A 55661-nucleotide genomic window follows, 5' to 3' on the forward strand; every position below is an offset into this window, starting at 1 on the left:
AGCGCGGGACGTACATGACGGCGAAGGGCTTGCCGTCCCGGTACGGGGCGGGCTCCGGCGGCGAGGCATCCGCCGGCTTGTCGTCGGTGCGGGCCGCGACCGATCCCCGCGCCCACTGGTCCTGCAACTGGTCGATCTGGCTGTCCATGGCCCGGTCGGCCTTCACGCCGGTCCAGAACAGGACGTAGACGACGAAGAGCACGATCACGGTGCCCACGGTGATGCACAGTTCGCTGAACGTCCGGACGACTGCTCGTACCGACACAAGCTCCCCCAGCGGCTGCCGGCGGCAGGCTCCGCCGGCTCGGCTACTCCACGGGCTTCGCGTACGCGCTTACTCCACGGGCTTCGCGTAGTGGAGATCCACTGTGCCCGAGTAGCCGGGAAGAGTCACCGCCCCGTCGTCCTCGACTTTCCAGCCGAGCCCGTAGGCGTTGACGTACAGCATGTAGTTCTGGATCTCCGGGGAGGCCGCGAGGGCCTTCCTGAGCTTGTCGGGGTCGCCGACGGCGGTGACCTTGTACGGCGGTGAGTAGACGCGGCCCTGGAGGATCAGGGTGTTGCCGACGCAGCGCACGGCGCTGGTGGAGATCAGGCGCTGGTCCATGACCTTGATGCCCTCGGCGCCGCCCAGCCACAGCGCGTTCACCACGGCCTGGAGGTCCTGCTGGTGGATGACCAGGTCGTTGGGCTGGGGCTCGGGGTAGCCGGGGAGCTTGGCGGTGGCGTCGGGCGGGGCGTCGGCGAGGGTGACCGTGACGGCGTCGCCCTTGAGCTTCTTGGTGCCGGCGTTCTTCTCCAGGGCCTTGAGGCGGGCGTCGTCGGCCTTGGTGCCGGGGCTGTCGCGCTGAGCCAGGGAGTCGACGTCGTCGCGCAGCGAGCCGTTGGAGTCCTCCAGGTCCTTGTTCTCGCGGCTGCGTTCCTGGATGAGATCGGAGAGCTTCAACAGGGAGGCGTCGGTGCGGATGTTGGTGCCCTTGGCCGTGTTGAAACTGGTGACGAAGATGAGGCCGGCGAGGGCGAAGACGGCGATCGTGAGCAGCCGCACCGGCCGCCAGCGGGGGCCCCGGCCCTGCCCTCCCGGGAAGTCGGCAGAATTGCTCAACGTACCCTTATCTCCTTCACCGCCGCGGAAGCACTACGCTAACGGACGCCCGGGGGAGGACTTCGCCCACCGTTGTGCCGTAGTTCCGGCCCCGGCGCCCCACCCCGTTCCCTGCGCGGCCACGCAGCGCATCGACAGGAGAGACCCTCGTGCCGAAGTCACGTATCCGCAAGAAGGCAGACGACTACACGCCGCCGTCGTCGAAGAAGGCGACCAGCATCAAGCTGACGAACCGGAGCTGGGTGGCCCCGGTCATGCTGGCGATGTTCCTCATCGGCCTGGCCTGGATCGTCGTCTTCTACGTCACGGACGGGAAGCTGCCGATCGACCCGCTGGGCAACTGGAACATCGTCGTCGGCTTCGGCTTCATCGCCGCGGGCTTCGGCGTCTCCACGCAGTGGAAGTAACGCTTCCACTCACCGGAGGGCCCGCTCCGCGAGTCATGGGAGAGCCCGCTCCGCAAGCCCTGGCCTGAGTTATCCACAGCGCGAGCACTGCCATCCACAGACCTGGGGAAAGGTCTGAAGATCTGTGGATAACTCTCCGGAGGTTGACGCCGGTGTGACTGGCCCCGCTCACCGCACCGGCGCGCACACCCCTTGTCCTGCCTGGGAAAACCCGGACCGGCGAGGCGAGGAACACCCGTTCCCCACTTCGTGCACAAGATCGGGCACAGACTGTGGACAACGAGGGTGCGCGCGCCGGTCCGCGCACGTCAGGTGAGCTGGGCCGTCCGCAGCACCACGGTGACCACGATCACCGCGAACACCACCGCGCACGTGCCCCACTGCACCAGGGCGCGCCGCTCGCGCGGGGCGTGCACCATGCCGTAGGCGATGGCCACACCGGCGACCAGGCCGCCGACGTGTGCCTGCCAGGCGATGCCGCTCCAGGTGAAGGTGAAGAGCAGGTTCAGCGCGAGGAGCGCGATGACGGGGCGCATGTCGTAGTTCAGGCGGCGCATCAGGACGGCCGTCGCACCGAGCAGGCCGAAGATCGCGCCGGAGGCGCCGAGGGAGGCCTGGTTCGCGTCCGAGACCAGGTAGGTCAGGGCGCTGCCGCCGAGGCCCGACAGCATGTAGAGCGCGAGATACCGGGCGCGGCCGAGCGCCGCCTCCAGCGGGCCGCCGAGCCACCACAGGCCCAGCATGTTGAACGCGACGTGCCAGATCTCCTGATGCGTGAACATCGACGTGACCAGGCGATACGTCTGGCCGTCGGCGACGCCCTCGGTGGGCACGAACGGGTGCGGCGGCCACTGGCCGATCAGCACCAGGTCGTTGAGCAGGCTGTCGCCCCGCACCCGCACGGCGACGAACACCAGCAGGTTGAGCGCCAGGATGATCTTCGTGAGCAGCCGGGGGTCCTGGGCGATGGTGCCGCCCGCGATCGTGCGCGGCTGACTGGCGGCCGGCGGGTGCCCGGTGCCCGAGCCGCCGCGGACGCATTCGGGGCACTGGAAGCCGACCGAGGCGCTGATCATGCACTCCGGGCAGATCGGCCGCTCGCAGCGGGTGCAGGTGATGCCCGTCTCGCGGTCCGGATGCCGGTAGCAAGCCGGCGGGCCCTGCGCGTCCCGCGGCTCCTGCGGGCTCCCTGGCGCCTGGTCCATTGCGGTCCCCTCATTCTCCATACGAAGGACGTCGTGAACGCGCCGCCCCGCCCTTCCTCTACGGATGGGCGGGGCGGTTTGGTTCCCTCAGGGGGCATGCCGCGCGGGCGTCCCCCCGGAGAGCACGCGTCGGCGCTCAGCCCTCGCGCTGCTCGATGACGACGGACTCGATCACGACGTCGTTGACCGGGCGGTCGGTGCGCGGGTTGGTCTGGGTGCCGGCGATGGCGTCCACGACCTTCTTCCCGGCGTCGCTCGTGACCTCGCCGAAGATGGTGTGCTTGCCGGTCAGCCAGGCCGTCGGCGACACAGTGATGAAGAACTGCGAGCCGTTGGTGCCGGGGCCCGCGTTGGCCATCGCCAGCAGGTAGGGCTTGTTGAAGGCCAGGTCCGGGTGGAACTCGTCCCCGAACTCGTAGCCCGGACCGCCGGTGCCGTTGCCCAGCGGGTCGCCGCCCTGGATCATGAAGCCGCTGATCACCCGGTGGAAGACCGTGCCGTCGTACAGCTTGTCCGTGGACTTCTTGCCGGTCGCGGGGTGCACCCACTCGCGCTCGCCCTTGGCGAGCTCAACAAAGTTCTTGACCGTCTTCGGAGCGTGGTTCGGCAGCAGCCGAATCTCGATGTCGCCCTGATTGGTCTTGAGGGTGGCGTAAAGCTGCTCAGCCACGATCTGCCTTCCGTTGTCCTCTGTGACACCCCGATCCTCGCACGGACCGGATTGGGACGAGTAGCCGCCGAGTGGGCGCGCGCCGCCGGGATCCGTGGCATTGTCGTCGACAAGCTCCGCTTGTACCGAATTGATCGCGTTCCCAGCGAGTTCTCCGCGAGTTCCCTCGGGTCCCAGCGAGTTTCCCCGGGTCCCAGCGAGTTCCCTCAGGTCCCAGCGCGTTCACGGGCAGCGGCCGATGACCCGGATGCCCGTCCTCGCATGCCCCGGATCCATCCGGCAGGCATGATCCCGGAAAGGGTGGAAAGGTGACATACCTATACGCCACCAAGGAGGAGGATCCCGTGACCCGCAAAGAGAGCGTGCGCGCCGCGGCCCACTCGGCGAAGGACAGCGTGCGGCACGCCGCGGACGCGGTGGCACCGTACGCGGACAAGGCGACGCACGTGGCGCACGAGGCCCGGGCGCGGCTTGCCCCGAAGGTGTCGCACGCCGCGCACACGGCCGCCGACCAGGCTCGCGTCCAGTTCGACTCGCACCTGGCGCCGCGCGTGGAACAGGCGCGCAGCCATGTGCCGCCGAAGGTCGACCACGCGGCGCACGAGGCCGCCGTCCGCACCCGTAAGGCGGCACGGCAGGCCGCCGACTTCTCCAAGCCGCGCATCGAGCACGCCGTGGCCGTGGCGGGCCCGGCCCGCGAGGAGGCCGCCGCCCGCGGCGCCGCCGCGCTCGCCGCGCTGCGCGGGCAGGTCACGCCGCGGGAGATCGAGCGTCTTGCCCGCCGGCACGAGCGCCGCGCCCGCGCCGGGCGGCTGGCCAAGCGCCTGGCCGTCCTGGGCGTGCTCGCGGCCGGCGCCGCCGCCCTCTGGAAGTGGTGGGACAAGCAGGCCAACCCGGACTGGCTGGTCGAGCCCCCCGCCGCCACGGAGGTCCCCGACCGCGCGCCGCTGACCTCGGTCGACGGCAGCGGCCAGACGTCGCTCGACCCAGAGGTCCAGGCCAAGCAGGCCGAGGCGGAGGCGGACGCGGACGCGGGCGCGGAGGGCCGCGAGGAACGGGGCTGAACCCCACGCGAGGCGCGGGTTGGGCTCCTTCCAGGAAGCGGGGCTGAACCCCAGCGCGCGGGAGGACCGTGAGGAACGGCAGGACCGTGAGGACCGGCAGGACCGTGAGGACCGGCAGGACCGTGAGGACCGGCAGGACCGTGAGGACCGGCAGGACCGCGGCTCGGCGCGTGGGCTTCCCGGCCCGAGCTCCCGGCCCGTGCTCCCTGCCGGAGCTCCCGGCTGGCTTCCCGGCCCGAGCACGGCCTCACGAGACGAGCTCAGAGCACGGGCTCCCCGGCCCGTGCTCTCTGCCGGAGCTCCCCGACCCGAGCACCCGGCATGAACCCCTGTCCCGTCAAGCACCGAACTCCGGAGGGGCGGCTCACAGCCAGAGCCGCCCCTCCACCACCTCCCGCGCCACCTCCGTCAGCTTCCGCTGCCGCGCACGCGCGTACCCGCGCAGGAGCGCGAAGGCCTCGACCGTGGAGAGCGACCGCTGGGCCGCGAGCACGCCCTTGGCCTGTTCGATGGTGGTACGGCTGGTCAGCGCGTGCTCGAGCTGCCCGGCCAGGGTGCGGCTGCGGTGGAGTTCACGGTCCCGGAGCAGCGCGATGGCCACGACGTCCGCGAGCGACTGGCCGAGCGCCAGCGCCTCGTCGGTGAGCGGCTGGTCATCGGTGCCGAAGAGCACCAGCGCGCCGACGGTCCGCTCACGCCCGCGCAGCGGCCGCGCCGCGACCTCCGTATAGCCGAGACCGAGGGCACGCGGAATGTACTGGGGCCAGCGCTGGCGGGCGACCGGACCCCTCAAGTCGGTCCTGGGCACGGGTTTCCCGGTCTCCCGGCAGTAGGGGCCCGGGCCCTGGCCGCGATGGTGGGCGTAGCGGACCAGGTCCCTGGCCCCGGCCTCGGAGGCGTAGACCTCGCCGGACGCGGCACCCGCCGGGACGACCAGGACACCGCAGGCGCGGGCGCCGACGAGTTCCCGGCTGCGGTCGGCGAGCGCGGAGAGCAGGACGGGGACGTCGAGGGGTGCGTCGGGGGTGCCGCCGGCCAGTTCCACGAAGATGTCTGCGAGACGTTGCCGCGGCGTCGTCATGACCGCCCCTCCGGAGTGAGCCTGAGACCACCGGACACGATGTCCCGCGCGAGCGTCTCCAAGGGCACGCCGAGAGCGAACGCGCGGCCCTTGATGAGCGTCAGCGCGTCGTCGACGGTCCGGCCGATGTGTACGGACACCATGCCCGCCGCCTGCTGGACGACGTCCCGGTGGTCGGTCCCGCCGTACAGCTCGGGGTCGGCGTCCGGGTCGAGCAGCACCATGCCGGTCAGCGCGCCCACGACGTCGGTGAAGCCCCGGCTGCGGACGAGCCCGGGGCGCGGGTCGAACACCGCGAGCGCCCCGAGACAGACGTCCGACGTGAACAGGGGCATGGCGGCGACCTCCCGGACACCGAGCGCCCTGAGCGCGGGACCGCAGCAGGGCCAGCGCTCCTCGATGGCCGCGTGCGAGGCGGCCACCGTACGGCGGCTCCTCGTCGCGTCCTTGGTGGGGCCCTCGCCCAGCATGAACTCCAAGTCCTGGGCGGTACGGGCCAGTTCGTCGGAGGCGGCGACGGCCAGCTGACGCTGCGCGGCGTCGACCAGGGTGAGCGCCGCACTGCTCGCGCCGCACGCGTCGGCGACGCCGGTCATGAACCGCGGCCGCGCACCGCCGCCCTGCCCCCACCGCACCATGCGCCGGGCGAAGGCCTCTTGGAGCTGGGCCGACGAGCGGTGACAAGCCGCGACCCGGCGCAGCGCCGCGGCCGTGTCCCCGTGCACCGACTGCCCCGGCTCCGCCGCCCACGCGTCGTGCCGTCCGGCGGACTCCTCGGCACGGTGCGCGCGCTCACGTGCCGCCGCCGCGCGCTGCCACGCGGCGGCCGCCTGGCCGGCCTGGCCGTCGCCCGGGGTCACGTCCGAAGCCTACGCCCGGGTTTCCCGCCCCAGTGGGCGGATTCGGGCCTCTCCTCCCACGTCGGCCGGATGGCACACCCCGCCGCCCGTCACCCCGAGGCCCCGGCCCCCCGGCCCTTACGCCATGCGGCCCAACCGGCCGTGCGCGACCGGGCCGTCGCGAGTGTCCTTGCAGGTATGGGCTACGGCATAGACGGCCCGCGCGAAGCGGGCACCACACGACGGGACGCGCTCGGGCTTGCCGCGGGACTGCTGGCCGGCGGGGCGCTGTCAGGAGCGATGGCGGCACCCGCCGCCGCGGACGACGACTGGGCACAGGGGCAGGACGACTGGGCACAGGAGCAGGCCGACTGGCCCTCCGGGGAGGAGTGGGCCTACGGGGAGGAGCTGCGGGCGGCGCAGGAGGACTGGTGCGTCGCGGACCTCGACGAGGAGTTCGAGGCGGATCTCGCCGCCGCGGACGCCCTGCTCCCCGAGGAGGACAGCCGCGGACTCGCCGCCGTACCGGAGCGCCCCAGGGGCCGCTACACCCGGCCGCTGCGCCGCCGCTACCGCGTCACCTCGCGCTACGGCGTGCGCGGCAACTGGGCCGCCGGGCACCACACCGGCATCGACCTGGGCGTGCCGCGCGGCACCCCCGTGTACGCCGTGGCAGGCGGCGTCGTGGTGCTCGCGCGCTGGTCGGGGGCGTACGGCAAGGCCGTGACGGTACGCATGCGGGACAGGCGGTACGTGGTGTTCGGGCACCTTTCGCGCATCTCGGTGCGCCAGGGGCAGCGCATCCGCACCGGCACCCGGATCGGCTACAGCGGTGCCACCGGACGTGCCACGGGCCCGCACCTCCATCTGGAGATACGGGCCCGGCGCGGCTACGGATCGGACATCAACCCCGTCTCCTACCTGGCCAGGCGAGGGGTGCGGCTGCTGTAGCCGGCTGTCCGGGGCCGTCCGCCGCGGGCTACCCGACGGCGGGCAGCGCGTTCGTCACGGGCGCCACCAGGTCGGTGAGCTGGTGCAGTTGGTGGAGCTGGTTCATGCCGCTGAGCTGGCTGGCCACGGTGGGCAGCTGGCGCCGGTGCTTGGCGGGCATTCCTGACGACTGCAGGTCGTCGAGGGTCTCCACGATGGAGATCCCGGGCTGTGCCTGAGCGCCGGTGGACGCGTGCGCGGCGGGCGCGGTCAGCGCCGCGGCACCGGCGGCGAGCGAGACGGCGGCCATGAGTCGGCGTGCTGATGTCATGTCCTGAAAAACGCCCGGGCCCGGTGAAGGATACGGTCCGCGCGGCACTGTCACTCATGGAGCGCACCTCGCGCCGACACATTTCCGGGCACCCGAACATACGCCTTTGGAATTCCGTCCGCCCCCGCACGAGTTCTCGTCCCGCACGAATCCATGCGGCCCCATCCGCCGTGACCTCGTGTCAACACCGGGCGTTAGAGGAACTGCGGTCGCCCCTATGCGGTCGCATTTCCCAGTCAAAGGAGAACGTGATGTCTCGCATCGCGAAGGCAGTCGCTGTCACGGTCGGCGCGGGTGCCGTCGTGCTCAGCGGCGCCGGCCTGGCCACGGCGGACGCCGGCGCGCAGGGCAAGGCCGTCGGCTCCCCCGGCGTCCTCTCGGGCAATGTGCTCCAGATCCCCGTCAACATCCCGATCAACGCCTGCGGCAACACCATCGACATCGTCGGCCTGCTGAACCCCGCCTTCGGCAACAAGTGCGAAAACAAGGGCGGCCACCACGGCTACGGACACCACGGCTACGGACACTGACCCGAAGCGCAGCGAAGCCCCCGGCGCCGACCGGGGGCTTCCCTGTGTGCGGGCACACTACTCGGCGTACCGGTAGATCCCTTTGTGGCTGAGCATGTCCTGCGGCGTGCTCCGCCACGGCGGCATCGGCTGGCGGCGCGCCACGATGCGCCGGTACTGCGGCTCGCCCACCGAGGGCGGCTTCGCCGGGAGGTACGGGTCCGAGTCCGGCCGCAGCCGCTGCCAGCGGGTCCACAGCAGGTCCACGAAGGCGTGGTGGAGCCAGAACACCGGGTCGTTCACGGAGGCGCCGCCGAGCATGTGCCCGCCGACCCAGCGGTGCACCCGGTTGTGGTTGCGCCAGCGCTCGCTGCCGGTGGCGGACGTCCAGCCCTCCAGGCGGTTGCGGAAGCCGCGCGGCGAGGTGGAGTCCCAGGGCGACACGTCGTACACCGTCTCCGCCATCGCCCACGCCACGTCCTGCCGGGTCGGCAGCTTCAGCGGGTCGCCGGGGCGCCCGAGTTCGCGGGTGAGGAAGTCCCCGTCGGTGACGCCCTCCTTGACGACCCAGCCGTTGCGGCGGGCGAACGGCCCGGTCGTGACCCGCCGGTCGCCCCGCCGGCCGGTCCCGCCCATCAGGTCCTCGCCCCACAGCGACGCGGCGGGCGTGCGGTCCTTCGTCCAGTCCCAGTACGGCACGGTGACGCCCGGGTCCGCCCGGCGCAGGGCCCGCTCGAAGTCGAGCAGGAAGCGGCGGTGCCAGGGCAGGAAGGTGGGGGTCATATGGGCGACGCGGAGCCGGTGTTCGCCGTCCGAGACGTAGAAGTCGATGTGCGTGCGCACGAATTCGTCGTACTCGCCGCTGCGCTTGAGCCGCAGCACGGCGTCGACGAACCGGCGCCGCTCACCGCGGCTCAGGCTGTTCTGGTTCTTGCGGGTGTACACCACGGTCGGTGTCCGTCCGTTCTCCGCTCGTCCGCCGGTATCCGGCCGTCCGCCCGTTCCCGGTCAAGGGTGCGGGGCAAGGCTCAGTGGAGGCGGCCGCTCAGGGTCTGGTACGTGCCGAGCTCGTCGACCGCGCCGCGGGCGGCGGCCAGCGGGGTCGCGTACGACTGGTAGTGGTCGAGCATGCTCAGGTAGCCGCCGTCGGCGCGGCGCATCAGGCCGAGCGGCTGCCCGTCCACGGTGACCTGCCAGCTCTCCGGGCCGTGGGCGCCGCCCCGGGTGGTCGGCTCGCCCTGGATGCGCCGGCCCCGGTACGTCTCGTCGAAGGCCGGGCCGCCCGGCGCCTCCGGCTGCCCCTCTTCGTCCGGCTCGCGCAGCCCGCGGAAGGCACCGACGGCGCCGAGGACGGCGGTGGCCGCGGCCGCGATCAGGTGGCGGCGCGTCAGCCGGTGGACGGTGCGTACGGACGGCACTGCGACGTTCTCCTCCGTGCGTCGAAAACATGCGTCGGATTCATTCGGCGGAATCTTGCCTCGGAACCCTTGCGTCGGACTCTTGCCTCGGACTCTTGCGCCGGAACTCGGCGTCGTATCAACGGAATTCAGCTCGTCCAGAAATCCCACCAGCGCGTCAGGATCAGCATCCCGATGACCCCCGAATGCAGCACGGGAAGCACCCAGGTGAACTCGTCCAGGAACATGCGCAGCCACGCGGGCGCGGGCAGAAATCCGCGGCGCACATTGTGCGACGTCACGTACCAGAACATGAGCAGCGTGGCCGCCCACGCCAGACAGCACCACAGGCACAGGGCGTTGACGCGGTAGAGGGACTGGATCTGCAGCCAGGTGCAGAACGCGACGCCGAAGGCCGTGCCCGCGTTCAGCGTCAGCCAGTACCAGCGCGGGAAGCGGGCCCCGGCCAGCAGGCTCACGCCGACGCACACGACGACGGCGTACGCGACGAGCCCCAGCATCGGGTTGGGGAACCCGAACGCGGCGGCCTGGTCGCTCTTCATGATGCTGCCGCAGGCCACGACGGGGTTCATGCTGCACCCGGGGACGTAGTCCGGGTCCTGGAGCAGCTTGAACTTGTCGAGGGTGATGACCCAGGAGGCGAGCAGTCCCGCCGCGCCCGTCAGGACGAGCAGCAGGGCGAGGCCGCGGCCGCTCCCGGCCGTCCGGGAGCTGTCCGGCTCGGGAGCGGCGGCGGTGCGGGCGGCGGTCCGGGCGTCAGCAGCGCCCTGCGCCGGTACCCGGCCCGCCGGTGCGACGGCGCGCATCAGCCGCGCAGCCTGCGCACGGGCAGCAGGCAGTGTGCCGCGTTCAGCATGGTGTCCTCGGAGCCGGCGAAGTCGCGCAGCGCCTCCTCGGCGACGGGGCTGCCGGGCTTGCCCTCGGGCCAGGCCCGGGTGGTGATCATGAAGTAGGCGTGGCCGCGCGCGCGTACGGCGGCGAGCCACTCCGGCGGGACGACGCACTGCGCCCTGACGTGCGGCATGTTCACCACGGCCTGCTCGGCCTCGACGAGGAGGCTGACGGGCAGGGAGGGGGTGCGGGCGCCGTCGAGGACCGGGCCGCCGAGGGGCAGTCCCTCGTCGCGCAGCAGGGTGCGCATGGCCTCACCGGTGGCCTCGGGGCCGCCTTCGGTGTCCCCCAGGGAGTAGGCCAGCAGAAAGGCCATGTCCTTCTCGTCCTCCGGGTGTTCGCCGCTCCAGGCGAGCACGGCGAGGGTTCCGAGATCGGCCACCCGGAAAGGGCGCTGTTCGTTGGACGTTGAGGTCATGGGGTGCACGCTATAGACGCCCGGGGGCCGTTCGGCGGGCTTTGTCACCTGTCTGGCGGAGCGCGGGCGCGGCACCACACGATGGGGGCACAGAGGTCGCGCGCTTGACGCGGTCGGCCATGGACGCCGAAGGGCCGGTCCGGCGAACGAGCGCTGGAACCGGCCCTTTCGCCTCCGGCTGCGGAGGCGGCCCCGAGGGGTGTGTCAGTCGTGTGTCAGGCGTTGACGCACTTGTTGCCGAAGGCGGGGTTCAGCAGGCCGATGATGTTGACGCTGTTGCCGCAGGCGTTGATCGGGATGCTGATGGGGACCTGGATGACGTTGCCCGAGAGGACGCCGGGGGAGCCGACCGCCGCGCCCTCGGCGGTGGCGCCGTCGTGTCCGCCGGCGAAGGCGGTGCCGGACGCGGCACCGGCGGCGAGGCCGGCGGCGGCGATGACCAGGGCGGCCCTTTTGGCATTCTTCATGATCAAAACCTTTCCTTGGGTTTACTCCAGCCTATGGACATGAATGCGAAAAACATCGCAATAACACGCCCAGGCGGCCCCATTCCCCGTTCGGGCCAATACCGCGTCGGCTCAAGCGAATTGAGGAACTTGCCCGGCGGAACTTGCGGAGTGAACCTGCGCAGTGAATGTGCCAGGTGCGCATGCCGGGTGACCTCGTGGGCGATCTCGGCCGGGTGAACCTACTGCCCGAGCGGAAGTCCGCCGAGCATCTTCGTGGGGCCACCGCCGGAGTTCAGGCCCTCGGCCGCGCCCGAGACGGTGTTGACGACGGAGTCCTTGTTCTCGGTGTCCAGCATGTTCGTGCTCACCGGCTTCGTGGCCAGCGCGTTCTGCCCGAGAACGGTCTCCAGGCCACCGTTCAGGCTGGTGGGGGTCAGGCCGTTCGCGAACGCGGGGGTGGCGGTTCCGGCAACGGCGATGGACCCGGCCAGGACAGCGGCAGCCTTGAGGGACTTCATCGTGTTCCTTTCTTCGGCGACTTCGGTCGCCCAGGAGGGCACCGTTCAGGCAGCGATTGCCTGTCGTCTCTGTTCACTACGCCTAACGAGCGCAGGACGGTACGGAAACCCCTGGGAAGGAAACTTCCCCCGACCCTCAGGGATGAAAGCGGCCCGCAATTCTCATATCAACGGGCGTATTTTCGCGCGGAGTTGACGATGCCACCCGCCGCCCCGGTCACGAAGGGGGCGGCGGGTGGCGGAGGTGCGGGGGCGGGCTCAGACGGGCAGCTTGACGGGCAGTCCGTCGGTCGGCAGCTTGGGCAGCGCGGGCAGGCCCGGCAGGTTCGGCGCGGGCAGGCCGCCGCCGAGGAGCGTGGCGACGGCGAAGTTGACCAGGCCGGTGAGGACGGCGGGCACTGCCTTGGCGACGGCGGCGGGGTCGCCCGCGGTGACGGCCTTGACGAGCGAGTCGACGGCCTTCTGCAGCGCGGCCAGGGCGTCGTCCTTGAGGTCCATCGGCGCCCGGACGCCCTCGGGAAGCTGGGCGCCCTTGGGGGCCGCCGCCTTGGCCGAGTCGATCGCGGACTTGATGGCGTCGACGTGCTTGGTCAGCTCTGCGTCCGGCAGCTTCCCGTTGTCCGCCTTGACGGCGTCAGTGACCAGGTCGGTGACCGGCTTGACGACACTGCTGATGTTGCCGAGAGCCTCCGTCTGCTTCAGGAGCGCGTCGGCACCGGGAACAGGCGCCTGTGGCGCGCTCTGCGCCGCCTCGCGCGCGGTGTCGTCCTGGGACGCGGCATAGACGGGCCCCGCGGTGCCGAGCAGCAGCGCCGAGCACAGGACGGGGGTCGCGATACGCCGTACGGGCAGAGCTCGCATAGGTCATTTCCCTTCGGTGATGCGTCGGATCCTGTGATCACCGTCTAAACGGCACCGCCTTTCCGCAACCGAACGATCACGGCACGTATCCGCACCGTCTCGGCTGAAACAGCATCAGCGCAGGTGAGAAGCAAGCCGGATGGGCACCCGATGCCCCGGCGAGCAACGTCCATCCGGAGTAGCCGCGGGCGGCCGCACACACGGAAGCGGCGGCTGCCCCCGGGTCCGGGGCAGCCGCCGCTGTGCCGACTCTGCGTCGAGCGACGCCGCGTCAGTCGTTGACGCAGGTGTTGCCGAACGCCGGGTTCAGCAGGCCGATGAGGTTGATGCTGTTGCCGCACAGGTTCACGGGAACGTGGATCGGCACCTGGATGGGGTTGCCGGAGAGGACGCCGGGGGAGTGGGCGGCCGCACCCTGCGCTCCGGAGTCGGCGGCGGCGACACCGGCGCCGCCGGCCACCGTGGCGGCGGCGACGGCGGTCAGGGCAAGGGCCTTGCTGGTACGCGACATGGAGTTCTGCTCCTTGGTCTGATGATGCGGAAGCCGTGCGTGATGCCCGGTGTGGGGATCAACTGGCTTGCCCGACGGGGGGTTGTGCGCCCAGATGAGTGATATGCCCCTTGCCGATCGGCCACACGCTTCACTAATCCGACACACGCCTACAAGTCGGTCGAAATTAGGGCAATTAACGCTACTGTTGCGCTTCCTTCTGAGTCTATTTCCGTCATAGGCGCTCAGATGCACACATCACACATTCAATGCGACCAACCGCTCCCTGCTGTGGTTCGGAACTGCCGTGGTCCAGAACTGCCGTGGTCCAGAACCGTCGTGGTTCAGAACCGCTGCCGTTCGGAACCACTGCCGTTCGGAACCCTGTCGTTCAGAACTCTTCACACCGTGGAAGGCCAGTGCCGTCATGCGTCATCTTCTGGGCCCGCGTCGTGTGCTCGTCGTCCTGCTCTCCCTCACCGGCTGCCTCGCGCTGAACGGCACCGGCGCCGCCGCTCCCGCCCCCGGCGGTGAGCGGGACCGCCTCGCCTTCGCGCAGCGGTACCACGCGGTCCAGCACGGCGGGCTCGTACGGGCCGCCAACTCGGTGGTCACCTGCCGCCGCCCGGTGATCCGGCCGGTCCCCCGCCCGGTGCCGCGCCCGGCCGCGTCGTGCGCGGACGTGCGCCGCGGCGGGCCCGGCGCGAACCACGACTTCGAGATGTTCTACACGGACATCGACGACGACCCGAACACGTACAACTCCACCGCGGGCGAGGTCCGGCTGCCCGCGCGGTCCAAGGTCTCGTACGCCCGGCTCTACTGGGGCGGCAATCTGAGGGCCGGGGAGCGGAAGCCGGCGAAGGACAACGGGCGGGTGCTGGTCGCCGAACCCGGCGGGCGCTACCGGGCCGTCCTCGCCGACACCCTCTCGGGCCACCGCGCGGGCGGCGCGGACGTGTTCCAGGCGTCGGCCGACGTGACCCGCCTCGTCCGCCGCTCCGGCGCGGGCCTGTACACGGTCGCGCAGGTCAACGTGGCGAAGGGGCACTCCAAGACCGGGACGTGGGGCGGCTGGACGCTGGTCGTGGCGTACGAGAACGCCGCGCAGCCCCTGCGTTCGCTCGCCGTGTGGGACGGCTTCGGCGCCCTCGGCGGACCGGGGAAGCAGCGGAACACGGCGCACACGGTGCGCATGAAGGGCATGCCCGTGGCGCCCGGCGCCGACGGGATCGCCGGGATCGTGGCCTACGACGGCGACCGGGGCGTGCGGGGCGACGCGGTCCATGTGTCCGCCGGCCGCGGCAGGCCCGTCCCGCTGTCGGACCGCGCCAACCCCGCCGACGACGTACTGAACTCGACCATCGGCGAGCCGGGCGGACCGGCCCGCAGGAAACCGGCGTACGCCAACACCCTGGGCTACGACTCCGACGTGCTGCGCCTCGGCGACCGACTGCGCGGGCAGCGCGGGGAGCTGACGGTGCGGATGTCCGCGCGGCGCGACGCGGCCTGGACCGGCGTGCTGTTCGCCGCCGTGGACGCGCGGCGGGCGGAGGCGAGACGCGTCGGGGTGGAGCGGAACGATTCGCGGCGGGCCGACTTGCGGCGGGGCGACTCGCAGCGGACCGACTTGCGGCGGGCCGCATCGTGGCGCGCGGACGAGCGGCACGCGGACGTGCGGCGGGCCGACTCGCGGCGCGCGGACGTGCGGCGGTAGCGCGGCGCCCGCCGTGTCCGGCCGTCCCGGTCCGCCGTCTGCGGCCGTCCTGGTCCAAGGAACTCAAGGAGTCGTGCATGCACCTGCCTTCGAATTCCTCGCCCGCGCCGCGGGTCCTGCACGTCAGCCAGCCTGTCGACGGGGGTGTGGCGCGCGTCGTCACCGACCTGGTCCGGGCGCAGCGCGCGGCGGGCATGGACGTGCACCTGGCCTGCCCGGACGGCGGCACCCTGGCCCGGTCGGCCGCCCCCGTCCCCGTCCACCCGTGGGCGGCGGCCCGCTCCCCCGGGCCCGGCCTCCGGTCCGAAGTACGTGACCTCGCGCAGGTCGTCGACGCCGTCCGGCCGACCCTCGTGCACGCGCACAGCGCCAAGGCCGGGCTCGCCGCCCGTGTCGCCGTGCGCGGCCGCGTACCGACCGTCTTCCAGCCGCACGCCTGGTCGTTCGAGGCGGTCGACGGCAGCGTCGCCCTCCTGGCCCGCACCTGGGAACGGCACGCGACCCGCTGGACGGCGCGCACCCTCTGCGTGAGCGAGGCGGAACGGGACACAGGGCGTCGCGCGGGCATCGTCGGGCCTTGCTCAGTCGTCCCGAACGGCATCGACCCGGAGCGCTTCGTGCCCGCCGACCCGCGCGCGGCCCGCGTCCGGCTCCTGCCCCCGGACCACTTGGCCGCCGGCCCTCTCGTGGTGTGCGTCGGCCGCCTGTGCAGGCAGAAGGGCCAGGACGTCCTGCTGCGCGCCTGGGCCGAGGTGGCCGCGGGCCTGCCCGGGGCCCGGCTCGTCCTGGTCGGCGACGGGCCGGACGCGGCGGCTCTGCGGGCGCTGGCGCAGGCGCAGGACCTCGCTTCCGTGACGTTCGTGGGCGCGGCGGACGACGTCGCGCCCTGGTACCAGGCGGCCGACGTGGTCGTACTGCCGTCCCGCTGGGAGGGCATGGCGCTCGCGCCCCTGGAGGCCATGGCCTGCGCGCGGGCCGTCCTCCTCACCGACGTGGACGGCGCCCGCGAGAGCCTGCCGGCCGCGCACCACGCCCACGCCCTGGTCCCGCCCGACGACCCGGCCGCGCTGGCCGGGGCCCTGACCGCCCTGCTGCGCGACCCGGTCCTGCGCGACGCGCTCGGCGGCCGGGGGCGCGCGCACGTCCTGGACCACCACGACGCGCGCCGCACGGCGGCCGCGGTCGAAGCGGTGTACCGCGAACTTCTGGGCACGGCGCCCACCGAGCACAGGGAGTGCAGGAGCACGTGAGCGCGGAACGTACCGTCACCTCGTCCATCTCGTCCGCCTCGTCGACCTCGTCCGCCTCGTCGACCGGGCAGTCCGAGCAGACCGCTCAGCCCGAGCAGACCAGGCAGCCCGAGCGGGACGAGACGGGCGAGCCGGGCGAGCCGGGCGAGCCGGGCGAGCCGGGCGAGCGGAACCGGACCGGGCGGCTCGTCGTCTCGCCCCGCGGCGCACCGGACGGCCGTGGCGGCCCCCGCGGCGGGCGGCCCGCCCGCCACCGCCGACTGGCCCTCGCCCTGCTCGCTGCCGACGCCCTCGCCGCCGCGTCGGCCGCCCTGCTGCTCCCCGGCCCGCACCGCTCCCCGGTGCTGATGGTCCTGCTCATCGCCGCCGTCCTCGCCCTCAACGTCCAGGGGCGGTTGTACGAGGACACGCTCGCGCCCGCCCTGCTCGACGAACTCCCCGCGCTCTGCGGCCGGATCGCCCTCGCCTGGTGCGTGACCGCCGTCCTCGTCCCCGCCGTCACCCCGGCCCTCGCCCCGGCCGCGCCCCCGCTCACCCCCCTGCCCCCGGCCACCCTGCTCACCGCGGCCGCCCTGCACGGCGTGCTCGGCGCGGGCGGCCGCGCCCTGGTGCACTGGCACCGGCGGGCGGCGGTGCGGCGCAGGCCCCGGCCGGTCCTGGTCCTCGGCCACGGCGGCCAGGCCCGCAGCGTGGCGGCGGCACTGCTGCGCCGGCCGCGGTGCGGACTGCGTCCGGTGGGGGTGGTGGGCGAGCCCGCCGACGACGAGCCCGACCGGGGCGGCGGGGCGGAACGGCGGGCGGGCGGCGGGGTGGCCTCCGGGGCGGCCTCCGGGGCGGAGGGGTGGGCCGAACCCCTGGTAGCCGCCCGCACCGAGCACCGCACAGCGACCGGAACCGAGCAACTGCCGTACACCCGGGCCGAACACACCGAGCACACCAAGCACACCGACCACACGACAGCCACTGCGGCCGAGCGACAGGCAGACACCGCGACGGACGAGCGTACGGCCGACAGAAACGAGCAGTGGGCCGCTGCCCGGACCGAGCTCCCCCTCCTCTCCTCCGACGACGAGCTGCAGCGGGCCGTCATCCAGAACGACGTCCAGGTCGTCCTGCTGCTCGCCGGTCGCGGGGCCGCGCACGACGCGCGGATGGCCGTGTTGCGCGGGCTCGGCTGCGAGGTGTGGGAGATCGACCCGCGCGGCCCGGCGGCGGCCGTACCGGCGCCGCGCGACCGGGTGCGGCCGCTGTACGTGGCCGGGTTCCGCTGCCAACCCCTGGTGGCCGCGCACCAGTCCCGGCGCACCAGCGCGGGCAAGCGCGCCCTCGACATCGCCGTGTCCGGCGCCCTCCTCCTGCCCGCCGCACCCCTGCTCCTCATGTGCGCCCTGATCCTGCGCGCCACGGAGGGACCGGGCGTGGTCTTCCGCCAGGAACGCGTCGGCAAGGACGGCCGCCTGTTCACCGTCCTGAAGTTCCGCACCCACCGCCCCGCCGACCCCCAGGAGTCCGCCACGCGCTGGAGCGTCGCCGACGAGCACCGCATCAGCCCGTTCTGCCGCTTCCTGCGCAGCACCTCACTGGACGAGCTGCCGCAGCTCTGGAACGTGTTGCGCGGCGACATGAGCCTGGTCGGCCCGCGCCCCGAACGGCCCTTCTTCGTCGACCGGTTCAGCCGCCGCTACCCGCACTACGCGCACCGCCACCGCGTCCTGACCGGCATCACCGGCCTCGCCCAGATCCACGGCCTGCGCGGGGACACCTCCATCGAGGACCGGTGCCGCTTCGACAACGCCTACATCGACAGCTGGTCGCTCTGGCAGGACCTGTGCATCCTGCTGCGCACCGTCGGGTGCCTGCTGCGCCGCACGGGGAGCTGAGGCCCGTGGACCACGCGCCCGCACCCACGTACACCCCTCAACGCCCGGTTCCGCTCGGCCAGTTGCCGCCCGCCCTTCGCCGGGTACTGCCCGTCGTCCCTCTCGTCCTCCTGGTCGCCCTGCTCGCCCTGCCCGTCCCTGCCGGGAGCGGCGAAGACACCGGCACCGGCTCCCCAGCCGACGCCTTCTCCGCCCTCGTCGTCGGCTGCGCCCTCCTCCACGTCGTACGCACCGCGCGCCGCCCCCTCACCCGCAGCGCCGCCGTGATCCTCGGCCTCCCGGTCGTCGGCATCACCGCCGCGGCGTGCGCCTCCACCTCGGCGGCCACCGGGCTCACCGGGGCCGCGCGCTACCTCCAGGTCTTCGTCCTGGTACCGGCAGCCGTCCTCGTCCTCATCCGCGACGCGCGCCAATTCCGCCTGCTCGCCTGGGCGTTCGTCGCGCTCGCGCTGTTCCAGGGCGCGCTCGGCGTGCACCAGAACCTCACCGGGACCGGGGCCTCGTACACGGGCGAGGACATCCGGGCCGTGGGCACGTTCGGGCCGACGGACGTGATGGGCATGGCGACGGTCGTGTCGTACGGGCTCGTGGCCGCCCTCGCCCTCGCCTTCCGGCCGCGCGCGCCCCGGCAGCGGGCCGCCGCCCTTGCCTGCGCGGGCCTGCTGACCGTGCCGCTCGCGCTGTCCTTCAGCCGGGGCGCGTGGATCGCCACGGCCGCGGCCTGCGGGGCGGTGCTGCTGCTCGCCGGGGTGCGCCGCGCGCTGCGGGCCGCGCTCGCCGCGACGGCGGCCGCGGTGGTCCTGGTGGCCGGGCTCGGCCTGGGCTCCCAGCTGCTCCAGGACCGGCTCAGCAGCATCACCCAGGTCACGGACACCCCCGACCAGTCGGTCACCGACCGGTACGCGATGTGGGCGGCCTCCGTCGACATGTGGCGGGACCGCCCGGTGACCGGCGTCGGCCTCAAGGGCTTCCCCGAACACCGCGACAGCCACGCCTCCCTGGCCCTGTCCTCCGGCAGCGACACCGCGGGCGCCGGCAGCGAGTTCCGCCGCCAGCCACTGCTCTCCCCGCACAACATGTACCTCCTCGTGCTCGGCGAACAGGGCCTCCTCGGCCTGCTCACCCTCGCGGGCGGCTGGCTCGCGCTGCTGGTGTGCGCGGTGCGGGGGTGGGCCCGCGCCAGGCGGGGACCCACATCTCGGACCGGGGAACTCGACTGCGCCCTCGCCGCCTGCGGGCTGCTCGTCTGGCAGTTGGTCGACTTCATGTACGCCGACATCGGCGGCCCGTCCACGGTGCTCACGGCGGTGGCGCTCGGGGCGTGCGCCTGGTGGGGGCTGCGGCCGCGGGATTCGTACGAGACGTATGCGGCGTACGAGGCGGATGAGACGTACGAGGCGGATGAGACGTACGAGGTCTGCGCGACGTACGAAGCGGCGGGGGCGCGATGACGATCCTGCCCGGCACCAAGGCGGAGGCCCACGCCCCCGCGGAGGCCCACGGCACCGTCCCCGCGCCCGCCGCGGCCCCCCTCGCCGATCCTGGCAACGCCTTCCTCGCCAAGGCCGCCGTCGTCACCGCCGTGCTGACCGTCGCCGGGTCGCTCCTCGGGCTCGTGCGCGATCAGGTGCTCGCGCACTTCTTCGGGGCCGGGAGCGACACCGACGCGTTCCTGGTGGCCTGGACCGTGCCGGAGATGGCGGCGACGCTGCTGATCGAGGACGGGCTCGCGTTCTTCCTGGTGCCGGCGTTCAGCCTCGCCCTCACGCGGCGCGCGGCGGCGGCCCCGGGCCCCGATCCGGTACGCGCCCTGGTCGCCGCCTCGCTGCCCGGGATGGCCCTGTGCTTCGTGGCCGCGGGCCTTGTGCTCATCGCCGCCGCCCCGCTCCTGGTCGCCGTGCTCGCGCCGGGCCTTCCCGACCCCGGCCTGGCCGTGGACTGCACCCGGCTGACCGCCACCTGCACCCTGACCTTCGGCCTGGCCGGCTACTGCAGCGCCGCCCTCCGCGCCCACCAGCGCTTCGTCGCCCCCGCGTCCGTGTACGTCGTCTACAACGCCGCCATCATCGCCGCCCTGGTCCTGCTCGCCGCGCCCTTCGGCGTGCGCGCGGCGGCGGCGGGCGTCGCGCTGGGCGGTGCGCTCATGGTCGTCGTCCAGGCGCCGTCCCTGTGGCGGCAGTTGCGCCACCGGCCCGTCCGGCTCGCGTCCTCGGGCCCGCCGCGTACGGCGTCCTCGGCCCCGCCGCGTACGGCGTCCTCGGGCCCGCCGCGTACCGAGGAGAGCGACGCGACGGCCGCGCGCCTGCACACGGCCGTCATCTGGACCGTGCTGCTGTTCGCGCTGTGCCGGCAGTCGCAGGTGCTGATCGAGCGGTTCCTCGCGTCGTCGCTGCCCGCCGGGGCGATCTCGCATCTGAACTACGCGCAGAAGGTCGCGCAGATGCCGATGGTCCTGTCCCTGATGCTGTGCACCGTCACCTTCCCGGTGGTGGCGCGGGCCCTGGCCGAGGGCGACACGGACCGGGCGCGCGACCGGGTCGAGCGGGACCTCGTGCTCGCCGGGTGCGTGGTGCTGTGCGGCGCGGCGGCGATCGTCGCGTGCGCGCCCGCGCTGGTTCAACTGCTCTTCGAACGTGGCGCGTTCACCGGCGAGGACACCGCCACCACGGCCGTCGTGATGCGGGTGTACGCGTGCGGGCTGCTCGGCCACACCCTGGTGGGCGCGCTCGCCCGCGCGCACTTCTCCGTCGGCCGGACCACCTGGGCCCCGCTCGCCGCGATGGCCATCGGCATCGTCGCCACGGCCGGGCTCGGCTTCCTGACCGTGGGCACCTGGGGTGTGTACGGCATCGCGGGCGCCAACGCCGCGGGGATCTGCGTGACCGCGCTGCTTCTGCTGCACGCGCTCGGCCCGCGCGCGGTTCCGCTGCGCACGCGTGCCGTGGGCGGACAGCTGGCCCGCCTCGTGCTCGCCGCTGCCGGGTCCGCGGCGGTGGGTGCCGGGTGCGCGCACCACGTCGGGCCGCCCGCGCTCGCCGTCCTGGCGGGCGGCCTGGCCGTGGCCGTCTCGTTCCTGCTCATCGGCGGGGCGCTGGGGGCGCGGCCGTGCGGGGCCGTGCTGCGTCGGGGGGCGGCGCTGCTGCGTGGTGGGCGGGTCCATCCGCGGGTCGGTGCTGCGCGTGCCCGGGCCCTTCGCTCTGTTCGTTCTGTTCGCTCCGTTCGCTCCGTTCGCTCCGTCACACGAAAGCGACGCCGCCATGACCGTTGACCGCACACCGCCGTCCGGTGACAGCACGCCCTCCGGTGACCGCACGCCATTCGGCGAACCCGCCGAGCCGGGCACGCGCGGCACCCCCGCCCGCCCCGACACCTGCCTCAAGGGCGCCCCTCACTGCGCCCACCTCACCGAGGCGGCGCCCCCACCCCGTACGGCTCCGCCCCGCAAAGCCCCGCCCCGCAAGGCCGACGCGGCCCCCTGGGTCGCGATGTACCACTCCGTGGCCGACGTCGCCGACGCCGACGACGACCCGTACGACATCACCGTCTCGCCGGACCGCCTCGACGCGCAGTTGGGCTGGCTGCGGCGGCGGGGCCTGCGCGGGGTGTCGGTGGAGCGGCTCCTGGAGGCCTGCGGGCGGGGGCGGGGGCGCGGGCTGGTGGGGTTGACCTTCGACGACGGGTACCGCGACTTCCTCGACCACGCCGTGCCCCTGCTGCACCACCACGGCTGCACCGCCACCGTCTTCGTGCTGCCCGGCCGGCTCGGCGGCGACAACGCCTGGGACCCGCTCGGCCCCCGCAAGCCCCTCCTCGACGCCGACGGCGTCCGGCGCGCCGCCGGGCACGGCATGGAGGTCGCCTCGCACGGCCTCACCCACGTCGACCTCACCCGGGCCGACGACGCCACCCTGCGCCGCGAAGTCGCCGACAGCCGGGCCGCGTTGGCCGACCTGACGGGACGTGACGTACGCGGATTCTGCTATCCGTACGGCCACGCGGACCCGCGCGTCCTCGCCGCCGTGCGCGCCGCCGGATACACGTACGCCTGCGCCATCGCGCCCGGCCCGCTCACCGGCCCCCTCGCGCTGCCCCGGATGCACATCGGCCGGCAGGACACGGCGTGGCGGCTGCGCCTGAAACAGGTCACGGGCGGGCCGCGTGGCCGCACCCTGCGCCCGGACCACGCCCCGCTCCCGGCGGCGGTGACCGCGTGAGGGTCCTGCACGTCATCACCGGGCTCGGCATGGGCGGTGCCGAGCAGCAACTGCGGCTGCTGCTCCGCCATGTGCCCGCCGCGTGCGACGTCCTCACCCTCACCAACGCGGGCAGCGTCGCCCGCGGCATCACCGCCGACGGCACCCGCGTCACCGACCTCGGCATGGCCGGGAACCGGGACGTCGCCGCCCTGCCCCGCCTGGTCCGGCTGATCCGCGCGGGCCACTACGACGTCGTCCACACGCACCTCTACCGCGCCTGCCTCTACGGCCGGATCGCCGCCCGCATCGCCGGAGTGCGGGCCGTCGTGGCCACCGAACACTCCCTGGGCGACTCGCAGATGGAGGGCCGCCCGCTGACCTCCGGCGTCCGGGCCCTGTACCTCGCCGGGGAGCGGCTCGGCCGCGTCACCGTCGCCGTCTCGCCCGCCGTCGGCGCCCGCCTGAACCGGTGGGGCGTGCCGTGGCAGCGCATCCGGGTGGTGCCCAACGGCATCGACGCCGACCGCTTCCGCTTCGACCCGGCCGCCCGCGCGGCGGCCCGCGCCCGACTCGGCCTGCCCGAGGACGCGTTCGTGGTGGGCGGCGTCGGCCGGCTCACCGAGGGCAAGCGCTTCGACGTCCTCCTGCGGGCGGCCGCTCAACTCCCCGCCGACGTACGGGTCCTGCTGGTCGGGTCCGGACCGCAGGAGCGAGGGCTGCGCCGTCTCGCCGGGCGGCTGGGCATCGGCGACCGGGTGCGGTTCGCGGGGGAGACCACGCATGAGGACGGGGGTTTCGGCGACGGGGACCTCGGCGGTGCCGCAGGCCTCAGCGGAGCCGGAGGCGACCTCGGCGGCCGCGCAGACCGTGACCGTGCCGCCACCCATCTGCCGTCCCTGCTCGCCGCCATGGACACGCTGGCCTCGCCGTCCCCGGAGGAGGCCTTCGGTCTCGCCCTGGTGGAGGGCCTGGCCTGCGGGCTGCCCGTCCTGTACGCGTCCTGCCCCGCCATCGAGGGCCTGCCCCGGGACGAGCGCACCAACTCCGCGTACTGCGCGAGCGATCCCGACGCCTTCGCGCAGGTCCTGTACGGACTGCGCCGGTCCGGCACCCCGTCGCACCGCCCGGCACCGCCCGCCGTGCGGCACTACAGCATCACCCGCAGCGCCGGTCGACTGATGGACGTGTACGCGTCCGTGCTCTCCGGCCCGAACCAGGAGGTGAACCCACGATGAGCGCCCCTTCGAGCGCCCCCTCACCCACCAAGTCCGGCTCGTCCGGCGGCGATACGTCCAGTGATACGCCAGGGACGTCTCGTACGCCTGGCACATCTGGTGCGCCTGGTGCGCCTGGTACGCCACCGAGCGCTCCCGGCGAGGCAGCCCCGCCGCGCAACCCCCGGCGCCCCCTGCACTCCCGCCTCGCCCCCCTCACCCGGCTGCCCCGCTGGACCGTCCTGCCCGCCTGCGCCGCCCTGGGCGCCCTCGCGGGCGGGACGTACGGGCTGCTGCAGACGCCGGAGTACACCGCCACGAGCTACGTCGTCGCCGTGCCGCGGGCCGAGACCGACCCCGCCACGGCCCTGGGCTTCGCGCAGGCCTACGGCAGGGTCGCCACGCAGTTGGCGGTCCTCGGCGACGCGCAGGTCGCCGCCGGGGTGTCGCCCGCCGAGCTGCAGGACCGCGTGAAGGTGGCGACGTCCCCCGACGCCCCCATGATCTCCGTCGCCGCCTCGGCCGCCCGCCCCGACGAGGCCGCCACCCTCGCGAACGCGGTCGCCCGCGCGCTGACCACGAGCGCCGACCACACCAAGCGCAGCACCCAGATCAAGCTCCTGCCGTTCTCGCGCGCCGTCGAGCCCACCGCGCCCTCCTCGCTCTCCACGCCGGTGAGCGCGCTGGTCGGGCTGTGCGCGGGCGGACTGCTCGGCGGCCTCGCGCTCCTCGTGCGCCCCCGCGCCGGCGCCCGGCCCACCCCGCCCGGTGCCGCCGTGCCCGGACCGGCGCCCTCCGGCGTCCGGGGCGCCGAGTGACACCCACCGTCGGACTCTGCGTCGACGAGGCCGAGTTCGAGTCCCTCGCCGGGCCGTGGCGGCGTCTCTACCGGTCGTGCCCCGAGGCGACCCCGTTCCAGAGCCACACGTGGCTGACCTCGTGGTGGCGGTCGTACGGCAGACGGGGGCGGCTGCGGGTGCTGCTGGTGCGCGACGGCGGCGAACTCATCGCCGCGGCGCCGCTGACGCGGGAACACGGGCCCGTACCGGCGCTGCGGCCCCTGGGCGGCGCGATCTCGGACTTCGCGGACGTGCTGCTCGCCGCCGAGCACCGCGAGCGCGCGGCGGACGCGCTGACCGAGGGCCTGCGCGGGCTCGCCAGGACCGCCCTGATCGACTTCCGCGAGGCCCGTCCTGGCGCCTGCGTGGAGAGCGTGTACGAGCGGTGGCGGGGCCCGCGCCGCGCACTCGCCGACTCCCGCTGCCTCGAACTGCCCCCGCTGCCCGTCGACGAACTCCTGAAACGGCTGCCCTCGACGACCGCGCAGCGCGCCCGCGCCAAGCTGCGCAAGATGACCGCGGTCGGCGTGCGGGCCCGTGTCGTACCCGCCGACGAGGTGGAGGCATCCGTGGGCACGCTGCTGCGGCTGCACCAACTCCAGTGGCAGGGACGGAAGGTGACGTCCGAGCATCTGCGGCCGCGGTTCCGCGAGCATCTGCTGCGCTCGGTGCGGCCCATGGTCGCGGCGGGCGACGCGGTGGTGACGGAGTTCCGTATCGACGGGGGCGACGGGGAGGTGCTCGCCGCCGACGTGACGCTGCTGTCCCGGCGGCTCGCGGGCGGCTATCTCTACGGCGCCCATCCCCGTCTGCGGGAACGCAAGGTGGACGTCGCCACGATGCTGCTCGACGCCTGCACCCGGCACACCGCGGGCGCGCACCCCCGCACCCTGAGCCTGCTGCGCGGCGACGAACCGTACAAACACCACTGGCGCCCCGAGCCGATCACCAACCGGCGCTTCCTGCTGGCCCGCGCGCCCACGGCCCCGCTCCTGGCGGCGGCGGTGGGCGAGGCGGCGGCGCGGGGGTGGGCGCGGCGGGTGCGACAGGAGCGGGCCGAACGCGCCGCAAAGCAGGAGCGGGCCGAACGCGCCGCAAAGCAGGAGCGGGCCGAGCGCGGCGGCGGGGGGAACGGCGGCGGAGCCACCTCATGACCCCGCCACCACCGCCACCACAGCCAAAGCCGCCGCACGCGCACCCGGCCCCGCACGGCCCCGCACCTCAACTACGCGGCCGCTCCCGCCGCTCCCACCAGTCGAACCGCACGCACAGCTTCCCGCCCAGCCAGTACTCGACCCAGTCGCCCAGGTCCAGCGGCGAGCAGTGCGGCGGCCGCACGGGCTCCGTCGGCTTCGGCGTCGGCTTCGGCGTCGGCTTCGGCGTCGGGTTCACCGGCAGCCCGAAGAGCGCCTCGCGGTAGGCCTTCGTGGACTTCGGGTTGTCCTTGCACTGCCACACGCCGTGCGGGCAGTAGTCGGTGAGCGTGTTGTACAGCGGCTTGTGCTCGCCCATCCACTTCAGCATCCGGCGCATGTACTCGTCGTTGTCGCCGTTGCGGAAGAGCCCCCATTCGGGATACGAGATCGGCTTCTTGTGGGCCTTCGCGAAATCGACGTGATGCTGGAGCCCGTACTCCTCACTCACCTGCTGGTCGAACGTCATCCCGTTCGGCTGGTCGTAGGAATCCATGCCGATGATGTCGACCACGTCGTCGCCCGGATAGCACCGCGTCCAGGGAATGGCGTCCCGCCCCCGATTCGGCGTGAAGTCGAACTTGAATTTCTGCCCCGGAACCGAACGCATCACGGTGACGATCCGTTTCCAGTACGTCTTCCAGGCCTCCGGGTCCGGACCGCAACGATGGGTGTACGTCGTGCCGTTCATCTCCCACCCGGGCACGACCACCGTGTCCGGCACGCCGAGGGCGACGAGCCGCTTGGCGAGGACGCGGAAGTGTTCGTCGAAGTCGCCGGCCGCGCCCTGCCGCAGCAGCGCGCGCACCTCCCAGTCGCTCACGCCCTCCTCGTTGCGCTCCAGCATCGGCACGTTCAGGACGAACAGCCGGTCGTCCTTGGCCTTGCGCCAGGCGGCCCAGCTCTCGAGGAAGCGCGGCGCGCCCTCGATGTTGCTCCACTGGTCACCCGGCAGGTACGTGTGCCCGACCCGCAGCTCGGTCCCGCCCAGCCACTTGCTCAGCTCGGCCATGCGGTCGACGCCGAGGGGCCCGTAGTCGAGGTAGGCGCCGATGGCCGGGACGTGCGGGGCGTCCGGGACGGGCGGGTGCGCGTCGGCCGGCGGCTCGGGGCTCGGGGACGGGGCGGGCGGAATGGGCGGAGTGGACGGGACAGCCGGGACCGGCGGCGGGGACGGGACCGGCGGGGCGGACGGCACCGGGGCCGGTGTCGGATCCCCCGCGCGCGGGGCCGCGCCCGCGGTGTGTCCGGGCACCGCCACGACGGCCGTCGACGCGATGATTCCCGCAGCGAGGAAAGCCAGCCGCTTTCCACGCCGACCGGACCACCCGTGTCGTGGCTGTCGTGCCTGCCGTGCCTGCCGTCGCCGTTGTCTTTCTCGTCGTCGGCCCGGACATTCGCTGCACTGGCATGCGCTGCACTGGCGATGCCGTGGGGTCATGACTGCTCCTCGTGGACCGGCCGCACCTAGCTGACGCCATCTCTGACGTTCCGTCATATGTATTTCTTTTACGCCAATCGAGTCCCTAATCCTCCGCGACCGCACATCGCCCCTATTGGGCGAGCGACCAGTAAAGGGCGACCTTGCATTCCGCGCATCCTGTGCCTTCCACGCATTCCGTGCTTTCCCTGGACACCTGCGTTCCCGCGGTCCTGCTGCGGCTCGACCGGAATCCCTTTCCGCACGGAACGCTGGGCGCGGTACGTTCCCTGGGCCGTGCGGGGGTGCAGGTCCACCTGGTGGCCGACGACGAGCACGGCCCGGTCGGCCACTCCCGCCATCTGCACCAGTTGCACCCGCCGCCCCCGGTCACGGCCCCGCCCCAGGAGGTCCGCGCGGCGCTCCTTCGGGTGTCCGCGCGGGTCGGCCGCCCGGCCGTCCTGATCCCCCTGGACGACGCGGGCACCCTCGCCGTGGGCGCCGTGCGCGAGGCGCTCACGGACCGCTATCTGCTGCCCCGGCCCGCCCCCGGCCTGCCCGGCCGCCTCGCCGACAAGGCCACGCTGGCCGGGCTCTGCGGGCGGCTCGGCGTGGCGCATCCGCCGACGGTGGCACCCGCGTCCCCCGCCGAGGCGGCCGCCGCGGTCCTCGCCCTGGGCGCCCCGGTGGTGGCGAAGTGGAGCCGCCCCTGGCTGCTGCCGCGCGAGGGCGGACTGCGCAGCGCCGTCCTCGTCCGCTCCCCGCGCGAGGCCGCGGCCCTCCACGAACGCACACCGGACGCCGGCAGCCGCCTCCTCCTCCAGGCGTACGTCCCCGGCGGCCGCGACGCCGACTGGTTCGTCCACGGGTACGTCGCCCGCGACGGCGCGGTGCTCGGCGGCGGCACGGGCCGCAAACGCCGGGCCCGGCCCCGCGCCGCCGGGCCGACCGCCGTCGGCGAGTGGGCGGACAACGCGGAACTGTGGGCGCTGGCCCGGCGGCTGCTCGCGGCGCTCGACTACCGCGGCGCCTTCGACCTGGACTTCCGCCGCGACCCGCGCACGGGCACGTACCACCTGCTCGACTTCAACCCCCGCCCCGGCGCCCAGTTCCGGCTGTTCGCGGACGGCGCGGGCACGGACGTGGTGCGCGCCGCACACCTGGACCTGACGCACCGCCCGCTGCCCGCACCGGTCCCGCTGCCGGGCCGCGCCTTCGTGGTGGAGAACCACGCGCCGCTGACCGCCCTGCGCACCTGGCGTGCAGAACGGTCCGCACCTCCACCGGAGTTCGCCTGGCACGACCCCGACGACCCGGCCCCGGCCGCGGAGTTGTGGCGCCGGTGGCGCGGGCACGTCCTGCGGCGCGCCCGCGCGCGCCTCGCCCGCGGCGTACAGAACACCCTCCTGACGCTGTCCACCAGGGCGCGGGAGACAACTCCCGCCGTCCTGTCCGGCACGCCCCTGTCCGGCACGACTCTGTCCGGCACAACGAACACAGAACGGGCGGTCACCGATGCATGACCTGCTGATCGTGGGTGCGGGCCCCTACGGCCTGTCGATCGCCGCACACGCCGCGGCGGCGGGCCTCGACGTACGCGTCTTCGGCCGTCCCATGGCCTCCTGGCGCGAGCACATGCCGCGCGGCATGTTCCTGAAGTCCGAGCCGTGGGCGTCCGACCTCTCCGACCCCGGCGGCCGGTTCGGCCTCGCCGCGTACTGCGCCCGCGAGGGGCTGCGGGCGGAGCACGGGGTGCCGCTGCCCGTCGAGCAATTCGCCGCGTACGGCCTGTGGTTCGCCGCGCACGCCGCCCCGCCGGTCGACGAGCGCCTGATCCGGTCCGTCCGGCCCGCGCCGGACGGCTTCGCCGTCACGACCGCCGACGGCGAGACCTTCCACGGCCGCACGGCGGCACTCGCCGTCGGCGTCCTGCCGTTCGCGGAAGTCCCCTCGGTGGTACGGGACTTGGGTCCCGCGTACGTCTCGCACAGCAGCGACCACGCCGACCTGCGCCCCCTGCGCGACAAGCACGTCACCGTGCTCGGCGCGGGCCAGGCGGCCCTGGAGACCGCGGCGCTCCTCGCCGAACAGGGCACCCGCGTACGCCTCCTGGCCCGCGCCCCGCACGTGCGCTGGAACACCCTGCCGCCCGCCTGGCGGCGCCCGTGGTGGCAGTCGGTACGCGCCCCGCACAGCGGCCTCGGCTGCGGCTGGCGCAACTGGTTCTACGCCGAGCGCCCCGGCCTCTTCCGCCGCCTCCCGGAGCCGGTGCGCGCCCGGGTCTGCGCGACGGCACTGGGCCCGGCGGGGGCGTGGTGGGTGCGGGACCGCGTAGCGGCAGCAGTGGACGGGGGAACCGGCGGGATCGAGGTCGTCACCGGCCACCGGATCGCGGCGGCGCGGCTCACCGGCGGCCGGGTGCGGCTGACCGCCCACGGCCCGGACGGCACCGCGGTCTTCGAGACGGACCACGTCCTCGCGGCCACCGGCTTCCGCGCCCGGACCCACCGGATCGGCGTACTCGACCCTGCCGTACGGAACCGCCTGCGCACGCTCGCCGACGGATCCCCGTACGTGGACGGCGGGTTCGAGACCTCCTGCCCCGGCTTGTTCCTCGCCGGGCTGCCCACCGCGTCGAGCTTCGGACCCGCGATGCGCTTCGTCCAGGGCGCGGGGTTCACGGCGGCGCGGCTGGTGGCGGGGGTGCGGCGGTCGGGCGCGATGCCGCTCGCCCGCCGGACGGAGGAGTCGCCCCACGGCAGCGGGATGCCCACAAACTGACGCCTCACGCACTGACGGGACGCCCACCAACTGCCGCCCCACGCACTGACGGGACGGGCCGCAACCGGCTCGTCCCGTCCTGCCCTGTCCTCTGCGTCACGTGCTCTTGTCCGTCACGTGCTCGCGCGGGGCGTCCTCGTAGTTCCCGGGCGCCGGGCGGGGCCCCCGGGGCGCAGGGCGGGCTCAGGCGGCGCGGCGTCCGCGTCCGCGCCGGTAGAGGAGTGCCCCGCCGACCAGCAGCCCGGCACCGGCGGCCGCGGCCGCGAGCGCGTTCTGCTCCATGCCCGTCGCGGCGAGCTGGCTGCTCCCCTCGACCCGCTCGGGCGCCGCGGCCCGGGCCACCGACCTGCCGGTCGCGGCGGCCTTGAGGAACTCCGCCGCCCTCGGCACGGTGCGCGGGATGCGGGACGACTCGGGCGCCGCGGCCTGCTCCATGGGGCGCTGTTGCCGCTGGGCTTCCTCGGCCGGACGCGCGGTCCGCGCGGGCTGCTCCGCCGGACGCGCGGGCCGCGTGCCCTGCTCCACCGGCTGCTCGGGCCGGGTGTTCTGCTTCACGGGACGCGCGGGGGGCGCGGCCTGCTTCACCGGACGCTCGGGCCGTACCGGATTCTGGTGCGGGACGGGCTTGTTCGGTACGAGCGGTGCCAGCACACCCGGCGCATCGTGGCGGCTGCCACTGTCCGCCCGGTCCGGGGCCGCGGGCTTGGGCGCGGGCTTAGGGGCAGGAGCAGGGGCAGGCTTGGGCGCGGGCTTCCGGGCGGGGGCGGGCTTCGGGGCGGGGGCCGACTTGGCCGCGGGCTTCGGGGCGGAGGCAGGCTTGGGCGCGGCCGCACGCTTCGGGGCGGGCTCCGGCTTGGGGGCGGGAGCGGGCTTGGAGGCGGGCTTGGGCGCGGCAGCGTGCTTCGGCTTCGGCGCGGGCTTCGACTCCGGCTTCGGCGCGGACTTCGGCGCAGGTGCAGCCTTCGGCTTCGGCACAGGAGCGGCTTTCGACTCCGGCTTCGGTTCCGGCTTCGGCACAGGAGCGGCCTTCGGCTCCGCACTCTTCGGCTTCGGCTTCGGCTTCGGCTTCGGCGCAGCCGCATGCTTCGGAGCAGGCTTCGACTTCGTCACGGCCGCATGCTTTGGCGCGGGCTTCGACTGAGTCTCGGGCTTCGGCTTCGGCTTCGTCGCGAGAGCGGGCTTGGAGGCAGGCTTAGGCACGGGAGCAGCCTTCGGCTCCGGCTTCGGCTCAACCACACGCTCCCGGACAGGCTCCGCCTTCGGCGCGGGCTTCGGCGCCGGAGCAGGCTTGGGGGCAGGCGCAGGCTTCGGCTCAGCCGCACGCTTCGGAGCGGGCTCCGGTGCGGGCTCCGGCCTCGGGGCGGGAGCGGGCACCGGCGCCGGGGCAGGCGTCGGCGCAGGCCCCGGCCCCGCCATGGGCGCGGACTGCGCCGCAGCCATACGCTCCGCGGCCGCCGCGGCCGCCGCATACTCCTCCGCCCACTCGGCGGACGGCGAGTGGGCGTGCGCACACGAGTTGCCCATCGACGGGTTGGCGGCGGCCACCCCGTTCACGGAGTTGCCGCAGGCGTTGACCGGCACCTCCACCGGTGCCTGCACATTGTTGCCCGACAAGATGCCGGGCGAGCCCGTGGCCTGTCCGTGTGCATCGGCGGCGAGCGCGGACTGGCCGGGCAGGGACAGGATGCTCGTGGCGGCCGCCGCCGAAAGCACCCCTTTGGTGAGGGCCTGTCGCAATCTACTGGTCTTCCTCTGAGCGAAAGAAAAGCCGGCCTTGGGGCCCCGGGGACTGCCAAGGCCGGCGGAAACACAGCCTGGGCGGCTGAGTCTCTACGTCAGTCGTTGACGCAGTGGTTGCCGAACGTCGGGTTCAGCAGCGCGATGATGTCGACGGTGTTGCCGCACACGTTGACGGGAACGTGGACGGGAACCTGAATGACGTTGCCGGAGAGGACGCCCGGAGAGTGGGCGGCCGCACCCTGGGCACCTGCGTCGGCGAATGCCGGGGCGCCGCAGCTCAGTGCCAGTACGGCACCGGCGATGACGGTTGCGCTCTTCTTGAGCTTCACAGCTTTTCCCTTCTATCGGGTCGCGCCTTAACGGCGGTGGGAGCCGGGCGGGCAGCATCTTCACCCGCACCGCGACCTGAGTCCTGACCAACGAACAATAAGAGCAGAAGAAACCGGCGCAGCCCCGGCATTCGTAAGTTCACTCGAATGCTTTCTACATATTTATTGGACGCCGGATCGAAGTCGGCGAATTACCGCGAAAGCCGCGCGGGCCGCCCCGCTCGAAGGAGACGGGGCGGCCCGGGCGGTCGCTGCGGCGTCGGAGGATCAGCCGTTGTGCTCGCCGTTGCCGGACAGCACCGGGATGTCGCTGAGAATGTGCGACAGCGGCTCGTCGCCCTTGGCCTGCGTCGAGTTCTCGGTGCACTGCTGGTTCTGCGGGGCCGAGAGGATCGGGATGTCCTGGACGGCAATGTTGATGAGACCGACGAGGGAGCCGATATTGGCCTTGACCGGAAGGCCGATGCACGGCTTGTTCAGGGAGCCCTGGACCAGAGACAGCTGCGGGCTCATGTTGCCGTGCGTGGAGGAATTTCCGAACGACTGCTTGGCGCCGTTGCCGCTCGCCGACGTGGTGCCACCGTCGTCGCCGATGGCCATCGCGGCAGGAGCGGCGGTGGCTGACATACCGGCGACCGAGACTGCGACCGCAGCCGCTGCCATTGCCTTCTTGAGCATTTGCTGTTCCTTTTCTGGGCAGACGCACAGGTTACTGCGGGCTGCTCAACTCACCTTCGGACGTTTGGTTCCGCTCATTCACTCCATCGGATCCTTTCCCCGACCCGGCGGCGATCCGACGCATTCATGGAATGCTGTCGCACACCGTCACGCGGAACGATCGGATTATCCGCACATCACCGCGTATGAAGAGGCCGAAAGGGGCCCCTGACACGCCCGCACATGGGCCATCGGAGTGAACGGCAGCAACTCCGTACCGAAAGCACAGTTGCTCAGGGTGCTCCAGGGACGGGGTTCATATCCAGAAGGGAAGTGCTGTGCTCAAGAAGGTTATGACCGCGGCCGCGGTCACGGCTTCCGTCGTCGGTGCGTCGGCGGCCGCGGCTCCCACGGCGTCCGCCATCGGCAACGACGACGGCACCACGACCGCGAGCGGCAACGCCGCCATGCAGTCGTACGGAAACTCCGCCACGTACGGAAACATGAGCCCGCAGATGGCGCTCATTCAGGGATCCCTGAACAAGCCGTGTATCGGCCTGCCGGTCAAGGCCAACATCGGCTCCCTCGTCGGCCTCCTCAACATCGCCGTACAGGACATCCCGATCCTCTCGGCCCCGCAGAACCAGCAGTGCACCGAGAACTCCACGCAGGCCAAGGGCGACGAACCGCTGTCGCACATCCTCAGCGACATCCCGGTGCTCTCCGGAAACGGAGTCAAGAACCACTGACACCGGCCAACCAGCCAGCGGGCCGCCACCTCTCCTCGGCGGCCCGCTGTTTTCGGTTTCGGTCCTTTGCCCGGCCGCCGGACCGACTTCCCTTGACCTTGCGCACAAGGGCTGCTTTTCCGCTTCTGGGCTCAGCACATTAATCCGCTGACCGAGCCAATCGCCGAAACCACAGGTCCAGCACTCAGTTGATCACCACGCGGCTCCGCAGCGGAGCCTGTCTCCGAAGGGAATCCATCACCATGAAGAAGATGTTGGCAACGGCCGCGATCGCCGCATCCGCAGTCGGGATGACTGTCGTCACGATGCCGACGGCCATGGCCATCGGCGATGACTCGGGCACGACGTCGACCAGCGGAAACGGCGCGCAGCAGTCGTTCGGCAACTCCTCCACGCACGGCAACATGAGCCCGCAGATGTCCCTCATCCAGGGCTCCCTGAACAAGCCCTGCATCGGCCTGCCGCTCAAGGCCAACATCGGCTCCCTCGTCGGCCTCCTCAACATCGCCGTACAGGACATCCCGATCCTCTCGGCCCCGCAGAACCAGCAGTGCACCGAGAACTCCACGCAGGCCAAGGGCGACGAGCCCCTGTCGCACATCCTCAGCGACATCCCGCTGCTGTCCGGCAACGGCGTCAACAACCACTGATCCACCGGGGGCCCTCCCGCGCCCCCGTCGGAACCGCACCAGGTGGCCGCCACGACATCCGTGGCGGCCACCTCGCGTGTGCGCCCGCTTTGTGATCGCCCACAGCCGTCGACCGCGCGTTCCGCTGACGCGGTGATCTTCCTGTGCCCTATACGGCCCTGATGTCGCGGGACTCGTACGGAACGCTTTTGCTCAGCAGGGTCTCTCACTGCCTGTACGGCTGTACCCCTCTGAGAGGAGTTGTTCTGCATGGTGCGTCGTTTTCGTGTACTGCTGCTCACTGCCCTGGTGCTGGTCGCGGGCTCGGTGATGTCGTCCGCTCCGGCCTCCGCCGTCATCGGCGGGTCAAAGAGCACCTACGGTCCATGGGCGGTACGCATGCTCGTTGACGGCAAACCGGCGTGCACCGGGACAGCGGTCGCCCGGCAGTGGATCCTCACCGCCTCACACTGCTTCTACGAGCAGGCACGACCGGTCGCCGACAAGCGGATCTCCTTCCGGGTGGGCAATCTCGACATGCGCAGAGGCACCACGGTCCGCCCCATACCCCGCAAGCGCGTAGGCAGCGCGCACGCCGACATGATGCTGGTCAAGGTCCCGCCGATGAATGTCCGCACGGCGCGCCTGGCCACGGTCGGCGTCCACCGCGGCCAGGCCGTACGGCAGTACGGGTGGGGCGCCACCTGTACCAGGGACGAGAGCGCCTGCCAGTCTCGCGTCCTCAAGCAGTCGGACCTGAAGGTCGTACGGCCCAACGACCCCCTGTGCGCGGGGCACACCGCACCGGGCGGCCCCGACTTCTGTATGAAGAAGGTGTCCGGGATTCCCGCCGGGGGCGACTCCGGAGGCCCGGTGATGACCGTCGGCCCGCGCGGCACCGAAACCCTCGTCGGCGTCTTCAACGGCTCCGACCGGGAGAAGAGCGCCGAGGCCGGGGAAGTGTCCCAGCAACTCTCCTGGATTCGCTCAGTCATTCGGCGCTAGCGCCGACACGGCACGCTTCGCCGGCATGGCACCGGCGCCGCGTCATCGAGGCCGACGGTGAAGGACGTGGCGGGCGTCCTTCCCTCCAGGCACGACGGAGTCCATCCGTTGATGAGACAGCCGTGGCAGCTCACACAAACGGCGAGGCGGCGATCTGGGTGGATGCCATGCACAGGGTGGACCAGCAGCACGTCGGTCATGCGTCCGACCCCACGGAACCGCCGAGGTAGGGGTTCCGCGAACACACCACGACGGCGTTTGCACACGCCTCGGCGCACGCCCTTCGCACGGCAGCTTTGTTGATTCCGCGAACGTGTGCCTCGGTGGTGCCGCCAGGGCGGAACTCGTTAAACGGTCGGCAGATCCTTCGCGGCGTTCCCCTGCACCCTGCCCTTGAGCTTCTGGCAGAACCCCTCGTCGACCACCACCGTGCGGCGGCTCTTCTTCGTCTTCGGGGCGCCCGGGTACGGCTGTACGCCAAGATCCACCCGAACTCCTCGCGTTCGAGGAAGGTCACCTCCTCTTCGACCTCGTCGCCGTCCACGCGGGGAAGCCGGGTGTACGCGCACGGGTTCGTGGCCCTTCACGAGGTCGCGGAAGCGCTCGGCCGTCCTGGGGTTGTCGAAGCTCTCCGACGCCCTCTTCCCGTTACGGGCTTCGCCGGCACGCCAGCGCACGACGTAAGTGATCGCCTCGTCCTTGCGCTGCTTCCCCTCGACGCAGGCCATGATCAAGACGGCAGTCGAGGCGGTGTGCCCACTCTGTGCCCATCGGCAATACACAGAGAGCCCCTCCAACCGCGTTTCCGCAGGTCAGAGGGGCTCTCGGGCTGTGGAGCCTAGGGGAGTCGAACCCCTGACATCTGCCATGCAAAGACAGCGCTCTACCAACTGAGCTAAGGCCCCGTGGCCGCCTGCGCCGGTGCGAAAAAATCACGCCTCGGCGGGCGTCGCAGACCAGAGTACCGGGTCACCCCCCGGATCTCGCAAAAGGATTGGGGGTCCCCGTGCGCGACCACTCTCCGTAAGATGCTCGACGTGGTTCGCGGCAGCGAACCGCGGTCCTATGGGGAAGCGATGGGGAGACGCAACATGGACGCTGCACAACAAGAATCAACAGCAAGAGCACGGGAGCTCCAGCGGAATTGGTACGGGGAACCGCTGGGGGCACTCTTCCGTCGCCTCATCGACGATCTGGGCCTGAACCAGGCCCGGCTCGCCGGGGTGCTCGGACTGTCCGCACCCATGCTGTCGCAGCTGATGAGCGGGCAGCGCGCCAAGATCGGCAATCCGGCCGTCGTCCAGCGCGTCCAGCTCCTGCAGGAGCTGGCGGGACAGGTCGCGGACGGCAGCGTGAGCGCCGCCGAGGCCACGGACCGCATGGACGAGATCAAGAAGTCCCAGGGGGGTTCCGTACTGACCAACACGAGCCAGACGACCACGAGTTCGGGCGCGCCCACCGTGAAACGCGTGGTGCGTGAGATCCAGTCGCTGCTGCGTTCCGTCGCGGCGGCGGGCGACATCATCGATGCCGCGGACACGCTCGCCCCGACCCACCCGGAGCTGGCAGAGTTCCTCCGGGTGTACGGAGCGGGCCGCACCGCGGACGCCGTCGCCCACTACGAGGCGCACCAGAGCTGAGCCGTCGGCCGGGCCGCTGCCGGGCGGCCCGGAAGGGGAGCGGGGCACGACCATGGGTGAGGTCTTCGCCGGCCGGTACGAACTCGTCGACCCGGTCGGACGCGGGGGAGTGGGCGCCGTATGGCGTGCCTGGGACCATCGCCGGCGCAGATATGTGGCCGCCAAGGTCCTTCAGCAGCGCGACGCTCACACTCTGTTGCGCTTCGTGCGGGAGCAGGCGCTGCGGATCGACCATCCGCACGTCCTCGCCCCCGCGAGCTGGGCCGCCGACGACGACCAGGTCCTCTTCACCATGGACCTGGTCACCGGCGGCTCCCTCGCCCACGTCATCGGTGACTACGGACCGCTGCCGGCCCACTTCTCCTGCACCCTGCTCGACCAGCTCCTCGCCGGTCTGGCGGCGGTGCACGCCGAGGGAGTCGTGCACCGTGACATCAAGCCCGCCAACATTCTCCTCGAGGCCACCGGAACGGGGCGGCCGCACCTGCGCCTGTCGGACTTCGGCATCTCCATGCGCAAGGGCGAGCCACGGCTGACCGAGACGGACTATGTGGTGGGCACCCCCGGATACTTCGCGCCCGAGCAAATGATGGGCGCCGAACCGGACTTCACCGCCGACCTCTTCGCCGTCGGGCTTGTCGCGCTGTATCTCCTACAGGGCGCCAAGCCCGACGCCAAGGCCCTCATCGAGCACTTCGCCGCCCACGGCACTCCGGGGGCGCCCCGCGGTGTGCCCGAGCCGCTGTGGCAGGTCATCGCCACCCTGCTGCAGCCCGACCCGCAGGCGCGGTTCCGTACCGCCACGGGGGCGCGCAAGGCCCTGGCCTCCGCCGCCGAGATGCTGCCCGAGCCCGGGCCCGACGACGAGCTCGTCGAGATCTTCGACCAACTCGGCCCGCTCCCCACGGGGTTCGGCCCCGACGGCCCCCTCACCCGCGCACCACAACCACCCCCGGTCCGACAACCACCCCCGGCCCAGCAACCGCCGTCTCTCCGGCAACCATCGGCTCTCCAGCAACCAAGCTCCCTCCAGCAGCCACCCTCCGTCCGGCAACCGCCTCCCATCCAGCCGCCGCCGTCCCACCCGCCCACGGCAGGCTCCGCGGCATCCCACGCCCACCCGGGACAGCCCACACCCTCGCCCCCGGCCCACCCGGGACAGCCCACACCCTCGCCCCCGGCGCACCCGGGACCGCACACGCCCTCGGCCCAGGCCCAGCCCGACTCGTCCGGCACCCCCTATCCCGTACGACCGCCGTCGATCCCCGCGCATCCCCCGATGTCGGAGACCGGCAGCTTCCACCTGCCCCCACCGGTCGCGCCCCCGCATACGCCGCCCCCGCAGCCCGCACAACCGCCCACTCCCCCCACACCGACCCCGGTTCCGGCCCCAGCCCCGAGCCCGGCAACACCTCCCACCCCGGCACCCACACCGCCTGCGGCACCGGCACCCACGCCAACCCCCACGCCCACACCAACTCCAGCCCCGACCCCCACAGGCCCGCCGCAGACCCCCACCTCCACGGCCGCCTCCACTCCCAGCCCCGAATCCACCCCCTCCCGCTCCGCAGCTCCCGCCGCGCAGCACGCTTACGCCTCTACTTCTCCATACACCGCTCAGCCCCAACAGGTTCCACCTCACGGCACCTCAATTCCGGGACCTCTTCCGGAACTTCAGCCTCACGCCCGGCCCCAGCGCCGCCACGCCGCCGGCCCCGCCGCCCGTGCCGCCGTGCGCTCTCCGCGCCCCGGGCCGCCCGCGAAGGTGGCCCTGCCGATGCTGCTGGCCGCGCTGGCCTGTTTCGCGGTGGGCTTCTGGGCCCTCACTCGCATCTGAGGAACCGGACCTCGAGGGAACGGCGGACCGCACCGCCCCAACCGGATCAACCGCAGCAACCACAGGCACCGCAGCAACCGGCGCAATCGAATCAACCGAATCAACCGAATCAGCCGGATCAACCGGATCAACCGGATCAACCGGCCCGAACCATCCTCCGCCGCGCCATAACCCGCCACACCCCAAGGACCGCGACCAGCACCGTCCCCGTACCGATCCCCGCCGCCGCCAGCACCTTCATGGCCGCGCCGCCGCCGGAAGCGGCAGCCTCACCGGGCGATCCCGGCCCCGACCCGCTACCGGCGGAGCCGCCCGCCCCGTTCCGTGCCGCGGCCTCGTCGCGTTCCGTGACACCGAAGCCGTCAGCGGGGCGCGCCGTCCCGGCGTACGCGGGCCCCGCCCGCCGCTCACCGGCGACGTCCACCCGCAGCGTCAGGCCGATCGTGTCCTGCCCGAACCGCGTGCCGACGTCCGGGTCCAGGTGCACGGCGAGGTAGTACCACCCGGCGAACCGCATCTCGGAGACCCGCTCTAGGGGCGCGAAGCGGTTCTCGTACGCGACCGGCGCCAGCGTCGGCAGCCTGGTCGTCCGCTGCCGGCCGTCGTACGCGGTGTCGGCGTTCTCCACCGGCCCGCGCACCGGGTTGAACAACTCCACGACCAGCGCGGGCGTCACGTAATCGCCGCTCCGCGAACCACTGCCGATCTCCAGGGTGGCGGACAACCGCTGGCCCCAGTCGACGGGCACGCGGTAGTAGCGCGTCTGCCCCGTCTTGACCCGGTCGCTCCACACGCCCTTGCCCAAGGCCCTGGCCGTGCCGAAACTGCTGCCTCCCGCGCGCGGGAGCGGCCGTCCGGCCGGCGGGAGAGGCGTCGCCGAGTCGGTGTCGGAGTCCGTGTCCTGCGGCGGAGTCGTCGGCCCCGCCTTCGCCAAGGAGGGCTCCGAGGCGACGTACAGCTCCATGTCCCAGTCCTCCGTAGAGGACGGTTTTTCCGTGGCGGACGACACCGGCGACCTGGAGTTGGTGGTCCGCTCCACGACTACGTAGTACGTGCCGGCCGCCTGGCACCTCCGCTCGTCCGGCGCCAGCTTCCGCATCGCCGACGCGGTGAGCGGCCGCGGGCTCTGCGAGGCGCCGAAACGCGTCGACTCGAAGTCACAGGCGAAGCCGTCGGCGTCCTGCACGGACACCTCGATGCCGTCGGCGAAGGCGACGCGGCTGCCGAGAGCGGGCAACGCGGTCACGGAGACGTACACATTGTCCCGAGCACCGAGTTCGAGCCGGTAGTACAGCTCGCTCCCCGTACCGGAAGCCCCCGTACCGGAAGACCTGGCGCTGGAAGCCCCCGTACCGGACGAGGCCCCAGCCTCGGGATGCCCGATCGAGCTCCGGTACGTCGCCCCGGGCACCAGCATCCGGCTCCCGGCCGTACTCGTCGCCCCGTCGACCGCCTTGGCGTCCTCGGCGAAGGCGTACGGATTCGGCGTCTCAGCGACGACGCCATGCCCAGGACGGGCCGCCGCCACGGCGTTCCCCGGCCGAGCGCCCGCCCCGTCCGGCAGCAGGGCCATCGCGCACAGCGCCACCAGCACGCCCACCGCCCGCACCCGCCGCATCACGCCCACGCCGCTCTGCACCTCACCCTCCACCGATTTGCTCAAGCAAGGAATGAAATTGCGCAAGTGAACCAAAGGAGTGACGCCGTGACGGTCACACCGAAAAGAGGCGGTCCGCCCTCACCACAGAAGGAGGCGCGCTCCACCGGAAGATTCCGTACACCCAGCGGGGACTCCCCGCCACCCGGCAGAACCGGCCGAACTGATACCGGCAGAAGAGGGCCACGACGAAGCAGGCACGCGCGCGTGGGGACGCGACCCGGCAGAAGAAGCGGGACAAAAGGCCCCCGGGACAGCACGGGGCCCCGACCGCTCCAGCGACCGGGGCCCCGTGACGAGACTGCTGTCGATACTCACGAACCCGTGGGCACGGAGTCAGTCGCCTCCGTCCACAGATCCTGCTCGGCGCGATCCGCCTGGATCTGGCGGTACACGAGGAGCCCGCCGATGGCGGCCAGTGCGACCAGGAGAAGCTTCTTCACCGCGCGACCTCGTCTTTCCTTGACGTAGGGGACTTCTGGCGCCCGACTATACACACCGACCGATACCGATCGGTGACCTGGATCGGCCCGACGCCGGGCTCCAACTCCCGGACCGAACACCGCAGTAGAAGCGGATCACATCGCTCCGCCTACTCCCCGCCCACTGTGATGTTCGCCGCCCTTGCCCTGTTTCCTGGGCTTCTCGGGGCACTTGCATCCATCCGGGTGGTGTTCATCGGAACATCCACGCGGCGGGAGCGTCGGTCCCGCACTTCCGGCTCCACATACACATCATGAGGAAAGTACGCAAATCGCCCAACCTGAATGTGAGGGGCCATGACCGCCACCAAGGCCATGAAGCTGTGGACCACGATCGTCACCGCCGTGCTCGCGCTGTTCGCGACCCTCGGCCTCACCTCGGCCGCCACGGCGGCCGCCCCGGTACAGCAGGCCGCGAACGCGTCGGCCACGTGCACGAGCACCGCGAGCCCGACGGCCCCGCTGGCGGCCCTGTGGGCGGCGGCGTACGAACGGTCCTTGCCGCCCACGATGAAGCAACGCATCCGCGCCGAGGCCCACGGCGCCACCCCGAGCTGCCGCCACCTGCCGTCGACGGAGACGGAAGCCCAGGACGACGACGACCAGCGGCCCACGGCGGAACGGCTCGCCGCGGAGCCGTAGTCGTCACGGAGCCCGTCGAGCGGCACTGCAGAACGGCACTCATCGAGAAGACCCCCGGCCGACACAGGCTGGGGGTCTTCTCGCTGCCGCGCCCGCCGGTTCCTGCAAGGCCGCTGAGCGACCCCTGGGAGGGGGTATGGGGTAGTAGCGGGGTAACAAGATCAATACACGCAGAAGCCCTGTAGATCCTGGGGATCTACAGGGCTTCTGACCTGGCGTTAAGCCGCTGTGGGGCTACCTGGATTTGAACCAGGGACCTCATCCTTATCAGGGATGCGCTCTAACCAACTGAGCTATAGCCCCGCCGCGCTTCTCGGGTCGCCCCGCGCGCTGACCACTGAAGATTAGCGCACGTCCGGGCCAGTCCCAAAATCGATAGTTCCCGAGGGTCCACGCGGGCCCCGGCGCGTCCTCAGGGGCGTCCTCAGGGGCGTCCCCTGACGCCCCCCACGCCCCCGTCGGCCTTTCGCTACTCGTCCTCGGCCAGCGTCAGCTCAATGCCCCCGACAAAGCCCGCCGAGAGGTTGTAGATGAAGGCGCCGAGCGTCGCGAGTGCCGTCGCGAGGACGACGTCGATGACCGCGATGATCGTCGTGAACATCAGCACGCGCGGCAGCGAGAGGAACGCCTGCAGGTCGAAGCCGTTGGACTCGTTCGAGCCCGTGGCCTCGGAGATCGTGCCGCCGACCGTGGAGAAGACGCCCATCGCGTCCATGACCATCCACAGCACGGCCGCCGCGACGATGGTGCAGATGCCGAGCGCGATGGAGAGCAGGAAGCTGACCTTCATCACCGACCAGGGGTCGGCCTTGGCCACCCGCAGCCTCGCCTTGCGCGTGCGCGGGGTGGTGCGCGCCCCGGTGCGGGGGCGCCGGACGGCGCCAGCGGGCGCCGCCTGATACGCCTGCGGCGGGTGGTACGGCTGGCTGTTCTGCTGGGGCTGCCGCTCGCCCGGAAGCGCCCCGGAGAGGCCTTCTCCCGGCAGCGCCCCGGAGCGCCCGTCCCCCGGCAACGCCCCGGAGGCGCCGCCCTCGGTGTCCGTACCCGTCCCCGTACCCGCTCGGCCTCGGGTGTCCGTCACAGTCCCCCCCTGGGATCCATGAGACTCATGCGAGTCGGGTGCGTCGGTGGCGGAGCCACGGGCACCTTCTGTGCCGGTTCCACTCGTCCCGGCGGATCCGGCGCCCGTGGCTCCACTCACGACTCTCTCCTCGCGCTACTCGGCCGGGGACTCCGTGCCCTCGTCCGTACCGACGGCCGGTTCGCCGTCGGTCGATTCGTCGACAAGCCCTCCGTCGACTTCCTCGGCCTCGCGCCCGGCCTCGGCGTTCCGAGCGATACCGACCACGGCATCGCGCTTGCCCAGGTTGATCAGTTGGACGCCCATGGTGTCACGGCCCGTCTCCCTGACCTCGTTGACTCGCGTGCGAATCACACCGCCGGACAAGGTGATGGCGAGGATCTCGTCGGTCTCCTCGACCACCAGCGCGCCGACGAGCTCGCCGCGGTCCTCCACGATCTTGGCGGCCTTGATGCCGAGGCCGCCGCGGCCCTGGACGCGGTATTCGTCGACGGCGGTCCGCTTCGCGTACCCACCATCGGTGGCGGTGAACACGAACGTACCGGGCCGGACCACATTCATCGAGAGCAACTGATCGCTGTCGCGGAAGCTCATGCCCTTGACGCCGGAGGTCGCGCGGCCCATCGGGCGCAGCGCGTCGTCGGTCGCCGTGAAGCGGATCGACTGGGCCTTCTTGCTGATCAGAAGCAGATCGTCCGCGGCCGACACCAGCTCGGCGCCGATCAGTTCGTCGTCCGCGCCGTCGTCCGTCTCGCGCAGATTGATCGCGATGACGCCGCCGGAGCGGGGCGAATCGTAATCCTTCAGAGGCGTCTTCTTGACCAGACCCGCCTTCGTGGCGAGGACCAGGTAGGGCGCCGCCTCGTAGTCACGGATCGCGAGGATCTCGGCGATCTGCTCGTCCGGCTGGAAGGCGAGCAGGTTCGCCACGTGCTGGCCGCGGGCCTCGCGGCCGGCGTCGGGCAGTTCGTACGCCTTCGCGCGGTAGACGCGGCCCTTGTTCGTGAAGAACAGCAGCCAGTGGTGCGTCGTCGACACGAAGAAGTGGTCGACGATGTCGTCCTGCTTCAGCTTCGTGCCACGCACGCCCTTGCCGCCGCGCTTCTGCGAGCGGTAGTCCTCCGTCTTGGTGCGCTTGATGTAGCCGCCGCGCGTGATGGTGACGACGATGTCCTCTTCGGCGATCAGGTCCTCGATGGACATGTCACCGTCGAAGGGCACCAGCGCGGAGCGGCGGTCCTCGCCGAACTTGTCGACGATCGCCGTCAGTTCCTGGCTGACGATCCCGCGCTGCTTCTCGGGGGAGGCCAGGATCGCGTTGTACTCGTTGATCTTCGCCTGGAGGTCGTCGTGCTCGTCGACGATCTTCTGGCGCTCCAGGTGGGCGAGCCGGCGGAGCTGCATCTCCAGGATGGCGTTGGCCTGGATCTCGTCGATCTCCAGGAGGCCCATCAGGCCCTCGCGCGCGATATCGACCGTGTCGCTGCGCCGGATGAGCGCGATGACCTCGTCGATGGCGTCCAGGGCCTTGAGCAGACCGCGCAGGATGTGCGCGCGCTCCTCGGCCTTGCGCAGCCGGAACTTGGTGCGCCGGACGATGACTTCGATCTGGTGGGTGACCCAGTGGCGGATGAACGCGTCGAGGGAGAGCGTGCGCGGCACTCCGTCGACGAGCGCCAGCATGTTGGCGCCGAAGTTCGTCTGCAGGTCCGTGTGCTTGTAGAGGTTGTTCAGTACGACCTTGGCGACGGCGTCGCGCTTGAGCACGATGACGAGTCGCTGGCCGGTACGGGACGACGTCTCGTCGCGCACGTCGGCGATGCCGCCGACCTTGCCGTCCTTGACCAGGTCGGCAATCTTCTGTGCGAGATTGTCCGGGTTGACCTGGTAGGGCAGCTCGGTGACCACCAGGCACTGGCGGTTCTGGATCTCCTCGACCTCGACGACCGCGCGCATCGTGATGGAGCCGCGGCCCGTGCGGTACGCCTCTTCGATGCCCTTGCGGCCGACGACCAGGGCGCCGGTCGGGAAGTCCGGGCCCTTGATGCGCGCGATGAGAGCGTCGAGCAGCTCCTCGTGCGAGGCCTCGGGGTGCTCTAGCGCCCACTGCGCGCCCGCGGCGACCTCGCGCAGGTTGTGCGGCGGGATGTTGGTCGCCATGCCGACCGCGATGCCCGCAGAGCCGTTGATCAGCAGGTTCGGGAAGCGGGACGGCAGGACCGTGGGTTCCTGGGAGCGGCCGTCGTAGTTGTCCGTGAAGTCGACGGTCTCCTCGTCGATGTCCCGGACCATCTCCATGGACAGCGGCGCCATCTTGCACTCGGTGTAGCGCATGGCGGCCGCGGGGTCGTTGCCCGGAGAGCCGAAGTTTCCGTTGGAGTCCACCAGCGGCATGCGCATCGACCACGGCTGCGCGAGGCGGACCAGGGCGTCGTAGATCGAGGAGTCGCCGTGCGGGTGGTAGTTGCCCATGACGTCGCCGACGACGCGGGCGCACTTGTAGAAGCCCTTCTCGGGGCGGTATCCGCCGTCGTACATCGCGTACAGGACGCGGCGGTGGACGGGCTTGAGGCCGTCGCGGACGTCGGGCAGCGCGCGGGACACGATGACGGACATCGCGTAGTCCAGGTACGAGCGCTGCATCTCCGTCTCGAGCCCGACGGGCTCGATGCGCAGCGTCTGGTCCTCGACGTCCTCGGTGGTGATGGGGTTGTTCTCGTCGGCCATGGCCGGTCAAGATCCTTTCGTACGTCAGTCAGCAGCCGTCGGGGCGCCTGACCGGCTCAGATGTCGAGGAAGCGGACGTCCTTGGCGTTGCGCTGGATGAACGAGCGGCGCGCCTCGACGTCCTCGCCCATGAGGACCGAGAAGAGGTCGTCGGCCTGGGCGGCGTCGTCGAGGGTGACCAGGCCGAGCACGCGGTGCTCCTGGTCCATGGTCGTGATGCGCAGCTCCTCGGCGTTCATCTCGCCGAGACCCTTGAAGCGCTGGACCGAGTCCTCGCGGATGCGCTTGCCAGCCTGGCGGCCGAGCTCGAGCAGCGCGTCGCGCTCGCGGTCCGAGTACGCGTACTGGAAGTCGTCCTTGGTCCACTTGATCTTGTACAGCGGCGGGCGGGACAGATACACGTGTCCGGCCTCGACGAGCGGCCGCATGAAGCGGAACAGGAACGTCAGCAGCAGGGTGTTGATGTGCTGGCCGTCGACGTCGGCGTCCGCCATCAGGATGATCTTGTGATACCGGAGCTTCTCGATGTCGAAGTCCTCGTGGACTCCGGTGCCGAAGGCCGAGATCAGCGCCTGGATCTCCTGGTTCTGCAGGATCTTGTCGACGCGGGCCTTCTCGACGTTCAGGATCTTGCCTCGGATGGGCAGGATGGCCTGGTACTCCGGGTTCCGGCCGGACTTGGCGGAGCCGCCGGCGGAGTCACCCTCGACGATGAAGATCTCGCACTTCGTCGGGTCGTTCGACTGGCAGTCGGAGAGCTTGCCCGGCAGGGAGGCGGTCTCCAGGAGGCCCTTGCGGCGGGTGAGGTCGCGCGCCTTGCGGGCGGCCACGCGCGCGGTCGCGGCCTGGATGCCCTTGCGGATGATGTCCGCGGCCTCGTTCGGATTGCGGTCGAACCAGTCCGTCAGGTGCTCGTGCACCACCTTCTGGACGAAGGTCTTCGCCTCCGTGTTGCCCAGCTTCGTCTTGGTCTGACCCTCGAACTGCGGCTCGCCGAGCTTGATCGAGATGATCGCGGTCAGACCCTCGCGGATGTCCTCACCCGTGAGGTTGTCGTCCTTCTCGCGGAGCAGCTTCTTGTCGCGTGCGTACCGGTTGACCAGGCCGGTCATCGCGGCGCGGAAGCCCTCTTCGTGGGTGCCGCCCTCGTGCGTGTGGATGGTGTTGGCAAAGGAGTAAACGCCTTCGCTGTACTGAGAGTTCCACTGCATCGCGATCTCGACCGAGAGCATGCGCTCCTTGTCCTCGGCCTCGATGTCGATGACGGTCGGGTGGATGACCTCGCCCTTGCGGGAGTTGAGGTACGTCACGAAGTCGACGATGCCGCCTTCGTAGTGGTACGTGACCGTGCGGACCTCTTCGACGGTGTCGTCGGTGGCCTCGGTGGAGTCGGCGCCCACCGTGGCCTTGGCCGACTCGCGCTCGTCGGTGAGCTTGATCGTCAGGCCCTTGTTGAGGAACGCCATCTCCTGGAAGCGCCGCGACAGCGTCTCGAAGGAGTACTCGGTCGTCTCGAAGATGTCGCCGTCGGCCCAGAAGGTGACGGACGTGCCCGTCTCCTCGGTGGCCTCGTGCCGCTCGAGGGGCGCCGTGGGGGCACCGCCCTTGTAGTCCTGCGTCCAGCGATAGCCGTCGGTCTTGATGTCGACGGAGAGCTTGGTGGAGAGCGCGTTCACCACGGAGACACCCACACCGTGCAGACCGCCGGAGACTGCGTACCCCCCGCCGCCGAACTTGCCGCCCGCGTGCAGCACAGTCAGCACGACCTCGACGGCCGGCTTCTTCTCGACGGGGTGGATGCCCACCGGGATGCCGCGGCCGTTGTCGACGACGCGCACGCCGCCGTCCGCCAGGATCGTCACGTCGATGGTGTCCGCGTGCCCGGCCATGGCCTCGTCGACGGAGTTGTCGACGACTTCCTGCACCAAGTGATGCAGACCACGCTCACCGGTCGAGCCGATGTACATGCCGGGCCGCTTGCGGACCGCGTCCAGACCCTCGAGGACGGTGATGGCGCTGGCGTCGTACAACGAAGTCACCTCACCGGAGGCGTCGGGCGCCTGCGGGGGTACTTCGCCGGGGTCGCCGGCGGCAGTGGACGGGATGTTCTCGTTGGGGTTGCCGGAATCGGCCACGAAGCGCCCTTTCTGGCACAGCACAAGCCAAGCTCCCGGCGCTGGCCGGAGCGGCTGCGGCGTGTTGCGTTGGTAAGCCTGGTTCAGCTCTTGCTCAGCTTCTCCCGTTGCTCCCCACACCTGGGGCGGGATTCGTCTCCAGTCTACCGGTAGCGCCGACAGTGATGGGGGTTTGCCGGTACCTGAGTCCTCATGTGCCGCCCTGAACCGGGCTCAGCCGACTCCCCATATGCGGCCCCGGGGTCCCAGAGGCTCACAGCGGCACTCAGCGCTTCGGGAGGTCAACCGCCAGCTACGGTCCGGATCAGGTCATCCGTAGGTGTCGCCGGGACCCGTGCTACCAGGGGCGCGCAGGGGTCCGAAGCGGCGCGCGGGGCCGCCCGGACCGAGGACCTTGATGATGCGTACGGTGCCGTGGCCCAGGTCCTCGTTGAGGCGCGCGACGAGCTGCGGAGCCATCAGGCGCAGCTGTGTGGCCCAGGCCGTGGAGTCGCACTGCACGGTCAGGATCCGCTCGTTCTCGTCGTACCGCTGCGGCACGCAGTGCTTGGCCAAGTCGTCGCCGACGATCTGCGGCCAGCGGCCCATCACGCCGCCCACGGCGGCCGGGGTCTCCCAGCCGCGCTCGGTGATCAGCCGGTTGATGGCGGAGCCGAGCGGCAGCGGGTCGCGCCCGTCCGCCCGCGCGCCGGAGCGCAGGCCGCCGCGCCGGGCCTGCTTCTTCTGCCTGGTCGCGTCGCCACGCGCGCGTGCCTGCTCTTTCGCGGCGCGCAGGGCGACGCGGGCGAGGTCCACGCCGGAGGGCTCGGGGGGTTTGGGGGACTCGGGGGCGCCGGGGGTGTCCGGGGGCCCGTCGGGGCCGGGGCCGCCTGTACTGCCGGTTCCGGTGCTGCCGGTTCCGGCGGTGCCGGGCAGTTCGCCGTCGCCGCGCGGCCGCGGCCCACCGGCGGTCATACGCGCTCCACCGCGCCCTCGGCCACCGAGTACCGCACGCCCGACAGCACGCTCGGCACGTCGTCGTCCACCGCCGCAGTCACGAGGACCTGCTCGCCCGGGGCCACCAGCTCCGCGAGCCGTTCCCGGCGGCGGGTGTCCAGCTCGGCGAAGACGTCATCGAGGACGAGCACCGGCTCATTGCCCTCCGCGCGGAGCAGGTCGTACGAGGCGAGGCGCAGCGCGAGCGCGAACGACCAGGACTCCCCGTGGCTCGCGTAGCCCTTCGCGGGCAGCTGGCCAAGTTTGAGCAGCAGTTCGTCCCTGTGCGGCCCCACCAGCGTCACGCCCCGCTCGATCTCCTGCTTGCGGGCCTCCCCGAGGGCGGCGAGCAACTGCTCGCACAGCTCCTCGCGCGCGTGGCCGACGATTTCCGGCGCGGACGGCTTGTAGTCGAGCGCGAGGGGGCCGCCGCCGGGGGCGAGCTGCTCGTACGCCTTGTCGGCCAGCGGCTGCAGCGCGGCGATCAGGTCGAGCCGCTGGGCGAGCAGCTCGGCGCCCGCACGGGCGAGGTGCTGGTCCCACACGTCGAGCGTGGACAGGTCCATGGAGCGGCCGCCGTGCCGGCGCGCGAGGGCAGCCGACTTCAGGAGCGTGTTGCGCTGCTTGAGGACGCGGTCGTAGTCGGAGCGCACTCCCGCCATGCGCGGCGAGCGCGCGGTGATCAGCTCGTCGAGGAACCGCCGCCGCTCCCCGGGGTCGCCCTTGACGAGCGCCAGGTCCTCGGGCGCGAACAGGACGGTGCGCACGATGCCGAGTACGTCACGGGGCTTGACCTGCGAGGACCGGTTGATGCGGGCGCGGTTCGCCTTGCCGGGGTTCAGCTCCAGCTCGATGAGCTGCTCGCGCTCGCCCTGGCGGACGGCGGCCCGGATGACGGCGCGGTCGGCGCCCATGCGGACCAGCGGCGCGTCCGAGGAGACCCGGTGGCTGCCGAGGGTGGCGAGATAGCCGACGGCCTCGACGAGGTTGGTCTTGCCCTGCCCGTTCGGGCCCACGAACGCGGTGACGCCCGGGTCGAGCGGGACCTCGACCCGGGCGTACGAGCGGAAGTCGGCCAGCGACAGATGCGTGACGTGCATGGTGTGCGCCGACCTCCCCCGGCCTACTTCAACGTGCTGCCGGTCCCCCGCCGGTCCACACAGGCTGTGGACGAAGGACCGTGCGAGCTGTGGCTCAGTGCTCGCTCTTGGACTCGACCGCGTGGCCGCCGAACTGGTTGCGCAGCGCCGCGATCATCTTCATCTGCGGAGAGTCGTCCTGACGCGAGGCGAACCGCGCGAACAGCGACGCGGTGATCGCGGGCAGCGGCACGGCGTTGTCGATCGCCGCCTCCACCGTCCAGCGGCCCTCTCCGGAGTCCTGGGCGAAGCCGCGCAGCTTGTCCAGGTGCTCGTCGTCGTCGAGGGCGTTGACCGCGAGGTCCAGCAGCCAGGAACGGATGACCGTGCCCTCCTGCCAGGAGCGGAAGACCTCACGGACGTCGGTGACCGAGTCCACGGCCTCCAGGAGCTCCCAGCCCTCGGCATAGGCCTGCATCATCGCGTACTCGATGCCGTTGTGGACCATCTTCGCGAAGTGGCCGGCGCCGACCTTGCCCGCGTGCACCGAGCCGAAGTCGCCCTCCGGCTTGAGCGCGTCGAAGACGGGCTGCACCTTGGCGACGTTCTCCTTGTCGCCGCCGTACATCAGCGCGTAGCCGTTCTGCAGGCCCCAGACGCCGCCGGAGACGCCGCAGTCGACGAAGCCGATGCCCTTGGCCGCGAGCTCCTCGGCGTGCTTCTCGTCGTCCGTCCAGCGCGAGTTGCCGCCGTCCACGACGACGTCACCGGGCTCGAGGAGCTCGCCGAGCTCGTCGATCGTGGACTGCGTCGCGGCTCCGGCCGGCACCATCACCCACACCACGCGCGGGCCCTTGAGCTTGCTCACGAGCTCTTCGAGGCTCTCGACATCCGCGAGGTCCGGGTTGCGGTCGTATCCGATGACGGTGTGGCCTGCGCGGCGGATGCGCTCGCGCATGTTGCCGCCCATCTTGCCGAGACCGACGAGACCGAGCTCCATCAGTGCGTTCCTAACTAGCGATGTGGCGTGAAGGCACGTCGCCGCCGCTCCTCGTCGAGCAGCTCACGTACCCGCGGCACTTTCGTACCCGCGTCCGAGCCTACGCCCGGACGCGGCCACACACCTGTGGGCTCAGCCGCTCAGACGAACGGGCATGATCAGGTACTTGTACGCCTCGTCGGCCTCCGCGTCGAGCGCGGGCTTGCCGCTCAGGAGCGCGGGCTTCGTGGACGTCGTGAACGACAGCTGGGCGACCGGGGAGTCGATCGCGCTGAGGCCGTCGAGCAGGAACGTCGGGTTGAACGCGATCGAGATGTCGTCGCCCTCGAGCTGGGCGTCGACCCTTTCCACAGCCTGTGCGTCGTCGCTGGAGCCGGCCTCCAGGATGAGCACGCCCTGCTCGAAGCTGAGCCGCACCGGGGTGTTCCGCTCGGCGACGAGGGCCACGCGCTTGACGGCCTCCACGAAGGGGGGCGTCTCGATGACGGCGACCGAGTTGAACTCCGTCGGGAACAGCGTGCGGTACTTCGGCAGGTCGCCCTCGAGCAGGCGCGTGGTCGTCCGCCGGCCCGCGCCCTCGAAGCCGATCAGGCCCTCGCCCGCGCCGGAGCCGGAGAGCGCCAGGGTGACCGTGTCGCCGCTCGTGAGCGCCTTGGCGGTGTCCTGGAGGGTCTTGGCGGGCACCAGGGCGACCGCGGAGGCCTCCGGGTCCTCCGGCTTCCACAGGAACTCGCGGACCGCGAAGCGGTAGCGGTCGGTGGACGCCAGGGTGACCTTGTCGCCCTCGATCTCGATGCGCACGCCCGTGAGCACCGGGAGGGTGTCGTCGCGCCCGGCGGCGATCGCCACCTGGTTCGCGGCGGCGGCGAAGACCTCACCGGGGACCGTGCCGGTGGCGGTGGGCATCTGCGGCAGCGCCGGATACTCCTCCACAGGCAGGGTGTGGAGTGTGAATCGCGAGGAGCCGCAGACCACCGTCGCCCGTACACCGTCTGTGGAGATCTCCACCGGGCGGTTGGGCAGGGCGCGGCAGATGTCGGCGAGCAGGCGGCCGGAGACGAGGACCGTGCCCTCCTCGTCCACCTCGGCGTCCACGGAGACGCGGGCCGAGACCTCGTAGTCGAAGCTGGACAGGCTCAGTGCGCCGTCCTCGGCCTTCAGCAGCAGGCCCGCGAGGACGGGCGCTGGCGGCCGAGCCGGGAGGCTGCGTGCCGCCCACGCCACCGCCTCCGCGAGTACGTCGCGTTCCACCCGGATCTTCACTTAGCCGCCCTCCTGCTGTTGCTGGCACTGGGGACCAGTCTGACGCACCGCACTGACAGCTGGTGCCCGTCGGGGTCAAGTCGTGCCGAGAGGTGTCGGCGGGCCGAGCGGCGAGTTGTGCACAGCCCCCTCTTCGAAACGGATTCCCAGGTCTCTCTAGGGGGGAGTAGTAGTAGGGCCTGTGGAAACCGTGGATAACCGCGAATGCGCAGGTCACTGCCCGTTTTTTGTCCACTGACCCTGTGGGCGGAGGCGGTGGACAACCGGGGGATTCTGTGGACGGGCGAAAGTTCTGCACACCCGATGCACAGGGAGAGGGCACTTCTCCCCAGCCCTGTCCCCAGCTTTACCCAGCTTCCCCACAGGCCAACCAAGCAACTTCGTGTGACGCCTTTCACTCGTCCCGGTGAGAGGGCGCGTCGCGTTGCCGAACAGTGGACAGGGCTGGGGAGAACGCGCGAGAAGCTGTGCACAACGGGCCCCTGCCTGTGGGCCACCGGTGGACAACTCCGGAGCGGCCCTGTGGACGCGATCTTCGTCCACAGTCTGTGGAAAGTCGTCGTCCACGAATCCACAACCGGTTGACCTGGCCTGATGAACATTCAGCAGGGTCCCCTGTGGACACGATCTGGACAACTCGCCAGTCCCCAGGGTGTGGAAGGCGTAAAGGCCACAGATCTGTGGAGAACGCACGCACGGTGAGGTGGAATCGAACAGCAGGTGTCGGGGAGGTCGCGTCCACAGGCCGTGGAAGGCGGGTGGGAGGCGCGTGGAAGGCCCACGGAAGGTCGGCAGGAGCCCAGTGGAAGGCCCATGGAAGCCCTGTCGGACGGCTCGCGGACGGCCCATGGAAGCGCCCTGGACAACGCGAAGGGTGAACGCAAAGGGCGCTCCGGAAGCTGTCCGGAGCGCCCTTGAGGCGGCGTAACTCGGCGGCTGTCAGCCGTTCTTGATGCGGTTGGTGAGCTCGGTGACCTGGTTGTAGATGGAGCGGCGCTCGGCCATCAGTGCGCGGATCTTGCGGTCGGCGTGCATCACGGTCGTGTGGTCGCGGCCGCCGAACTGCGCGCCGATCTTCGGCAGGGAGAGGTCGGTCAGCTCGCGGCACAGGTACATCGCGATCTGCCGTGCCGTCACCAGGACCCGGCTGCGCGAGGAGCCGCACAGATCGTCCACCGTGAGCCCGAAGTAGTCGGCGGTCGCGGCCATGATGGCCGTCGCCGTGATCTCCGGGGCCGCGTCCTCGCCGCCGGGGATCAGGTCCTTGAGGACGATCTCCGTGAGGCCGAGGTCCACGGGCTGCCGGTTGAGCGACGCGAACGCCGTGACCCGGATCAGCGCGCCCTCCAGCTCGCGGATGTTGCGCGAGATGCGGGACGCGATGAACTCCAGGACCTCCGGCGGGGCGTTGAGCTGTTCCTGCACCGCCTTCTTACGAAGGATCGCGATACGCGTCTCCAGCTCGGGCGGCTGGACGTCGGTGATCAGGCCCCACTCGAAGCGGTTGCGCAGCCGGTCCTCCAGGGTCACGAGCTGCTTGGGCGGCCGGTCGCTGGACAGCACGATCTGCTTGTTCGCGTTGTGCAGCGTGTTGAAGGTGTGGAAGAACTCCTCCTGCGTCGACTCCTTGTCCGCGAGGAACTGGATGTCGTCGACCAGGAGGATGTCCATCTCGCGGTAGCGCTTGCGGAAGCTGTCGCCCTTGCCGTCGCGGATGGAGTTGATGAACTCGTTCGTGAACTCCTCGGAGCTCACATAACGGACGCGCGTACCGGGATAGAGGCTCCGCGCATAGTGCCCGATGGCGTGCAGCAGATGCGTTTTGCCGAGCCCCGACTCCCCGTAGATGAACAGCGGGTTGTACGCCTTCGCCGGCGCCTCGGCCACGGCGACCGCGGCCGCGTGCGCGAAACGGTTCGACGCGCCGATCACGAAGGTGTCGAAGAGGTACTTCGGATTGAGCCGCGCGGTGGGCTCGCCGGGACCGGTCGCGGGCGCGGGCTGCGCGGCCAGCGGGCCGGGGGCGCCGCTCGACGCGGGCAGCGGGGTGCCGCCGCGGCCCACGGGCCCGCCCGGTCCGCCGTGGCTTCCCTGGCCCCCGGGTCCGGTGCGGCCGCCGGAGCCCGCGCCGCCGGACGACTCGGGCAGCTCGTGCCGGTCCCGGCGGTCGTGCCGCTCGGGGCGCTCGTGCCGGTCGTGACGGTCTTGCCGGTCGTGCTGCTGCCGGTCCGGGAGCTGGTCGTACGGCCCGCGCTCCTGCGGCGGCCCCGAGCGGTAGTCGTGCTGCGACTGCTGGGGCGGGCTCGCGTACGGGTCGCGGTCCGGGAAGCCCAGGCGGGGCTGCTGCCAGCCGTAGTCGTCCTGGGGCTGCTGGGGCCAGGCGCCGGGGCGCTGGTAGTCCGGGTAGGCGGGGCGCGCCGTCGGCAGCTGATCGGGGCGTCCGCCGCGCTCGTCTCCGGGACGGCGGCCATAGCCGTCGTACGTGTCATGCCCCTGACCGGAGGAGGGCTGCTCGGGCTCCTCGTAGCGCGGCGGGTGGTCCTCGTACCGTGAGGACTGGTCCTCGTACCGGGACTGCTGCTCGTCGTAGTCGGAGTACCGCGACTGCTGCTGGACCGGGGGCGCGGGCGGGGTCGGGGGCTCGCCCACCGAGTCGTCGACCGTGATCGCGATCCGGATCGGGCGGCCGCACTCCCGGCTCAGCGTCTCGCTGACGACGGGGGCGAGACGGCCCTCCAGAACGCCCTTGGCGAACTCGTTCGGCACGGCGAGGAGCGCGGTGTCGGCGACGAGCGCCAGCGGCTGGCACCGTTTGATCCAGTGCTCGTCCTTCGCCTCGACGCCCTGCCCTCGCCCCTCTCCCAGAAGTTGCTCCAGAACCCGTGGCCACACTGCGGCAAGATCGGCAGGTACGTCAGCCACAGGGCACGCTCTCTCATGGGTCCCACGAAGGTGTGGTTCTTGGGACGGGTAGTGACGGAAATCGGGAGGGGCGGGGGGAAGGGAATGAACCGGAGTTCAGCCACGGTAGTCAGGGCGACGGGTGCGGTTCAAGTTGTTGTCCACAGGCTGTGCACAGTGTCTCTCGATGGCCGCTGGTTTGACCGGATGGCGTAGCCCCGCGTACCGTAACCAGGTCGAGTTGTCGATGGCTGCTGCCGCCTGCCTCCGATGGGCAAAGATCACGATCTGTGATTGTGAAGCGGTGCACTCGGTGCGTATACGCGAGCTTCTCGTGGGCGCACGGTGACAGCCAGGCGATGCTCCGCCACCACACACATCATTTCTGGAGCCCCCGAGTGAGCAAGCGCACCTTCCAGCCGAACAACCGTCGTCGCGCGAAGACCCACGGCTTCCGGCTGCGGATGCGCACCCGTGCCGGCCGCGCCGTCCTGGCGTCCCGCCGCAGCAAGGGTCGCGCCCGCCTGTCCGCCTAAGCGCGATTAGGTCATGACGTCGTGCTGCCTACCGAGCATCGGCTGAGGCGGCGCGAAGACTTCGCGACCGCGGTACGTCGGGGACGCCGGGCTGGACGCCCGCTACTCGTCGTCCATCTACGCAGCGGTGCAACGGACCCGCACGTGCCAGGGGAGAGCCTTCCCCCGACACGTGCGGGTTTCGTCGTGAGCAAGGCCGTGGGTGGAGCCGTGGTCCGCAACACGGTCAAGCGCAGACTCCGCCACCTCATGCGCGACCGACTGGCCCTGTTGCCCCCCGGTAGCCTGGTAGTCGTACGAGCGTTGCCCGGCGCGGGCGACGCCGACCATGCACAGCTGGCCCGAGACCTGGACGCCGCCCTGGAGCGGCTGCTGGGAGGGGGCGCGCGATGAAGTACCCGCTGCTGGCGCTGATCAAGCTGTACCAGTGGACGATCAGTCCACTCCTCGGCCCAGTCTGCAAGTACTACCCGTCGTGCTCCCACTACGGCTATCTGTCCATCGATCGGCACGGTGCGATCAAGGGCACGGCGCTCACTGCCTGGCGCATCCTGCGGTGCAATCCGTGGTCGCTCGGTGGTGTCGATCATGTGCCGCCACGCAAGCGCCCACGGTGGCACGAGATGCTGCGCGCCGCCTGGCGCGAACGCAAGGGCGGGCCCTCCGCCGCTGGCGCGCCGACCGGAGACCTCCCCCCGGCTCCCACGAGCCCGGCCGCCGAGACCCCGTCCCATGCTCAAGGAGCCTGATTAGTGGACACGATTGCCGGTTTCTTCAGCTTCATCACGACACCCGTCTCCTGGGTCATCGTGCAGTTCCACAAGCTGTACGGTGCGCTCTTCGGCCCTGATACGGGCTGGGCCTGGGGCCTGTCGATCGTGTCTCTGGTGATCCTGATCCGCATCTGCCTGATCCCGCTCT

Annotated in this window: 57 protein-coding genes, 2 tRNA genes and 1 pseudogene (2 of these 60 running past the window's edge); 26 read left to right on the forward strand and 34 right to left on the reverse strand. The window is 71.6% G+C overall.

The window, feature by feature from the left end; genetic code table 11:
- Together AC0KTA_RS18435 and AC0KTA_RS18440 are read right to left on the reverse strand one after the other, a co-directional pair.
- Positions 1–265 carry the beginning of a class E sortase gene (locus tag AC0KTA_RS18435; protein WP_481056213.1) on the reverse strand. It extends 431 nt beyond the left edge of the window, so the window shows 265 of its 696 coding nt (coding positions 1–265); its start codon is at positions 263–265; its stop codon lies beyond the left edge, outside the window.
- A 69-nt stretch (positions 266–334) separates the two neighbouring features.
- Positions 335–1105, reverse strand: coding sequence for a DUF881 domain-containing protein (locus AC0KTA_RS18440; RefSeq protein WP_481056214.1), 771 nt, complete (start codon positions 1103–1105; stop codon positions 335–337).
- A 149-nt stretch (positions 1106–1254) separates the two neighbouring features.
- Here AC0KTA_RS18440 and crgA point away from each other — a divergent pair, with 149 nt between their 5' ends.
- The gene (gene crgA / locus AC0KTA_RS18445; protein ID WP_016640722.1) at positions 1255–1512 is read left to right on the forward strand and encodes a cell division protein CrgA; all 258 of its coding nucleotides are present in this window, start codon (positions 1255–1257) and stop codon (positions 1510–1512) included.
- Positions 1513–1820: 308 nt separating this feature from the next.
- On the opposite strand, the gene AC0KTA_RS18450 is transcribed toward crgA, so the two are convergent.
- Both AC0KTA_RS18450 and AC0KTA_RS18455 read right to left on the reverse strand, forming a co-directional pair.
- Positions 1821–2717, reverse strand: a complete 897-nt coding sequence (locus AC0KTA_RS18450) for a rhomboid family intramembrane serine protease (protein ID WP_481056215.1) — start codon at positions 2715–2717, stop codon at positions 1821–1823.
- A gap of 136 nt (positions 2718–2853) precedes the next feature.
- Positions 2854–3387 carry a peptidylprolyl isomerase gene (locus tag AC0KTA_RS18455; protein ID WP_481056216.1) on the reverse strand — a complete coding sequence of 178 codons (534 nt, stop codon included), beginning with the start codon at positions 3385–3387 and terminating at the stop codon, positions 2854–2856.
- 344 nt (positions 3388–3731) lie between these two features.
- On the opposite strand from AC0KTA_RS18455, the gene AC0KTA_RS18460 reads away from it, so the two are divergent.
- A complete protein-coding gene (locus tag AC0KTA_RS18460) occupies positions 3732–4451 on the forward strand; it encodes a DUF5324 family protein (RefSeq protein ID WP_481056217.1) in 720 nt (239 codons plus the stop codon).
- A 364-nt stretch (positions 4452–4815) separates the two neighbouring features.
- On the opposite strand, the gene AC0KTA_RS18465 is transcribed toward AC0KTA_RS18460, so the two are convergent.
- Positions 4816–5532: an ANTAR domain-containing protein gene (locus tag AC0KTA_RS18465; RefSeq protein ID WP_481056218.1), complete on the reverse strand. Its 717-nt coding sequence runs from the start codon at positions 5530–5532 to the stop codon at positions 4816–4818.
- Positions 5529–6392: a GAF domain-containing protein gene (locus AC0KTA_RS18470; protein WP_481056219.1), complete on the reverse strand. Its 864-nt coding sequence runs from the start codon at positions 6390–6392 to the stop codon at positions 5529–5531. The genes AC0KTA_RS18465 and AC0KTA_RS18470 overlap by 4 nt, the downstream gene beginning before the upstream one ends.
- Before the next feature lie 177 nt (positions 6393–6569).
- Here AC0KTA_RS18470 and AC0KTA_RS18475 point away from each other — a divergent pair, with 177 nt between their 5' ends.
- Positions 6570–7322 (forward strand): M23 family metallopeptidase, encoded by a 753-nt coding sequence (locus AC0KTA_RS18475; RefSeq protein ID WP_481056220.1) that lies wholly within the window; start codon positions 6570–6572, stop codon positions 7320–7322.
- 28 nt (positions 7323–7350) lie between these two features.
- Here AC0KTA_RS18475 and AC0KTA_RS18480 read toward each other — a convergent pair whose 3' ends face one another.
- Positions 7351–7632, reverse strand: a complete 282-nt coding sequence (locus AC0KTA_RS18480; protein WP_481056221.1) for a hypothetical protein — start codon at positions 7630–7632, stop codon at positions 7351–7353.
- Positions 7633–7883: 251 nt separating this feature from the next.
- Here AC0KTA_RS18480 and AC0KTA_RS18485 point away from each other — a divergent pair, with 251 nt between their 5' ends.
- Positions 7884–8162, forward strand: coding sequence for a chaplin (locus tag AC0KTA_RS18485; protein WP_481056222.1), 279 nt, complete (start codon positions 7884–7886; stop codon positions 8160–8162).
- A 57-nt stretch (positions 8163–8219) separates the two neighbouring features.
- On the opposite strand, the gene AC0KTA_RS18490 is transcribed toward AC0KTA_RS18485, so the two are convergent.
- From AC0KTA_RS18490 to AC0KTA_RS18525, 8 genes are all read right to left on the reverse strand, one after another.
- On the reverse strand, positions 8220–9089 hold the full coding sequence (locus AC0KTA_RS18490) for a tyrosinase family protein (RefSeq protein ID WP_481056223.1): 870 nt from the start codon (positions 9087–9089) through the stop codon (positions 8220–8222).
- Positions 9090–9169: 80 nt separating this feature from the next.
- Positions 9170–9559 carry a tyrosinase cofactor gene (locus tag AC0KTA_RS18495; RefSeq protein ID WP_481056224.1) on the reverse strand — a complete coding sequence of 130 codons (390 nt, stop codon included), beginning with the start codon at positions 9557–9559 and terminating at the stop codon, positions 9170–9172.
- A 128-nt stretch (positions 9560–9687) separates the two neighbouring features.
- Positions 9688–10365: a vitamin K epoxide reductase family protein gene (locus AC0KTA_RS18500; protein ID WP_481056225.1), complete on the reverse strand. Its 678-nt coding sequence runs from the start codon at positions 10363–10365 to the stop codon at positions 9688–9690.
- Positions 10365–10868 (reverse strand): DUF5949 family protein, encoded by a 504-nt coding sequence (locus AC0KTA_RS18505; protein WP_481056226.1) that lies wholly within the window; start codon positions 10866–10868, stop codon positions 10365–10367. Before AC0KTA_RS18505 ends, AC0KTA_RS18500 begins: the two co-directional genes overlap by 1 nt.
- 215 nt (positions 10869–11083) lie before the next feature.
- Positions 11084–11335: a chaplin gene (locus tag AC0KTA_RS18510; protein ID WP_481056227.1), complete on the reverse strand. Its 252-nt coding sequence runs from the start codon at positions 11333–11335 to the stop codon at positions 11084–11086.
- A 221-nt stretch (positions 11336–11556) separates the two neighbouring features.
- Positions 11557–11835 carry a hypothetical protein gene (locus tag AC0KTA_RS18515; protein ID WP_481056228.1) on the reverse strand — a complete coding sequence of 93 codons (279 nt, stop codon included), beginning with the start codon at positions 11833–11835 and terminating at the stop codon, positions 11557–11559.
- Between the two features lie 258 nt (positions 11836–12093).
- Entirely contained in the window at positions 12094–12696 is a 603-nt protein-coding gene (locus tag AC0KTA_RS18520) for a hypothetical protein (RefSeq protein ID WP_481056229.1), read from the reverse strand.
- Positions 12697–12967: 271 nt separating this feature from the next.
- Positions 12968–13207 carry a chaplin gene (locus AC0KTA_RS18525; RefSeq protein ID WP_481056230.1) on the reverse strand — a complete coding sequence of 80 codons (240 nt, stop codon included), beginning with the start codon at positions 13205–13207 and terminating at the stop codon, positions 12968–12970.
- Positions 13208–13613: 406 nt separating this feature from the next.
- On the opposite strand from AC0KTA_RS18525, the gene AC0KTA_RS18530 reads away from it, so the two are divergent.
- From AC0KTA_RS18530 to AC0KTA_RS18570, 9 genes are all read left to right on the forward strand, one after another.
- Positions 13614–14903, forward strand: coding sequence for a DUF3344 domain-containing protein (locus tag AC0KTA_RS18530; RefSeq protein WP_481056231.1), 1290 nt, complete (start codon positions 13614–13616; stop codon positions 14901–14903).
- A 77-nt stretch (positions 14904–14980) separates the two neighbouring features.
- Positions 14981–16153, forward strand: a complete 1173-nt coding sequence (locus AC0KTA_RS18535) for a glycosyltransferase (RefSeq protein ID WP_481056232.1) — start codon at positions 14981–14983, stop codon at positions 16151–16153.
- A complete protein-coding gene (locus AC0KTA_RS18540; protein ID WP_481056233.1) occupies positions 16150–18033 on the forward strand; it encodes a sugar transferase in 1884 nt (627 codons plus the stop codon). The genes AC0KTA_RS18535 and AC0KTA_RS18540 overlap by 4 nt, the downstream gene beginning before the upstream one ends.
- Positions 18034–18038: 5 nt before the next feature.
- Positions 18039–19484, forward strand: a complete 1446-nt coding sequence (locus AC0KTA_RS18545) for an O-antigen ligase family protein (protein ID WP_481056234.1) — start codon at positions 18039–18041, stop codon at positions 19482–19484.
- A complete protein-coding gene (gene murJ, locus AC0KTA_RS18550; protein ID WP_481056235.1) occupies positions 19481–21301 on the forward strand; it encodes a murein biosynthesis integral membrane protein MurJ in 1821 nt (606 codons plus the stop codon). The genes AC0KTA_RS18545 and murJ overlap by 4 nt, the downstream gene beginning before the upstream one ends.
- Positions 21302–21518: 217 nt before the next feature.
- Positions 21519–22247 (forward strand): polysaccharide deacetylase family protein, encoded by a 729-nt coding sequence (locus AC0KTA_RS18555; protein WP_481056467.1) that lies wholly within the window; start codon positions 21519–21521, stop codon positions 22245–22247.
- Positions 22244–23464 (forward strand): glycosyltransferase, encoded by a 1221-nt coding sequence (locus tag AC0KTA_RS18560; protein ID WP_481056236.1) that lies wholly within the window; start codon positions 22244–22246, stop codon positions 23462–23464. The genes AC0KTA_RS18555 and AC0KTA_RS18560 overlap by 4 nt, the downstream gene beginning before the upstream one ends.
- Positions 23461–24261: a YveK family protein gene (locus AC0KTA_RS18565; protein WP_481056237.1), complete on the forward strand. Its 801-nt coding sequence runs from the start codon at positions 23461–23463 to the stop codon at positions 24259–24261. Before AC0KTA_RS18560 ends, AC0KTA_RS18565 begins: the two co-directional genes overlap by 4 nt.
- On the forward strand, positions 24258–25436 hold the full coding sequence (locus AC0KTA_RS18570; RefSeq protein WP_481056238.1) for a GNAT family N-acetyltransferase: 1179 nt from the start codon (positions 24258–24260) through the stop codon (positions 25434–25436). The genes AC0KTA_RS18565 and AC0KTA_RS18570 overlap by 4 nt, the downstream gene beginning before the upstream one ends.
- Before the next feature lie 67 nt (positions 25437–25503).
- On the opposite strand, the gene AC0KTA_RS18575 is transcribed toward AC0KTA_RS18570, so the two are convergent.
- Positions 25504–26778 carry a glycoside hydrolase family 26 protein gene (locus AC0KTA_RS18575; protein WP_481056468.1) on the reverse strand — a complete coding sequence of 425 codons (1275 nt, stop codon included), beginning with the start codon at positions 26776–26778 and terminating at the stop codon, positions 25504–25506.
- Positions 26779–27095: 317 nt separating this feature from the next.
- Here AC0KTA_RS18575 and AC0KTA_RS18580 point away from each other — a divergent pair, with 317 nt between their 5' ends.
- Entirely contained in the window at positions 27096–28418 is a 1323-nt protein-coding gene (locus AC0KTA_RS18580; RefSeq protein ID WP_481056239.1) for a carboxylate--amine ligase, read from the forward strand.
- Positions 28411–29676: an NAD(P)-binding domain-containing protein gene (locus AC0KTA_RS18585; RefSeq protein ID WP_481056240.1), complete on the forward strand. Its 1266-nt coding sequence runs from the start codon at positions 28411–28413 to the stop codon at positions 29674–29676. Before AC0KTA_RS18580 ends, AC0KTA_RS18585 begins: the two co-directional genes overlap by 8 nt.
- Positions 29677–29859: 183 nt before the next feature.
- On the opposite strand, the gene AC0KTA_RS18590 is transcribed toward AC0KTA_RS18585, so the two are convergent.
- The gene (locus AC0KTA_RS18590; RefSeq protein ID WP_481056469.1) at positions 29860–30327 is read right to left on the reverse strand and encodes an LPXTG cell wall anchor domain-containing protein; all 468 of its coding nucleotides are present in this window, start codon (positions 30325–30327) and stop codon (positions 29860–29862) included.
- Positions 30328–30559: 232 nt separating this feature from the next.
- On the opposite strand from AC0KTA_RS18590, the gene AC0KTA_RS18595 reads away from it, so the two are divergent.
- Complete coding sequence (locus AC0KTA_RS18595; protein ID WP_481056748.1) at positions 30560–30817, forward strand: hypothetical protein; 258 nt, start codon at positions 30560–30562, stop codon at positions 30815–30817.
- Between the two features lie 425 nt (positions 30818–31242).
- Here AC0KTA_RS18595 and AC0KTA_RS18600 read toward each other — a convergent pair.
- From AC0KTA_RS18600 to AC0KTA_RS18610, 3 genes and pseudogenes are all read right to left on the reverse strand, one after another.
- Positions 31243–31389: pseudogene (locus tag AC0KTA_RS18600) on the reverse strand (chaplin family protein); the annotation flags it as partial.
- Between the two features lie 122 nt (positions 31390–31511).
- Positions 31512–31745: a chaplin gene (locus tag AC0KTA_RS18605; protein WP_481056241.1), complete on the reverse strand. Its 234-nt coding sequence runs from the start codon at positions 31743–31745 to the stop codon at positions 31512–31514.
- A gap of 267 nt (positions 31746–32012) precedes the next feature.
- Positions 32013–32423, reverse strand: a complete 411-nt coding sequence (locus AC0KTA_RS18610; RefSeq protein WP_481056242.1) for a rodlin — start codon at positions 32421–32423, stop codon at positions 32013–32015.
- A gap of 317 nt (positions 32424–32740) precedes the next feature.
- Here AC0KTA_RS18610 and AC0KTA_RS18615 point away from each other — a divergent pair, with 317 nt between their 5' ends.
- Positions 32741–33151, forward strand: a complete 411-nt coding sequence (locus AC0KTA_RS18615; RefSeq protein WP_481056243.1) for a rodlin — start codon at positions 32741–32743, stop codon at positions 33149–33151.
- Positions 33152–33335: 184 nt separating this feature from the next.
- Here AC0KTA_RS18615 and AC0KTA_RS18620 read toward each other — a convergent pair whose 3' ends face one another.
- Positions 33336–33470 carry a hypothetical protein gene (locus AC0KTA_RS18620; RefSeq protein WP_481056749.1) on the reverse strand — a complete coding sequence of 45 codons (135 nt, stop codon included), beginning with the start codon at positions 33468–33470 and terminating at the stop codon, positions 33336–33338.
- Between AC0KTA_RS18620 and AC0KTA_RS18625 the strand changes: the two genes are divergently transcribed.
- Both AC0KTA_RS18625 and AC0KTA_RS18630 read left to right on the forward strand, forming a co-directional pair.
- Positions 33442–33801, forward strand: coding sequence for a rodlin (locus AC0KTA_RS18625; protein WP_481056470.1), 360 nt, complete (start codon positions 33442–33444; stop codon positions 33799–33801). The two genes, AC0KTA_RS18620 and AC0KTA_RS18625, sit on opposite strands and share 29 nt — an antisense overlap.
- Positions 33802–34050: 249 nt before the next feature.
- Positions 34051–34785 (forward strand): S1 family peptidase, encoded by a 735-nt coding sequence (locus AC0KTA_RS18630; RefSeq protein ID WP_481056244.1) that lies wholly within the window; start codon positions 34051–34053, stop codon positions 34783–34785.
- Positions 34786–35132: 347 nt separating this feature from the next.
- Here the strand turns inward: AC0KTA_RS18630 and AC0KTA_RS18635 are convergent, their stop codons facing one another.
- Entirely contained in the window at positions 35133–35273 is a 141-nt protein-coding gene (locus AC0KTA_RS18635; RefSeq protein ID WP_481056245.1) for a hypothetical protein, read from the reverse strand.
- A gap of 344 nt (positions 35274–35617) precedes the next feature.
- Positions 35618–35690 (reverse strand) — tRNA-Ala (locus tag AC0KTA_RS18640).
- Positions 35691–35876: 186 nt separating this feature from the next.
- On the opposite strand from AC0KTA_RS18640, the gene AC0KTA_RS18645 reads away from it, so the two are divergent.
- Both AC0KTA_RS18645 and AC0KTA_RS18650 read left to right on the forward strand, forming a co-directional pair.
- Positions 35877–36425, forward strand: a complete 549-nt coding sequence (locus AC0KTA_RS18645; protein WP_481056246.1) for a helix-turn-helix domain-containing protein — start codon at positions 35877–35879, stop codon at positions 36423–36425.
- 52 nt (positions 36426–36477) lie between these two features.
- A complete protein-coding gene (locus tag AC0KTA_RS18650) occupies positions 36478–38262 on the forward strand; it encodes a serine/threonine-protein kinase (protein ID WP_481056247.1) in 1785 nt (594 codons plus the stop codon).
- A 136-nt stretch (positions 38263–38398) separates the two neighbouring features.
- Here AC0KTA_RS18650 and AC0KTA_RS18655 read toward each other — a convergent pair whose 3' ends face one another.
- Both AC0KTA_RS18655 and AC0KTA_RS18660 read right to left on the reverse strand, forming a co-directional pair.
- Positions 38399–39925: a hypothetical protein gene (locus AC0KTA_RS18655; RefSeq protein ID WP_481056248.1), complete on the reverse strand. Its 1527-nt coding sequence runs from the start codon at positions 39923–39925 to the stop codon at positions 38399–38401.
- Positions 39926–40233: 308 nt separating this feature from the next.
- Entirely contained in the window at positions 40234–40362 is a 129-nt protein-coding gene (locus AC0KTA_RS18660) for a DLW-39 family protein (RefSeq protein ID WP_003999697.1), read from the reverse strand.
- A 336-nt stretch (positions 40363–40698) separates the two neighbouring features.
- Between AC0KTA_RS18660 and AC0KTA_RS18665 the strand changes: the two genes are divergently transcribed.
- On the forward strand, positions 40699–41043 hold the full coding sequence (locus AC0KTA_RS18665; RefSeq protein WP_481056249.1) for a DUF6344 domain-containing protein: 345 nt from the start codon (positions 40699–40701) through the stop codon (positions 41041–41043).
- Between the two features lie 229 nt (positions 41044–41272).
- Here the strand turns inward: AC0KTA_RS18665 and AC0KTA_RS18670 are convergent.
- The 9 genes from AC0KTA_RS18670 to dnaA all read right to left on the reverse strand — a co-directional run bounded on the left by AC0KTA_RS18670 (position 41273) and on the right by dnaA (position 54225).
- Positions 41273–41346 (reverse strand) — tRNA-Ile (locus tag AC0KTA_RS18670).
- Positions 41347–41512: 166 nt separating this feature from the next.
- Entirely contained in the window at positions 41513–42244 is a 732-nt protein-coding gene (locus tag AC0KTA_RS18675; RefSeq protein WP_481056250.1) for a DUF3566 domain-containing protein, read from the reverse strand.
- A gap of 15 nt (positions 42245–42259) precedes the next feature.
- Positions 42260–44851, reverse strand: coding sequence for a DNA gyrase subunit A (gyrA, locus tag AC0KTA_RS18680; protein ID WP_481056251.1), 2592 nt, complete (start codon positions 44849–44851; stop codon positions 42260–42262).
- A gap of 56 nt (positions 44852–44907) precedes the next feature.
- Positions 44908–47010, reverse strand: coding sequence for a DNA topoisomerase (ATP-hydrolyzing) subunit B (gene gyrB / locus AC0KTA_RS18685; protein WP_481056252.1), 2103 nt, complete (start codon positions 47008–47010; stop codon positions 44908–44910).
- Between the two features lie 285 nt (positions 47011–47295).
- A complete protein-coding gene (locus tag AC0KTA_RS18690) occupies positions 47296–47940 on the reverse strand; it encodes a DciA family protein (RefSeq protein WP_481056253.1) in 645 nt (214 codons plus the stop codon).
- Positions 47937–49061 carry a DNA replication/repair protein RecF gene (gene recF / locus AC0KTA_RS18695; RefSeq protein WP_481056254.1) on the reverse strand — a complete coding sequence of 375 codons (1125 nt, stop codon included), beginning with the start codon at positions 49059–49061 and terminating at the stop codon, positions 47937–47939. Before recF ends, AC0KTA_RS18690 begins: the two co-directional genes overlap by 4 nt.
- A gap of 94 nt (positions 49062–49155) precedes the next feature.
- Positions 49156–50040, reverse strand: coding sequence for a phosphogluconate dehydrogenase (NAD(+)-dependent, decarboxylating) (gene gnd / locus AC0KTA_RS18700; RefSeq protein WP_481056255.1), 885 nt, complete (start codon positions 50038–50040; stop codon positions 49156–49158).
- Between the two features lie 132 nt (positions 50041–50172).
- Positions 50173–51303, reverse strand: a complete 1131-nt coding sequence (dnaN, locus tag AC0KTA_RS18705) for a DNA polymerase III subunit beta (protein WP_481056256.1) — start codon at positions 51301–51303, stop codon at positions 50173–50175.
- Positions 51304–52242: 939 nt separating this feature from the next.
- Positions 52243–54225, reverse strand: coding sequence for a chromosomal replication initiator protein DnaA (dnaA, locus tag AC0KTA_RS18710; RefSeq protein WP_481056257.1), 1983 nt, complete (start codon positions 54223–54225; stop codon positions 52243–52245).
- A 377-nt stretch (positions 54226–54602) separates the two neighbouring features.
- Here dnaA and rpmH point away from each other — a divergent pair, with 377 nt between their 5' ends.
- The 4 genes in view from rpmH to yidC are tightly spaced (at most 21 nt apart) and all read left to right on the forward strand, a layout consistent with a single transcriptional unit that may run on beyond the window.
- Positions 54603–54740: a 50S ribosomal protein L34 gene (gene rpmH / locus AC0KTA_RS18715; protein WP_016644655.1), complete on the forward strand. Its 138-nt coding sequence runs from the start codon at positions 54603–54605 to the stop codon at positions 54738–54740.
- 21 nt (positions 54741–54761) lie between these two features.
- Positions 54762–55133 carry a ribonuclease P protein component gene (gene rnpA, locus AC0KTA_RS18720; protein ID WP_481056258.1) on the forward strand — a complete coding sequence of 124 codons (372 nt, stop codon included), beginning with the start codon at positions 54762–54764 and terminating at the stop codon, positions 55131–55133.
- On the forward strand, positions 55130–55489 hold the full coding sequence (gene yidD / locus AC0KTA_RS18725; protein ID WP_189731188.1) for a membrane protein insertion efficiency factor YidD: 360 nt from the start codon (positions 55130–55132) through the stop codon (positions 55487–55489). The genes rnpA and yidD overlap by 4 nt, the downstream gene beginning before the upstream one ends.
- Positions 55490–55492: 3 nt before the next feature.
- Positions 55493–55661 carry the start of a membrane protein insertase YidC gene (gene yidC / locus AC0KTA_RS18730; protein WP_481056259.1) on the forward strand. Its footprint extends 1157 nt past the window's final position, so the window shows 169 of its 1326 coding nt (coding positions 1–169); it begins with the start codon at positions 55493–55495; its stop codon lies beyond the right edge, outside the window.

It is taken from the genome of Streptomyces sp. Y309, assembly GCF_056712025.1.

Bases quoted from the DNA above. Each gene is read 5' to 3' on its own strand.
- AC0KTA_RS18450 (WP_481056215.1), bottom strand. From the start codon at position 2,717: ATGGACCAGGCGCCAGGGAGCCCGCAGGAGCCGCGGGACGCGCAGGGC.
- AC0KTA_RS18465 (WP_481056218.1), bottom strand. From the start codon at position 5,532: ATGACGACGCCGCGGCAACGTCTCGCAGACATCTTCGTGGAACTGGCC.
- AC0KTA_RS18475 (WP_481056220.1), top strand. From the start codon at position 6,570: ATGGGCTACGGCATAGACGGCCCGCGCGAAGCGGGCACCACACGACGG.
- AC0KTA_RS18480 (WP_481056221.1), bottom strand. From the start codon at position 7,632: ATGACATCAGCACGCCGACTCATGGCCGCCGTCTCGCTCGCCGCCGGT.
- AC0KTA_RS18485 (WP_481056222.1), top strand. From the start codon at position 7,884: ATGTCTCGCATCGCGAAGGCAGTCGCTGTCACGGTCGGCGCGGGTGCC.
- AC0KTA_RS18500 (WP_481056225.1), bottom strand. From the start codon at position 10,365: ATGCGCGCCGTCGCACCGGCGGGCCGGGTACCGGCGCAGGGCGCTGCT.
- AC0KTA_RS18505 (WP_481056226.1), bottom strand. From the start codon at position 10,868: ATGACCTCAACGTCCAACGAACAGCGCCCTTTCCGGGTGGCCGATCTC.
- AC0KTA_RS18510 (WP_481056227.1), bottom strand. From the start codon at position 11,335: ATGAAGAATGCCAAAAGGGCCGCCCTGGTCATCGCCGCCGCCGGCCTC.
- AC0KTA_RS18515 (WP_481056228.1), bottom strand. From the start codon at position 11,835: ATGAAGTCCCTCAAGGCTGCCGCTGTCCTGGCCGGGTCCATCGCCGTT.
- AC0KTA_RS18520 (WP_481056229.1), bottom strand. From the start codon at position 12,696: ATGCGAGCTCTGCCCGTACGGCGTATCGCGACCCCCGTCCTGTGCTCG.
- AC0KTA_RS18525 (WP_481056230.1), bottom strand. From the start codon at position 13,207: ATGTCGCGTACCAGCAAGGCCCTTGCCCTGACCGCCGTCGCCGCCGCC.
- AC0KTA_RS18530 (WP_481056231.1), top strand. From the start codon at position 13,614: ATGCGTCATCTTCTGGGCCCGCGTCGTGTGCTCGTCGTCCTGCTCTCC.
- AC0KTA_RS18535 (WP_481056232.1), top strand. From the start codon at position 14,981: ATGCACCTGCCTTCGAATTCCTCGCCCGCGCCGCGGGTCCTGCACGTC.
- murJ (WP_481056235.1), top strand. From the start codon at position 19,481: ATGACGATCCTGCCCGGCACCAAGGCGGAGGCCCACGCCCCCGCGGAG.
- AC0KTA_RS18555 (WP_481056467.1), top strand. From the start codon at position 21,519: ATGTACCACTCCGTGGCCGACGTCGCCGACGCCGACGACGACCCGTAC.
- AC0KTA_RS18565 (WP_481056237.1), top strand. From the start codon at position 23,461: ATGAGCGCCCCTTCGAGCGCCCCCTCACCCACCAAGTCCGGCTCGTCC.
- AC0KTA_RS18585 (WP_481056240.1), top strand. From the start codon at position 28,411: ATGCATGACCTGCTGATCGTGGGTGCGGGCCCCTACGGCCTGTCGATC.
- AC0KTA_RS18610 (WP_481056242.1), bottom strand. From the start codon at position 32,423: ATGCTCAAGAAGGCAATGGCAGCGGCTGCGGTCGCAGTCTCGGTCGCC.
- AC0KTA_RS18625 (WP_481056470.1), top strand. From the start codon at position 33,442: ATGACTGTCGTCACGATGCCGACGGCCATGGCCATCGGCGATGACTCG.
- AC0KTA_RS18620 (WP_481056749.1), bottom strand. From the start codon at position 33,470: ATGGCCGTCGGCATCGTGACGACAGTCATCCCGACTGCGGATGCGGCG.
- AC0KTA_RS18630 (WP_481056244.1), top strand. From the start codon at position 34,051: ATGGTGCGTCGTTTTCGTGTACTGCTGCTCACTGCCCTGGTGCTGGTC.
- AC0KTA_RS18645 (WP_481056246.1), top strand. From the start codon at position 35,877: ATGGACGCTGCACAACAAGAATCAACAGCAAGAGCACGGGAGCTCCAG.
- AC0KTA_RS18650 (WP_481056247.1), top strand. From the start codon at position 36,478: ATGGGTGAGGTCTTCGCCGGCCGGTACGAACTCGTCGACCCGGTCGGA.
- AC0KTA_RS18665 (WP_481056249.1), top strand. From the start codon at position 40,699: ATGACCGCCACCAAGGCCATGAAGCTGTGGACCACGATCGTCACCGCC.
- gyrA (WP_481056251.1), bottom strand. From the start codon at position 44,851: ATGGCCGACGAGAACAACCCCATCACCACCGAGGACGTCGAGGACCAG.
- AC0KTA_RS18690 (WP_481056253.1), bottom strand. From the start codon at position 47,940: ATGACCGCCGGTGGGCCGCGGCCGCGCGGCGACGGCGAACTGCCCGGC.
- recF (WP_481056254.1), bottom strand. From the start codon at position 49,061: ATGCACGTCACGCATCTGTCGCTGGCCGACTTCCGCTCGTACGCCCGG.
- gnd (WP_481056255.1), bottom strand. From the start codon at position 50,040: ATGGAGCTCGGTCTCGTCGGTCTCGGCAAGATGGGCGGCAACATGCGC.
- yidD (WP_189731188.1), top strand. From the start codon at position 55,130: ATGAAGTACCCGCTGCTGGCGCTGATCAAGCTGTACCAGTGGACGATC.